A 55,397-nucleotide genomic window follows, 5' to 3' on the forward strand; every position below is an offset into this window, starting at 1 on the left:
CTGCTGGCGGTGAACGAGGCGCTGTGGGATATCGAGGATCGCATCCGCCTCAAGGAAAAGGCCCAGGCGTTCGACGCCGAGTTCATCGAGCTGGCCCGTGCGGTGTATTTCCGCAACGACGAGCGCGCTGCGGTGAAGCGCGAGATCAACCTCAAGCTGGGCTCGCAGCTGGTTGAGGAAAAGTCATACCAGGACTATCGGGCGCCCTGACCCTTCCTGCCCTTTGTAGGAGCGCACCCAGTGCGCGAAAAGCCGACGGAGCGGCGTGGCCGTTACGCCGATCGCGCACTGGGTGCGCTCCTACAAAAAGCGGTTCGGCTATGCGAGGCCCAGGTGCGCGGCACAGGCCTCAAAACGCTCGATCACCTCATCCACGCCGATGAGGTCCATCACGCCGGGTCTTTCGATCTTGCTGCCCCACGGGATGTCGCTGGCGGGTTTGCCCAGGTACTTGCGTGACGCTTCGTCGTACTTGTCCACGCACCAGCGACGATCGGAGTAGGGGCCTGAACGATCCGGATTGCTGGCGGCGTGCAGTCCCAGCACCTTGCAACCCACCGCATTGCCCATGTGCATCGGCCCCGAGTCCGGGGTCAGCAGCATGGGCGCGCGCGTGAGCATGGCCATCATCTTCTTGAGCGTGTCCTTGCCGGTGAGGTCCAGCGGGGCATGTTTGCAAGCCGCGAGCACGGCGTCGGCCATGCTGCGTTCCAGCGGTGAGGGCCCGCCGACCAGCACCACGCGCCAGCCGCGTGCGCTCGCATGGTCCATCACGGCGGCGTAGCGCTCGGGTCGCCAATTTCGCAGGGTGTGGCTGGAGGTAGGACTCACCAGCAAGGTGGGAGCATCGCCGGGCAGCTGTTCTTCGGCCCAGGCATGGGCATCCTCGGGAATGGGGATGTCCCAGCGCACCTGGGTCTGCTCGAGGCCCAACGGTTCGCAAAAGCTACCCATGGCATCGAGCACGTGCTCGCCGGTGCGGGCGGGGATGCGCTCGCCGACAACCAGGCCATGACCGTCCTTGGCGCGAGCCTTGTCGTAACCGATGCGCCGGTCCGCCTTCACGAACAGGCTGAGCAGGTTGGAGCGCAGTGCCACCTGCATGTGCAGCAGCGCATCGAAGCGCTTGCCCTCCAGTGCCTTGCCGACCTCGCGCATGCCGGCGAAGCCAGCGCTCTTGTCGAACGTCACGAAGGTCACGCCGGGCAGGTCACCGACCAGGCGGCGCTCGAGCTTGCCTGCGATCCAGGTCAGCTCGGTCTGCGGCCAGGCGGCCTGTAGCGTGCGCACCAGTGGTACGACATGGGTGACGTCGCCAATGGCGGACGTGCGCAGCAGGCAGATCGAGGCAGGAGCAGTCATTAGGCTAGAATCGCTGGAATAGGGCTTGGAGCGGCGTCGGAAGCACAGGGTATGGCGATGCAGGAACGAATCCGCGAAGACGCCGCTGGAGCGATTCTGTTCGACGCTGCGGTGTCGCCACAAGTCGATGCCGACTGGTTCGATCCCGAGGCATGGCAGGCGCGTGGTGCCCTGCGCCGGCAACAAGGCGGCCGGGGTGGCGTGGCCATCATCGATACGCCCGCCGGCGAATGCGTGCTGCGGCATTATCGCCGCGGCGGCATGGTGGCGAAGCTGATGGGCGATCGCTACCTGTGGAAGGGCGCCGACCGGACGCGCTGCTTTGCCGAATTCCGATTGCTCGGACGGATTGCTTCGCTGGGCCTCCCGGGGCCGCAGGCCGTCGCCTGCCGGTATCGCCGCGAAGGGCTCTTCTACACTGCCGATCTGATCACCCGCCGCATCGCCGACACCCGGACGCTGGCCGAGTGCCTGGCGGACAGAGTGCTGGATGGCGAGATGGCCGAGCTGGTAGGCGCCCTCGTTGCCCGTTTTCATCGCGCCGGCATCTGGCACGCCGACCTCAACGCGCACAATGTGCTGGTGGCGGCAGAGCAGCTGTACCTGATCGATTTCGATCGCGGCTGCCAGCGTGAACCGGCCGAAGCCTGGCAGCAGGGCAATCTCCAGCGCCTGCGCCGCTCGCTGGTGAAGCTCGGCGCTGCCGCTCAGGGCGAAGCCGCCTTCGAAGAACAGCTGTGGAAACCCCTCATCTACCGTTACGAGCGTACCCTTCGCGCATGAACTGGAACCTGCATTTCCTAGGCGTCGGCGCCGCTCACGCCGTGGAGCTGGGCTCGTCGGCCGTGGTGCTCGAACGCGATGGCGCACCAGTGCTGCTGATCGACTGCGGTCCCGATACGCTGGACCGTTACCTCGCCGCCTATGGCGAGCCGCCGCGCGCGCTCTACATCACGCACACGCACATGGATCACGTGGGCGGCATGGAGCGGCTGTTCTTCCGCCTGTGGTTCGACGAGCAATGGCGTGGTCGCACGCGCGTGTTCATCCATGCGGGCCTGATGACCTGGCTGCAGGGGCGGATAGCCGACTACCCGAACGTGCTGGCCGAGGGTGGCGTGAACTTCTGGGAAGCCTTCCACCTGGTGCCTTGCACGCGCGGCTTCTGGCTGGACGGCCAGTGGTTCGACGTATTTGGTACGCGGCACCACATGGCGGGCACGTCATATGGCGTGGCGCTGGCTGGCAGCTTCGCCTACACAGGCGACACGCGGCCGATTTCCGAGGTGCTGGCGCGGGTGGCGGATGCCGGCGAGGTGATCGCCCACGATTGCGGGCTGGTCGGCAATCCTTCGCATACCGGCATCGATGACATCGAGCGCGAATATCCCGATTCGCTGCGCCAACGCCTGCGCCTTTATCACTACGGCAGCGAGGCGGACGGCGCTGCGCTGCAGGCGCGCGGTTACACGATTGCGCGTGCGGGGGATCGCATTGCGCTGCCGGCACCAGCGCCGCTGCGGCCGGATGCGGGATGACCGTCGGACTCCCGGATGCGAGCGAATGCGATGTACTCGAATCATGTGCTGAAGCTGCTTCACTACCGCGCCTGGGCCGATCGTCTGACCTTTGATGCCGTGGCGGCATTGCCGGAAGGCGCCGCGACGGCGCCCCGGCTCACCATCTTCGGCAACATGCTGCGCACGCTCAGCCACACTTGGGTAGTCGACGACATCTTCAAGGCACACCTGACCGGGCGCGAGCATGGCTACACCAGTCGCAACACGCCCGAGCCGTTGCCGTTCGACGAGCTGTGGCCACGCCAGCAGGCGATGAATGCCTGGTATCTCGAATATGCAGAAGGTCTGACGCCCGAACGGGCGGCCGAGATGGTGGATTTCCAGTTCATCGGCGGCGGGGAAGGGTGCATGAGCCGCGAGGACATCATCCTGCACGTGGTCAACCATGCCACGTACCACCGAGGTTTCGTGGCCGACATGTTCTACCAGGTGCCGGCGAGGCCGCCGGCGACGGACTTGCCCGTCTTCCTGCGCGATGTGCCGCAGCCGGCGCGCTGAGATCCGGCGGTACTATCTTGTACGAACGGCGCCGTGCCGGTATCCTTTCGCCTCTTTGCCGGGCCCGAGTGCCCTGCAGGCAGGTTTCACCATTGCGGAGAGGTGTCCGAGTGGTTGAAGGAGCACGCCTGGAAAGTGTGTATACGGCTTATCCCCGTATCGCGGGTTCGAATCCCGCCCTCTCCGCCAGTGAGTGAAGCCCGCCGTCAGCAAAGCTGACGTACAAAGAACGTCTCTATGGTGGCCCTGTCGGTCCCCCCGCGACGATAGTTCGTAAACTCCGCCAGGCCCGGAAGGGAGCAACGGTAGCGAATGATTCGGGTGCCGGGGTGTGGCTGGCAGGGCCGCCGCCTTTTCGGAACCAGGCCGCCGATGCTTATCCCGGCGGTTGGTCGTCGGATCGTACTGACTTGCTGTCGGCGACTTGGCACAATCGGCATTCGCCCCAAGGTATCCCGGCATGTCCTATCAGGTACTCGCTCGCAAGTGGCGCCCCCGCAAGTTCGCCGAACTCGTCGGCCAGGAACATGTGGTGCGCGCGCTCACCAACGCGCTCGACACCGGGCGCATGCACCACGCCTATCTGTTCACCGGTACGCGCGGCGTAGGCAAGACCACCATCGCGCGCATTTTCGCCAAGTCGCTGAACTGCGAGCGCGGCGAATCGGCTGATCCCTGCGGCGAGTGCGCGGTCTGCACCGCGGTCGACGCCGGTCGCTTCGTGGACCTGCTCGAGATCGACGCGGCCAGCAACACCGGCGTGGACGATGTGCGCGAGGTGATCGAGAACGCCCAGTACGCGCCCGCCCGCGGCCGCTTCAAGGTGTACCTGGTCGACGAGGTGCACATGCTCTCCAAGCCGGCCTTCAACGCGTTGCTGAAGACGCTGGAAGAGCCGCCGCCGCACGTGAAGTTCCTGCTCGCCACCACCGACCCGCAGAAGCTGCCGGTGACGGTGTTGTCGCGCTGCCTGAAGTTCAATCTCAAGCGGCTGCTGCCCGAGCAGATCTCGGGCCAGATGCGCCACATCCTGGGCGCCGAAAACATTCCCTACGAGGATGCGGCGATCGCCGAACTGGCACGCGGCGCCGACGGTTCGCTGCGCGACGGCCTGTCGTTGCTGGACCAGGCCATCGCCTACGGCGGCGGCTCGCTGCGCGTGGATGACGTGCGCGCGATGCTCGGCAGCGTGGCGCGTGGCCAGGTGATGGGCGTGCTGCAGGCGCTGGCGGACGGCAACGGCGAAACGCTGATGACCGAATGCACGCGCATTGCCTCGTTCTCGCCGGATTTCGGCGGCGTGCTGGACGACCTCGCCAGCGTGCTGCATCGCATCCAGCTGATCCAGTTGGTGCCGGGCTATCGCCCTGACGACGAGGGCGACGACAGTGCGCTCGCGGCGCTGGCGCAGCAGTTCGCGCCCGAAGACGTACAGCTCTATTACCAGATCGCCACCACGGGTCGGCGCGACTTGTCGCTGGCGCCGGACGCGCGCACGGGCTTCGAAATGGCACTGCTGCGCATGCTGGCGTTCCGTCCCGGCGACAGCAGCGGTGCACCGGTCGAGCGCCCCGCGGCAAGCGCTGCGCCGCGCGCCGCCGCTCCGATGCCGCCACGCGCCGCTGCGCCTGTGGCGAACGAACGGATGCATGTGGCGAGCGTGACGGAGGCTCCGCGTGCCGCCCCGGCGCCCGTGGCTCCGGCCCCGGTCGCCGCACGCGAACCGGTGGCTCGCGATGCGAATGGCCTGCCGCACTGGGAAAGCCTGATCGAGCAAGCGAATCTGCGTGGCCCCCTGGGGCAGCTGGCGCAGAACGCTGCCCTGCGCGGACGCGAAGGGCAGACCCTGATCCTGGCCCTGCAGCCGGCGCACATGCATCTGGCTGTGGAACCCATGATGGGCCAGATGGAAGATCGCATCAGCCAGGCGCTGGGCGAGCGCATCAAGCTGCGCTTCACCGAGGAGCGTACCGCCGTTTCGGAGACACCCGCGGCGCGCGCCGCCAACGCCCGTGAGGCGGCCCAGTCGGCCGCGGAACAGGCCATCGACGAGGATCCGCTGGTGCAGTCCCTCAAGCGCGAATTCGGCGCGCGCGTGGTGCCCCAGTCGATCAAGCCCTTTGAGAACTGAAAGAGATAGCGGAGTAACGCCATGAGAGGACAGATCGGTCAGCTGATGCAGCAGGCCCAGCGCATGCAGGACGAGATGAAGCGTGCGCAGGAAGAGATCGCCAAGCTCGAAGTGACCGGCAGCGCCGGCGGCGGTCTGGTATCCGTGCTGATGACTGGCGCGCACGAAGTGCGCCGCGTGCAGATCGACCGCAAGCTGTTTGCGGACGACCCGGAAATGGCCGAAGACCTGGTGGCGGCGGCGGTCAACGACGCCGTGAACAAGGTCGCCGAAGTCAGCAAGAACAAGCTCGGCGGCGTCACCTCCGGCATGAACCTGCCGCCTGGCTTCAAGATGCCGTTCTAAGACAGTGCCTGTAGGAGCGCACCCAGTGCGCGACCGCAGAATCTGGGTGTGCGATACCTGAATCCATGCGGATGCCTGCATCGACGTCGTCCGGCGCAGGTTGATCGCGCACTGGGTGCGCTCCTACAACCAGTCCCTGATCCATGAGCAAACTCCTTACCGACCTCATCGAAGCCCTGCGTTGCCTCCCCGGTGTGGGCGGCAAGAGCGCCCAGCGGATGGCCTTCCATCTGCTGGAGCGTGATCGCGAGCGTGGCCTGCGCCTGGCGCAGGTGCTGGATCAGGCCATGCGCGATATCGGCAACTGCTCGCGCTGCCGCAACTTCAGCGAGACGCCGGTGTGCGCGCTTTGCTCCAGCAGCAGCCGCGACCGTCAGGTGTTGTGCGTGGTCGAGTCGCCGACAGAACTTGCGGCGATCGAACAGGCTACCGGCTATCGCGGCCAGTACTTCGTGCTGCTGGGTCGACTGTCACCGCTGGACGGCCTGGGACCCAGGGAGCTGGGCCTGGATCTGCTGGCCGACCGGCTGGGCGAAGGCGAGATCGAAGAGATGATCATCGCCACCAATCCCACCGTGGAAGGCGAGGCCACTGCGCACTACCTCGCCCAGCTCGCACGCGCCGCGGAAGTGCGACCCACGCGCCTGGCGCATGGTGTGCCGCTGGGTGGCGAACTGGAATACGTGGATCGCGGCACCCTGGCTCATGCCTTCGGCAGCCGGCAGGCGCTGGACTGAGCATCGATGGCACCGCAGATTGCCCGCGAAATTCCCGGCAACGATGAATACCGCGCGCTGCGCGTGGCGGCAGGCCTCAGCGCGATGAGCGAAGAGGGGGCCGCCACCGGTTTGCCAGCCAGCTGGTGCGCCGTGTGCGTGCGCGACGGCGGCGAACTGATCGGCATGGGTCGCGTGGTCGGCGACGGTGGGCTGTTCCTGTGGGTCGTCGATATCGCGGTGACGCCGGCAAGGCAGGGCCAGGGCTGGGGCCGGCGCATCATGCAGGCGTTGATGGATGAAGTGCATGCGCGGGCGCCCAGGCGCACCATGGTCGGCCTGATCGCCGACGGCACCGCACACGAGCTCTACGAAAAGTTCGGCTTCAAGCTGGTGGCGCCCGGTGCGCACGGCATGTTGCTGCGTCTTTGAACGAAAGGAGTCCCGACATGGGCGATACCATCTTCGGCAAGATCATCCGTCGTGAAATCCCCGCAGACATCGTCTACGAAGACGACGACGTGCTGGCCTTCCGCGACCTCAATGGGCAGGCCCCCGTGCACGTGCTGTTCGTGCCGAAACGAGCCATCGCCACGCTGGATGCCGCCGTGGCCACCGATGCGGAGCTGCTGGGCCGGCTGCTGCTTGCCACGGCGGCCTATGCGCGCCGCGAGGGCTTGGCGGAGCAGGGCTATCGCACCGTGATCAACTGCAACGAGCACGGTGGCCAGACGGTGTTCCATCTGCACGTTCACCTGCTCGCCGGTCGCCAGATGCATTGGCCGCCGGGCTGACACAGCGCTCTTGGAGGTCGGTGCGCGGGAGCTGCACCTGTCCTTGCCGAAAAAGAAAACGCCGGCGCGAGGCCGGCGTTTTCATGTGCATCACGGGTGCGGCATGGGGCGAGGTGCCGGCCGCACGATCACGCGCGTGGGGTAGTAACCACCCCAGTAGCCATAGCCACCCCAGCCATACGGTCCCCACGGACCCCAGTACGGGCCCCAGAACGGGTCGTACCAGCCAGGACCGTAGTTCATCATCACGCGCTCGGGCCACAGGTAGACCACGCTCGCTTCCACGCGAGGATAGGCGTAGTTGTACTCGCCTACCTTCTCCTGCATGGTGCCGTGCAAGACGCCGGTGACAGTGATGTCGCGATCGCGCGTGAACACTTCCGGATCGTAGAAGCCCGCGCGGCAGGCAACGAAACGGCCCTGCGTGTCGCTGTTGCTGCTGCTGGCCATCTTCGGCCGCGCCTGGTCGTCCAGCGGACGCTGCAGGATGAAGAAGCAGGTTTCATTGGGACCCGGCCGGGTTTCGATGATCTGGCCACCCCAGCGCACCTGCACTTCACCGCCACCGCCCTGCTGAGCGCCGACGGAAGTGATATCGGTGAACGTGCCTTGCAGCGGTTGCGGCACCGTTGCGCAGGCGGCCAGCGTGCCGATGGCGGTCGCGAGAATCAACGGCTTGTACATGGACATGACGCTTTCTCCATCGTGTAGCGGGCGCGGCGCACCCGCGGTTCAATATCATTTGACCATGCGACGCGGTCGAAAGTCCCGTGCGGCCTGTCGAAAGTTCTTCAGCAGCTCCGCTGGCGGTTCGTCGTAGGCGTAACGCAATTCCAGATACGTCCTCATCAAGACCTCCAATTCGGCGCGGTGGGTGGGGAGGGCCCGTGTCGCGCGAATGAAGAAGTGCTGCGGTCCTTCACTGTGACGGCGGACCACGCCCAACGCGGCCAGTCGTCGTTCCAGCAACTGCATCGACGTGCGCACCGGATCATTGGCGGGGCGTTTCCACATCGCCCACAAAAGCCCCAGTGCCGCGAACAACGAACCGCCGACGGCCAGCAGCAACCCCAACATGCCCGGGTCGGTGTCATGCAGGCCGAACGGCGTCAGCAATCCATGCTGTCGCAGTGTGTCAAAGCCGATAACGCCTTGGTTCCACCAGCGGTTGACGACATCCCATTGATTGCGCATGCCCAGCCACCATTGGCCAGGCGACCATCCTGCGCTTTCTTGCGCAGCCGCCGCGGCGGCGCCGAGGTCGACGCGTTCGGGGCGTACCGCGGCGGTGGGATCCACGCGTTGCCAGCCCTCGCCAGGCAGCCAGACTTCGCTCCATGCGTGGGCATCGGACTGTCGGACCAGGAGGTAACTGCCTAGTTCATTCCAGTAGCCACCCTGGTAACCGGTGACTACCCGTGCAGGAATCCCGGCTGCACGCATGAGCACGGTGAAGGCTGACGAATAGTGTTCGCAAAAACCTTCGTGGGTGGAGAACAGGAAATCATCCACGGCATCCCTGCCCAATGGAGCGGGCGCGAGCGTGTAGCTGAACCCGCCGTCGTGGAACAGCTTCAGTGCCGTCTGGACGATGGCTTTGTCGTTGTTGCCGAACTCGGTGCGCCAGCGTTGGGCCAATGCCAGCGTGCGGGGATTGAATCCCGCAGGAAGCCGCAGTCCGCGGCGACGTTCCCGTTCGTCGAGTTGTGGCTCCAGTCGATAGGAAGAGGCCGAGCGAAGGCTGTAGGTGAGCGTGGCATTGACCGGGCTGGCGGAAAGCACCTCGTGATCGGAGCTCAGGCGTGCCTGGTCGGGTGCTTCGACAGGTACGTCCAGCGCCGGCAGGATGCGCTGCCCGGTCGCCTCCAGGCTGACCGTATAGCTCGTCAGGACGCTGCCGTGCTCTACCTCGCCGGGTGCACCACCCGTGCCCAGGTGGCTCCAGCGGCGCCCGTCGTAATTCCACATGACATAGGCGCGGAAGTAACGCTGCGAGGGCGGAGGCAGCACGCCATCGAACGTCACCCGCATGGCGGGGCGATCGTCGACGAGCAACTCGGTGAAATCACCCGGCGACATGTCTTCGCTGAGGCCGGTGCGTGTCTGCCCGGTGTTTGGGGCGCCCCACAGCGGGGTGCTCAGGCGGGGCACAAACAGGAAAGCCAGCAAGGCCAGCGGCAGCGAGGCACCCAGCAGGCCGAGCGCCGGCAGCAATTCGCGAGGCAGGGGCGTTGCCGCGTGTGCGGGTTCCAGTGCGCGCAAGGTGGCCAGCGCAGGCAACAGGCCAAGCGCCACCAGTACGGTGGCCACCATGCCCTGGTCGAAAAGCAGGGCACTCATCAGCGCGAAGCAGGAGAACGCTGCACCCACGCGAGCATCGCGGGTCGTTTCAGTTTCCAGCAGTTTCAGTACGAGCAGGCCGACGGCCAGCGCCGCGCCGGGCTCGCGCCCGAACAGGTTGCCGTAGTGAAAAATCACGGCGCCTGACAACAAGGCGACCAGCGGTATCTTCAGGGCGATCGGTGCACGACCGCCGTAGCGGCGACGCTGCCACCAGCGCGCTGCCAGGGTCGCGGCCAGCGCCAGGCTCAGCCATGCCGGCATGTGGGGCGCATGCACCGCGAGCACCACGGCGACGGTGAGGCAGAGCAGGTCGAAGGGACGGACGTCCAACGGTTCGCGATGACGGTGGCGAAACCATGCGAAGCAGATCATGGCAGCCGTGCCAGCGCATTCATGCAATGCGCGTAGTGACTGCGGCCATGGCCGAGGCCGATGTCTTCACCCGGCAGCCAGAGGGCGGTAGGCCGGCCCACGGCCTCGGCTTCGCCGAGCCATCGCGCCAGGCGGGCAATGCGTGCCTCCGGCGAAAGCGTCGACAGGCTACGCCAGTCCAGCCGCCATTCCTCCTGCGCTTCCGGTTGTTCGAAATCCTTCACCAGCAGGTGTTCGTGGCGTGCGCTGTGCTTCCATGCGATGTGGCGTTGCGGATCGCCCGCGCGGTAATCGCGCAGTGCCGCAATGTCTTCGCCCTGGTGCAGGCGGCGGCGCAGATCCTGTTCACCCTGAAGCATGGGGGGCGGGCCGGCGGGTTCGGGGCGTGGCCACACCAGCACGGCATGGTCGGGATGAATCCAGCTCCACGCATGGAACAGCCCCAGCGGCCAATTGCTCCACAGCTTGATTCTCGGCAGCGGCTGCCAGCCGCGCTGCGAAGTGGCGAGATTCAGCGACACCCAGGCTTCTGCGCGGGCGGCGACCATGAACGTTTCCGTTTGGCCGTCCATATCGGCGTGCACGGATGGGTGGGTGTGATCCTCGCCGGTAAAGACCAGCTGGATCACCATGGGTTCGCCGGCCATGGCCTGGCCATGGCGGATGGCGGTCAGGCGCAGGCGGTGCAGGCTTCGAAATGCCACCAGCATGCTGGCGGTGCATGCCGAGCCAAGCATGCAGGTGAGGAGCAGCGCGGCATTGTTCGCATAGTTGAGTGCGCCAAGCAGCATTACCAGCAGCAACAGGGTGAATGCGATGCCAAAGGCGGTCGGCACGATGTAGACGCGCCGGCGGTGCAGCGTGATGGGCAGGCTTTCGGGCCGCTTGTAGCGGGTGAGCGCGGGCAGGCGCCGTTCGGCCCAGGCCTGGAGGCGACGGAAGGCCGCCGGCATCAATCCACCGCGACGTCGGCCAGCAGCGCGCGCGCCAGGCTTTCACCGCTGGCGCCGCGCGTGGTGACCAGGCGGTGCGCGGCCAATGGCACGAACAAGGCCTGGATGTCTTCCGGGATCACGTGCGAGCGACCGCTCAGCATCGCCCAGGCACGCGCTGCACCAAGCAGGGCCAGGCCCGCGCGAGGCGAAAGGCCCACGCGGATGTCGGCGTGGCGGCGGCTGGCAGCGAGCAGGGCCTGCAGATAGTCCAGCAACGCACTGCTGGCGGTGACGCCCTGTGCCCGTCGCGACAGTTCGTTCAGGCCGGTGTTGTCCAGTTGTGGCGACAGCTGGGCGAGCAGGTCGCGTCGATCGCTGCCGGTGAGCAGTGCACGTTCCGCGGTGGCATCCGGATAGTCCAGCGAGACGCGCAGCATGAACCGGTCGAGCTGGGAATCGGGCAACGGAAAGGTGCCGGCGAGGTCCAGCGGGTTCTGCGTGGCCACGACGAAGAACGGCTGCGGCAGCGCATGCGTCTGCCCGTCCACGGTGACCTGGGATTCCGCCATCGCTTCCAGCAAGGCGCTTTGCGTCTTGGGTGTCGCGCGATTGATTTCGTCGGCCAGCAGCAGGCCGGTGAAGATGGGGCCGGGATGGAAGCGGAACTGCCCGGTTTCGCGCTCGTAGACGCTTACCCCGATGATGTCCGACGGCAACAGATCGCTGGTGAACTGCACGCGCTGGAACTCCAGCGCGAAGCTTGCAGCGAGCGCATGTGCCAGCGTGGTCTTGCCCACGCCGGGAACGTCTTCCAGCAGCAGATGGCCGCCTGCGATCAGGCAGGTAAAGGCCAGCTTGACCTGGCGCGGCTTGCCCAGCAGCACACGATTGACCTGGCCCATGGCGGCCTCCAGTCGAGCGTGCAGCGTTTCATCGTGCAACGGAGTAATCGCGGACATGGGGTTCTGGCAGTGGGGAAGGGCGATGCAGGGCAAGGCTCGTGCGTGGTGTCGGCAGTGTAGCCGTGGGCGTTGCGCGCTGGCGAGCCGCGTTCCTGGCCGGTTTCGTGATGCCGTTCCTGCCCAAGCTCATGCTTGCCGTGACGCTGTCGCCATTCGGTGACGAGGCGTTCTATGGGCAGGAAGGCTGCCACCTCGCCTGGGGCTAGAGCGACCTTCCAGCGCCGGTGGCGTGGCCTACTCGCCTGGGTGAAGGCGTGGCTGGCCGTGGTTTGCTCGGCATGCGCTGGCGCTTCCTTGTGCTGGGTAGCGCGTTGCCGTGGCTGGTGCGCGACTCAACGTGAAGCGCGGGCGCGCTCCGCAGCACGCCATGCGGGAGCGTGATGAAGCCTCGAGGCGGCGCCACGGCGGGGTGCCGCCGCGGCGCCTTCACCAAGGAGGGCGGGTACCCGAGGTGTCGCCTGTCGTGGTGTTAGCGGATGAACGGCGCATGTCCTGGCACGCCGCCGTTGCAGCCGATTCGGGGCAAGGCTGGCGTTCTTCAGGGGAGCGTGATGCCTGCTTCGCGCAGTAGCCGTGCCAACGCGATCAGCGGCAGGCCGATCAGTGCACTGGGGTCTTCGTTGTCGATGCGCTCGAACAGGCTGATGCCCAGGCCTTCGCACTTGAAGCTGCCGGCGCAGTCCAGCGGTCGTTCCCGCTCGACGTAACGGGCGATCTCGTCCGCATCCAGGCTACGGAAACGTACGCGGGTATGGTCAACGTGGACCCGATCCTGCCCGCTGCGTGTGTCGTGAAGGCACAGCGCCGTATGGAAATGCACCTCGCGGCCCGAGCTGGCGGCGAGCTGGGCGCGGGCCCGTTCCACCGTGCCCGGCTTGTCCAGTACCAGGCCTTCGAGTTCGGCGACCTGGTCTGAGCCGATCACCAGGGCGTCATCCAGCCCTTCCGCGGCCGCTCGCGCCTTGGCGACGGCCAGGCGCAGGGCGCGGTCCCGGGGCGTCTCGTCAGGCAGATGGCTTTCGTCAGTGCCCGGCGAGCGCTGTTCGAACGAGGGGTAGAGCCGGCGCAGCAATTCGGCGCGGTAACGTGAGGTGGAGCCCAGCACCAGGGTTGGAAGGGTCACGCGTCGTGTTCCCGCCGCAGGTGCTCGCGCATGGCGCTGTCCAGGTCATGTTGGGCGCGATCCAGTGCGGCCAGCAGAGGGCGCAACTTGTCGCGGGTATCATTCATCGCTGCCGCCGCCTCATCCAGCTGTTGCTGGCTGGCGCGGGGAGCCTGGTCCCGGATCCAGATGCGTTGCTGCAACAGGGAGCGCAGCCCGGCATCGACGGCGTGGCGGGCTTCCTGCTCGCTGCTGGCCGGAAGATCAGGGTTCACCGACATCACGGCATGAGCCTGCTGCAGGCCGGTCCGGCAGGTCCGCAGGTCCAGTTCCAGGCGGTCGGCCAGCTCCAGCAGGCGATGCAGGCTGCCGGCGCGACGCTCAGCCCGGCGCCGATAGGCCGCAGTCATGCCGATCATCGCTGCAGCCAGCACCACCAGTGCAGCCAGGCCGATCATCAGGTAGGGGTTCACGGTATCGGCCGGTTCGTCGATGGAGGTGCCCGCAGTCTGCCGTACCGGGCGAATTCAGGCAAAATAGCCGGGATGGCGACTGAATTCCGGGTCACCCGTTGACTTCAAAGTGTTGTAATCCTAAGATTTCATGTCTATGTCCGTGACACTGCCAGAGTCCGTGGACGCTTGGCGCATGGTCTCGGCGCGGCGTTCTTTCCAGGGAGTACTTCCCATCGCTGCTTTGCGGCGACTGGGTGAGGCCTTGGCCGGTACGGAAGGAACCGCGCAATACGAGCTGGATTTTGGTCGCGACGAGTTCGGTACGGCGTACCTGGACCTGCGCGTCCAGGCACCGCTCACGCTGACCTGCCAACGCACCTTGGAGCCGTTCGTGCTGCCGGTGACGGTGGACAGCCGGCTTGGATTGATCCGTTTCGAGCGCGAGGAAGCAGCGTTACCGCCGGAGGTCGAGCCCTTGCTCGTCGCCGACGACGGCAAGCTGAACCTGGCGGATGTGATTGAAGACGAATTGTTGTTGGCGCTGCCGCTGATCCCGGTGAATCCGGACAGCACGCTGCCCGAAGAAGTAGTAGGCCCCGGGCCGGAGGAAGTCTCCTCTGGCGAAGGGCGTTCCGATAACCCGTTCGCGGTTTTGCGCGAACTCAAGAAACGTTGATTTAGCTGGAGATTCGCCATGGCCGTTGCCAAGAGCCGCAAGACCCCGTCCACCCGCGGCATGCGTCGTTCGCACGATGCGCTGAAGACCGTGCAGCTGGCCACCGATCCGACCAGTGGCGAGGTGCACCTGCGCCACCACGTCACCAAGGATGGCTACTACCGCGGCAAGAAGGTCATCGACACCAACACCGCGGTGGTCGAAGAGGATTGATCGTTCCCGCAAGGGATACGGTTCCGCAGGGCGGCGCGATTTCGCGCCGCTTTGCGTTTATGCGATCACACACGTAACGTTGGCGGATTGGCGGCCGGCTGCAGCACGCTGCGCGGCTCTTTCGTCCCAGTCCGTCGCATGGAAAGTTAATGGCCCAGATTTACGCCCGCATCACCGGTACCGGCAGCGCGCTGCCCGAGCGAGTGGTGACCAACGCCGATCTCGAGAAAGTTGTCGAGACCAGTGACGAATGGATTCGCAGTCGCACCGGTATCCAGCGCCGCCACATCGCCGCCGAAGGCGAGACCACTGGTGACCTGGCCACCCAGGCCGCGTTGCGCGCCCTCGAGGCCGCAGGGGTCAAGCCGTCCGAGCTCGACCTGATCGTGCTGGGCACGACCACGCCCGACATCATCTTCCCGTCCACCGCCTGCCTGGTGCAGCACCGCCTGGGTGCGAATGGTTGCGCCGCTTTTGACGTCAATGCCGCCTGCTCGGGTTTCGTCTACGCGCTGGGCATTGCCGACAAGTTCATTCGCAGCGGCCAGTCCAAGAAGGTGCTGGTGATCGGTGCGGAAACGCTGACCCGCATGATCGACTGGAACGAGCGCGAGACCTGCGTGCTGTTCGGCGATGGCGCTGGCGCGGTGGTGCTGGAGGCTTCCGAGGAGCCCGGCATCTACGCCACGCTGCTGCATGCCGATGGCGGCTTCAAGCATCTGCTGTACAACCCGGTCGGTGTTTCGGTCGGTTTCAAGGACGAGCCCAATCACGGCGTGCGCATCAACATGTCCGGCCGCGAAGTGTTCAAGGTCGCGGTGAAGACGCTCGACTCGCTGGTCGACGAAACCCTGCAGGCCGCCGGCATGGAAGCCTCGCAGATCGACTGGCTGATTCCGCACCAGGCCAACCTGCGCATCATCGAAGCCACGGCCAAGCGCCTGGCGATGCCGATGGAGCAGGTGATCGTCACCGTGCAGGAACACGCCAACACGTCCTCGGGCTCGGTGCCGCTGGCGCTGGATTACGCCGTGCGTTCGGGCAAGGTGCAGCGTGGCCAGAACCTGCTGTTGGAAGCCTTCGGTGGCGGCTTTACCTGGGCCTCGGCGCTGCTGCGCTACTGAGCCCCTCGCTTAGCCCGAAGTCGCGAATGCCGCCCGAAAGGGCGGCATTTTTGTTTCATGGCACCCGGACTTCCGCTTGGGGGTACTGCGGAAGCAGGGGGGGGGGCTGTACCCGCGTGCGTTAGCTGGAAGTGAAAAGGTGCAGGCTCGTCGCCTGACGCGCGTTCAGTGGCCGAAAGATGCCGCATCGGGATGGCATTGATCTGCATCAAGCAATACCAGGTGATCCGGCGCCCAAAACGGGCCTGAAACAGCCCCGCGTGCGCGGATACAGCTGCGTATGGCGGCTAATGCTGGCACCATTCCATTTTTCGCTTCGGAACATCCACGCTCCATGACTCAGACCGCCGCTACGCTCGCTTTCGTTTTCCCGGGGCAGGGCTCCCAGTCGGTGGGCATGCTGGCCGAGCTGGCCGCCGCCCATCCGGAAGTGAAGGCCACGTTCGACGAGGTTTCGCAGGGCGCCGGTGTCGACTTGTGGGCGCTGAGCCAGCAGGGGCCGGAAGAGGATCTCAACCGCACCGAGAACACGCAGCCCGCCTTGCTGGCAGCAAGCGTGGCCGTGTGGCGCGTGTGGCAGAAGCTTGGCGGTGGGCAGCCTGCGCAGCTGTCGGGCCATAGCCTGGGCGAGTACAGCGCACTCGTGTGTGCCGGCGCGCTTTCATTGCATGACGCGGCGGCCCTCGTGGCCGAGCGCGGCCGCTTGATGCAGGCGGCGGTGCCGCCGGGCGTAGGCGCCATGGCGGCCATCCTGGGTGGCGACGACGCACAGATTGCAGCTGTGTGCGACGAAGTGGCGCAGGGTCAGGTGGTCTCACCGGCCAACTTCAACTCACCGGGCCAGCTTGTCATTGCCGGCAACGCCGAAGCCGTGGATCGTGCGCTCGCCAAGCTGGCGGAGCAGGGCGTGAAGAAGGCGATCAAGCTCGCCGTGTCCGTGCCGTCGCATTGCGCGCTCATGCGCGACGCTTCCGATCGTCTCGGCGAGCGCATGGCGTCCATCCAGTGGCAGCTGCCGTCGATCCCCGTGATCCAGAACGCCGAAGCGCGCAGCTACAGCACGATCGAAGATATCCGCGGTGCGCTGCAGCGCCAGCTGTACCTGCCGGTGCGCTGGACCGAATGCGTGCAGGCGCTGGTGGCCGGTGGCGCCACGCGCGTGGCCGAAGCTGGCCCGGGCAAGGTGCTCGCTGGTCTCATCAAGCGCATCGACAAGAGTGTCGAGGCGCGCGCCATCGGTACGCCTGCGGAACTCGACGCCGCGCGCGCCGAGTGGGCCTGAGCCGCTTTAAAGACATCATGCGCCGGACGTATCGACGTCCGGCCATCCAAAGGGAAATGACAGATGAGCAAGACACTGCAAGGTGAGATCGCCCTCGTCACCGGCGCCAGCCGCGGCATCGGTGCCGCCATCGCCGACGAACTGGCGTCGCTTGGCGCGACCGTCATCGGCACGGCCACCAGCGAAAGCGGCGCAGCTGCGATCGGCGAGCGCCTGGCCCCGCACGGCGGCCATGGTCGCGTGCTCAACGTCACCGGAGAGGGCGCTGTCGAAGCGCTGATCGACAACATCACCAAGGAATTCGGGCCGGTGTCGGTCCTGGTGAACAACGCCGGCATCACCCGCGACCAGTTGCTGATGCGCATGCGCGACGAAGACTGGCAGGCGATCCTCGATACCAATCTGACCTCGGTGTATCGCACGTCGAAGGCGGTCATGCGCGGCATGATGAAGGCGCGCAAGGGCCGCATCATTTCCATTGCCTCGGTGATCGGCCTGACCGGCAATCCGGGCCAGTCCAACTACGCCGCGGCCAAGGCCGGCATCATCGCGTTCTCCAAGTCGCTGGCGCGCGAGATCGGTTCGCGCGGCATCACGGTCAATGTGGTGGCCCCGGGCTTCATCGATACCGACATGACGCGTTCGCTGCCGGAGGAATCCAAGACGGCGCTGCTGGGTCAGATCGCGCTCGGTCGCCTCGGCGAAGCCAGTGACATCGCGAAGGCGGTGGCCTTCCTGGCGTCTCCGGCGGCCTCCTACATCACGGGCGAGACCCTGCACGTCAATGGCGGCATGTACATGCCGTAAGGGGTGAAGAAATTGCGGCAAGCCCCGCCGCACGCTGCATTGTTTGAAACGGTCGAGTGCCCATCCAGCCTGCTGGCAGGGCGCCCGGCTTGCCGGCACGGGCCGGTTTAACAAGGAGTTGTCGCACGCAAGTTCGTTTTAGGCGACAATTGCTTCTTTCGCGCCGGTCCCGTGGCCTGCGTATCACCACCGCTGGCGGACCATGGCAGCCCTGAGGGTTAGCCACTACAATCCGCGGCCATATGCCGGCTCCATGGCCGGTGTGACAGGTAACTACTCCTTGGGAGGTATTGGCAACATGAGCACCATCGAAGAGCGCGTCAAGAAAATCGTCGTCGAGCAGTTGGGCGTGAAGGAAGATGAAGTCACGGCGAACGCTTCGTTCGTGGACGATCTGGGCGCTGATTCGCTGGACACCGTTGAACTGGTGATGGCTCTCGAGGAAGAGTTCGAGACCGAGATTCCGGACGAAGAGGCCGAGAAGATCACCACGGTGCAGCAGGCTGTTGACTACATCAAGGCCCACACCAAGGAGTGATCGCTCCGTTGTGGCCGGCGCATCTCACCATGCGCCCGACCACCGGCGATATCGGAAGCTGCGCCACATTGGCGCAGTTTTCGTTTCTGCAATTTGCAACGTCCGATCCCGTATGGTGTGCGCCGCGCACCGAAGGGCCCGGATGACGTGGCCGCGATAGCGCGGAAAGTCCCTCCGATGCGGCGGGACCACGGAAACTCGAGGGAAGATCAGTATGAGCAAACGACGTGTGGTTGTAACCGGTCTCGGCATCATCTCGCCGGTCGGCAACGATATCGCTACCGCCTGGGACAACATCCTCAAGGGCGTGAGCGGGATCGGCGCGGTTACCCATTTCGACGCCACCACGTATGCCACGCGCATCGCTGGTCAGGTACGTGATTTCGATCCCGCGCAATGGATCGCCCCGAAAGAAATTAAGAAGATGGATCCGTTCATCCACTACGGCATCGCCGCGGGCACGCAAGCCCTGCGCGATTCCGGCCTGGAAGTGACGGAAGCGAACGCGCCGCGCATCGGCGTGGCCGTGGCGGCCGGCATCGGCGGCCTGCATACCATCGAACACACCTCGATCGAACTGCACGACAAGGGCCCGCGTCGCGTGTCCCCGTTCTTCGTGCCCAGTTCGATCATCAACATGGTCTCCGGTCACCTGTCGATCATGAATGGCCTGAAGGGCCCGAACATCGCGTGCGTGACCGCCTGCACCACCGGTACGCACAACATCGGTCTCGCCGCGCGCATGATCCAGTACGGCGACGCCGACGTGATGATCGCCGGCGGCGCCGAGTTCGCCACCACCGGCACGGCGATGGCGGGCTTCTGCTCGGCCAAGGCCATGTCCACCCGCAACGACGAGCCGACCAAGGCCAGCCGTCCGTGGGACAAGGATCGTGACGGTTTCGTGCTGTCTGACGGCGCGGGCGTGCTGGTGCTGGAAGAGTACGAACACGCCAAGGCGCGTGGCGCGAAGATTTACGCCGAGCTCGTGGGCTTCGGCATGAGCGGCGACGCTTTCCATATCACCGCGCCCAGCGAAGGTGGCGAAGGTGCGGCGCGTTGCATGGAGAGCGCGCTGAAGGATGCCGGCCTCAATCCGACCGAAGTGCAGTACATCAACGCGCACGGCACCTCCACGCCGCTGGGCGACCTCGGCGAAGTGCTCGCGGCCAAGCGTGTGTTCGGCGATCACGCCTACAAGCTGGCGATGAGCTCGACCAAGTCGGTCACCGGCCATCTGCTCGGTGCCGCCGGTGGCGTGGAAGCGATCTTCACCATCCTGGCGCTGCGCGACCAGGTGCTGCCGCCGACCATCAACCTGGACGAGCCGAGCGAAGGCTGCGACCTCGACTTCGTGGCGCACACCGCACGCGAGGCCAAGCTCGACGTGGCCATCTCCAACTCGTTCGGTTTTGGCGGCACCAACGGCACGCTGGCGTTCCGTCGCGTTTGAGCGACGTGACCGCGTTTCATCGAAGGACCTTGCACGGCCGGCGCGATCTTCTCGCGCCGGCCGCTGCATTTCCGGAGCGCTATCCGGGCCTGTTGCAGAGTGTCACGCCCGGCACGCCGCAGGCGCGCTACGACATCCTGTTTGCCTTTCCGCAGGACAGCCTGACGCTGTGCATGGATGGCCGGCTTCGCGACGGGAATGGCGACGAGCGCCCTGGCCGATTTCTCGATGTGCTCGACGAGGCGTGGAAGGCCGAGAAGCTTCCGCGCGACGCCGCCGACGATCTCCCGTTCCATGGCGGCTGGCTGTTGCTGCTTGCTTACGAACTGGCCGGTGATATCGAGCCACGCTTGCGCTTGCGCATGCCTGAAGCGATTCCGGTGGCGCTGGCTTTGCGTTGCCCCGCGGCCATCGTGGTCGATCATGAGCGTCACCGTACCGTGCTTATCGCCGAGCCCGGCCACGAAGCGCTGCTCGACGCGATGGAGGCTGATCTCGCGACTGGTTTTGCACCACCAGCGCTGGCTGCGCCTGAATGGTGCGGTGAAGACGAGCCTGCGAACTTCCTGCGTGGCGTGGAGCGCATCCACGAGCACCTGCACGCTGGCGATATTTTCCAGGTCAATCTTTCGCGGGCATGGCATGCGCGTTATGCGGCCCCCCCGTCACCCACATCGCTGTACGCGGCGCTGAGGCAGGCGAATCCGGCACCGTTTGCCGGTTTGCTGCAGCAGCCCGGCTGGGCGGTGGTGAGCTCCTCGCCGGAGCGGCTGGTGGAAGTGCGCCATGGCCTTGCGCAAACACGTCCCATTGCAGGCACGCGGCCGCGAACGCCCGGCGATGATGAAAGTGCGCGCATCCGTGAACTCAGCACGCACCCGAAGGAGCGTGCCGAGCACGTGATGCTGATCGACCTGGAGCGCAACGACCTGGGGCGCGTCTGCGTGCCGGGCACGGTCGAGGTGAACGAACTGATGGTGGTGGAGAGCTATGCGCACGTGCACCACATCGTGTCGAACGTGCGCGGTCGGCTGCGTGCCGAGGTGACGCCGGGGCAGGTGATCGCGGCGACCTTCCCGGGCGGCACCATCACCGGCTGTCCCAAGGTGCGCTGCATGGAGATCATCGCAGCGATCGAGGACGCGCCACGCGGCGCCTATACGGGCGCGCTCGGCTATCTCGACCGCAACGGCGACCTGGACCTCAACATCCTCATCCGTACCTTCACGTTGTCCGGTTCCGAGGTCACCTTGCGCGCCGGCGCGGGTATCGTGGCCGACTCGGTGGCGGAGAAGGAACTGGACGAAACCCGCGCCAAGGCGCGCGGCCTGCTGCGCGCACTGGGAGTGCAGGGCTGATGTCCGCCGCGCGCGTCCTCGTCGATGGTGCGCCGGCCGATACCGTTTCCGTGCTCGACCGTGGACTTTCCTACGGTGACGGCCTGTTCGAAACGATTCGTTTCGTTCACGGCATGGCTCCGTTGTGGGTGCGCCACATGCAGCGCCTGCGCGATGGCTGCCGCAGGCTGGCGATGCCTGTGCCCGATGGCGAACGACTGTTGCGCGAAGCGTTGGCGGTATCGTGCGGCCTGGAACACGCCGTTGTCCGTATCACCCTGACACGGGGCACGGGCGCGCGTGGTTACGCACCGCCGGCCACGCCGCAACCGACGCGCATCGTGGCCGGCTTCGACGCGCCGGCGATGCACGGCGAAGTCTACGTGCGCGGCATCCGCGTGCGCTGGTGCAACACGCGCCTGGGCCTGCAACCGCTGCTGGCGGGCATGAAACACCTCAATCGACTGGAGCAGGTGCTGGCGCGAGCCGAATGGAGCGATGCCGCCATCCCGGAGGGGCTGCTGCTCGATCTCGACGGCAACATCGTTTCGGCCACCATGGCCAATCTGTTCGCGGTGGTTGACGGGGCATTGGTCACCCCGTCGATCGAGCGCTGCGGCGTGGCGGGCGTGGCCCGCGCCGAAGTGCTGGCGGCCTATGCGGATACACAGGTCATGCCGTTGCGCGCGGAACACCTGGCGCGTGCGGGCGAGGTCTTCCTCAGTTCCAGCGTCCGGGGCATCCTGCCGGTTCAGGCCGTGGGCGATACGGTGTATGTTCCCGGGCCGGTCACTCGCGCCTTGCAGCAGCACTGGCGCGGGCTGGGTTTTCCGATGGAGCAGGCATGAACCGAATGAAGATGCACGGACGGGCGCCCTGGCGTGTGCTTGCCGTGCTGGTGCTATTGGCCGTGGCGGGTGCCGTGGCCTACGGTTGGATCGATTACCAGCGTTTCGTGCGGACCCCGCTGACGGTGTCCGCACAGACGCCGAGCGTCGACGTGGGCAAGGGCAGCAATCTGCGCGATGTCGTCGGCCTGCTGCGCGAGCAGCACGTTACGACGACAGGGCCGCTGTACTGGCGTGTGCTGGCCGAGCAGCTGCGCGTTGCCGGTCGCCTGCACGCCGGCGAATACGCGTTGCCGGCCGGCATGACCCCGCGCGACCTGCTGCTCAACATGGCGGCGGGGCGGGTCCTGCAGCGCAACTTCACCATCGTCGATGGCTGGACCTTCCGCGACCTGCGCCAGGCGCTGGCCAAGGCCGACAAACTGCGCCAGGACGGTGCAAGCCTGGACGACGCCCAGCTGATGACGAAGATCGGTGCCCCGGGCGAAATGCCGGAGGGCCGCTTTCTGCCGGAGACCTACGCCTACGTGAAGGGTGACAGCGATCTCGACATTCTCCGTCGCGCCCATGCGGCGATGGCGAAGATGCTCGATGCGCTGTGGGCGCAGCGCGACAAGGACCTGCCGCTGGCCACGCCCTACGACGCGCTGATCCTCGCCTCCATCGTGGAGAAGGAGACCGGGCGCGCCGACGAGCGCCCGCGCATCGCTGGCGTGTTCGTGCGTCGCCTGCAGATCCACATGCTGCTGCAGACCGACCCCACGGTGATCTACGGCATGGGCGACAGTTACGCCGGCAATATCCACAAGTCGGATCTCACCACCGACACGCCCTACAATACGTATACGCGCCCGGGGCTGCCGCCGACACCGATCGCGATGCCCGGCAAGCCGGCCATCGAGGCGGCGTTGCATCCGGCCCAGGGCACGGAACTCTATTTCGTCGCTCGTGGCGACGGCTCGCATGTGTTCTCCTCGACGCTGGACGAGCACAATCACAACGTCGCCTGCTATCAGTTGAAGCGCTGCCAATGACCGTACGAGGCAAATTCATTTCGCTCGAAGGTGGCGAAGGCGCCGGCAAGAGCACTTTGCTGGCCGGCCTGCAAAAGCACCTGGTCGAACAGGGTGTATCCCTGGTGCAGACGCGCGAGCCCGGTGGCACGCCCCTGGGCGAAGCCGTGCGCGCCATCGTGCTCGACGCCGCGCGCCGCGACATGAGCGCCGAGGCGGAGCTGCTGCTGATGTTCGCCTCGCGCGCGCAGCTGGTGCGCGAGTGCATCGAGCCGGCGCTTGCTGCGGGCAAGTGGGTGCTGTGCGATCGCTTCACCGACGCCAGCTATGCCTACCAGGGCGGGGGGCGCGGCGTGCCGATGGAGCGTATCGCCTTGCTCGAGCAATGGGCGACCGAGGGACTGACTCCCGACCTTACCCTGCTGCTCGATCTGCCGGTGGCCACCGGTCGCGCGCGCGCTGCGGGCCGCGGCGAAGCCGACCGCATCGAGAACGAAGCCGATGCGTTCTTCGAGCGCGTGCGCGCGACCTATCGCACGCGCGCCGCCGCGCAGCCTGAGCGATTCCGCGTCATCGATGCGAGCCTCACGCAAGCACAGGTGCTCGACGCGGCGATTGACGCTACGCGCCATCTGTTTGGAGCCATCGCGTGAGTGTCATGCCCTGGCACGAGGAACATTGGGCCCGGCTGCAGGCCCGGCGCGCGCGCGATGCCATGCCGCATGCGTTGCTGTTGTGTGGTCCGGCGGGCCTGGGCAAGCGCGAGTTCATGCATCGCTTTGCGCAGGGCCTGCTGTGCCAGCAGGCGCATGACGGCGAGCCTTGCGGGCAGTGTCGCAGCTGCCTGCTGTTCGAGGCGGGCACGCACCCCGACTATGCGGTGCTGAGTTTCGGCCTGCGCAAGGACGGCGTGCAGCGCAGCGAGATCGTGGTCGACCAGATCCGCGAATTGTCCGCGCGCCTCGCCATGGCCAGCCAGTTCGGTGGCTGGCAGATCGTCTGCATCGATCCCGCCGATGCGATGAATGCGGCCGCGGCGAATGCACTGCTCAAGACGCTCGAAGAGCCCTCGTCGCAGACGTTGCTGTTGCTGGTGGCCGATGCTCCCTGGCGTCTGCCGCAGACCATCCGCAGTCGCTGCCAGCGCATCGAGTTCCATTTGCCGTCCCGCGAGACGGCGCTCGCCTGGCTGCAGCAGGCCGGGGTCAAGGATGCCGCCGTGGCGCTCGACGCCGCGGGCGGCAATCCCGGCATGGCGCGGGTCTGGGCGGAAGAGGGCTCCTTGGCCCGACGGCAGGAGGTGCGCAAGGATCTCGGCGCGCTCGCGGCCGGCCGTGGCGAAGCGATGGAAGTGGCGCGTCGCTGGCTCGACAACGAACCCGAACAGCGACTGTGGTTCGCCGCGCAGGCAGTGGCGGACGAGATGAAGATGCGGGCCACCTCCGGTGCCGCCGGTCCGTTGGCCAGCCAGTTGGACAACGAGGCACTGGACCGCTGGTACATGTCCGCCAACCGCACGCGCGAATCGCTGCGCGGCCCCTTGCGCGGGGACCTGTTGCTGCTGGAGTTGCTCGCCGGCTGGCGTTGAGTCGGTACGGGGTGATCGCGTCAAAGAGCCGCCGCACAAGGGAAAGCCCGGTGACAGGCCGTCTCCCTAGGCTGGAGAGATGAAGTCCCCACTTCAGCAACGCTTCCCCATCTGGCCCTGGATTTCGCTGTTGCTTCTGCTGGTCCTGCGGCTGGCCTGGCTCAATGCGTACACGCACAACTCCGACGAAGCGCAGCACGCGCACGTCGCGTGGGCGTGGACGCAGGGTTTGTTGCCTTATCGGGATGTCTTTGACAATCACGGCCCGCTGTTCGGCTGGCTGCATTCGCCATTGCTGAAGCTGCTGAACGATCGCCCTGACGTGCTCACCTGGCTGCGTCTGGCCATGCAGTTCTGGTACGTGATCGCCCTGGGTTCCGCCGGCTGGATGGCGCGGCGTCTTTACGGCTGGCGTGTCGCGTTGGTGGTGGTGTTGGTCGCGGGCCTGTTTCCGCGCTTCTTCATCGTCAGCGGACAGTTCCGCACCGACGACATGTGGATGGCCTTGTGGCTGGCGGGGCTGGCCTTCGTTGTAGGCGTGCCGCCGCGCGCATGGCGCTTTTTCATGACCGGCCTGCTGGTCGGTTGCGCACTCTCCGTGTCGCAGAAGACGCTGGTGCTGATTGCCACCACGCTGATGACGGTCCTCGTGCTCCGCCTGTTGCTGCCCGCCGGCGCGCCGAAGGCCAATCTGCGCTGCTGGGTGGCTGCCGCCATCGGCCTGATGGTCGTCCCGTTGGTCTTCGTTGTCTGGCTGGCCGCGCATGGCGTGCTGGGCGATGCATGGTACGGACTGGCGCTCTACAACCTTGGAGGAGCGTCCAAGCGTCATGCCGCCCTGCAGTTGCTCTGGTTCCTGGTGCTGGGCTCGGCCGCGCTGTTGCTCGCCGTTCGCGAGGTGCGGCGGCGCGCGCTCGGCGAGTTCGACTGGACCGTGTTCTTCGCCATGCAGGGCGGTTTGTATCTGCTGTTGATCTGGTTCATCTGGCCATTGATCACCAGGCAGGACTTTCTGCCCGTGCTTCCGACGCTGGTGCTCGCGTTCGGCGGCTGGGCTTCACAATGGGCGTGGCTGGGTATCAGGCCGCGACTTCGCGGTGTGCTGCTGCTGGTGATCCTCGGAGCCGAGCTGGCAACGGTGGTGGCCTATGCGCCTCCCTGGGAAGATCAACTGGCCGATCAGCGTGCAGAATTGGCCCTGGTCCTTCGCTATACGGATAAGACCGACACAGTCATGGATCCCAAGGGCGATACCATTTTCCGCATGCGCCCCTATTACCCTGTACTCGAGAGTCTCGCCGTGCGACGGCTGCGCAAGGGATTGATGACCGACACCATCGTCGATGAGCTTGAGAGTCACGGCACCATGCTGGTCGTGCCGCGTCGCCTGCCTTATGCCAGTGCGCACTTCGTGGTGGAGAACTATGTGCCCGCCGGGCGCGAGGTCTGGATCGCCGGCCGCATGTTTCCCAAGCCCGAGCCCGAGCAGGTGGTCGATGTGGCCGTGCCTGGCGATTACGTGCTGACGGATGGTTTCCGGCGACTGAGCGGAAGCCTGGATGGCGCGCCGGCCGCCGACCACTGGCACCTCGATCGTGGCGTGCATCACCTCAAGGCCACCGGCGGCATCCCGGTGGCCCTGGTGTGGAGCCAGGCCTTCGATCGCGGCTGGCGACCGGCGACTCCGCAGGGGCAGGGGGGCTGAGATGGCGTTCAGTCTCAATGCAAGGACGCGGTTGCTGGTGATCGCTCCTCACCCCGATGACGAGTCGATAGCCACCGGTGAGCTGATCCAGCAGGTCAGGCAGCTGGGTGGCGAGGTGCGCATCCTGCTGCTCACCAATGGCGACAACAACCCCTGGCCGCAACGCTGGGTGGAGCGCCGCTTGCGCATCGGCGCCGATGATCGCCGTCGCTGGGGCGAGCGACGGCGTAACGAGGTCGGGCACGCGCTGACTCAATTGGGCGTGGATGTTTCCGCACTGCAGGCGGCGGGTTGGCCGGACATGGGGGTGACCGACCTGTTGCGTGCGGACCTCAAGGCGAGCATTGCCGTCATCCTCGCTGCACTGGATGCCGCTCGGCCCAATCTCGTGGCCATGCCTGCTCTGGGCGACCATCACCCGGATCACAGCGCGGCCCACGTGATCACCCGGCTGGCCCTGGAGCAATGGCAGGGTCCGGCGCCGGAACGGCTGGCCTATCTGGTTCACGGCCGTGAAGACCATGTGACAGGCCGGGTGAAGCTGGACTCTTCGGTAGGCGTGCACGCCAACAAGCTCGCCGCGCTTGCTTGTCATCGCAGCCAGATGGCGCTGAGCGGAAAGCGCATGCGGCGTATGGCCGATCGTGCGGAGCGTTACCTGCAGGTGCGGGGATCGGGGGCTGTTGCTCCGACGCCGGTCCTGCCGTGGCAACCATCCGCTGCCCTGCAATCCTGGCTGCACCTCATGGTGGTGGATGGACAGGGAGAGCGCAGTTGGCCCTGGCGCCAGGCGCCACTGGTCCGCGACGGGCAGGGGCGCTATGTGCTGCATGCCTTCGACGACAAGGCGCCGGGCCCCGCCTTCGCCAAGCTCTACATGAACCTGCCGTCGCCCTGGATCTTCGATCGTTGGGGCTGGTGTGAGCTCTGAGCCGCACTTTTCGTCACATTCCGTCGACGCATCGCTTGTCGGTGGGGCAGGCCGGTCGCTAGGATGCGCTGCATAAGGGGTGTCGGACCGGATGTGGTCCGCAGGAGCTGTCATGAATCCGGCCATTGCTGCCCGCCAGGGCATTATTTCGTTGAAGATCAAGGACACGGCGGCGTTGTACAACGCCTACATGCCCTATCTGAAGAACGGTGGCCTGTTCGCCCCCACGGCCCAGCGTTATGCGTTGGGTGACGAAGTGGTGCTCCTCATTAACCTGACCGATGAAGGCGAGCGCCTGTCGGTCGCCGGCAAGGTGGTCTGGGTCACGCCGGTCGGCGCCCAGGGCAACCGTACCGCCGGCATCGGCGTCCATTTCAACGAATCGGCCGACGGCGAAGCGGCCCGTGCCCGCATCGAGAACCTGCTGGTCGGCATGACCTCGTCCGAGCGTCCCACACTCACCATGTAAGACCTTGGTCGACATGGCTGGCACCGGCTCGCCGAGAGGCGTTCGAAGGTGCGTGCGAATCGCCTCGCAGATACCCGTCAAGGCTTGTTGTTGTTAAGCGCGCTGATACAATGTCGCGATTCCCGACTCAGATCGTGGAAAGTCGGACGTTCGCGGCTGCATTGCCTGTGAGCGTGGCGCATAGCCCTTGGCCCTTCGAGGCCCTGCCGAATCCGGTTCCGGACCGTTTTTCCCCGACGGTCACTGATGCGCCAATGAAGGCGCGGAGGTACGTTTCACCGTGCTTGCCGAATATTGGCCCATCTTGCTGTTCATCGGCGTCGCCGCCGGCCTGGGCGTGGTCCTGCTGGTCATTGGCCTGCTTGCTGGACCCCGTCGCCCCGAAGCGGAGAAGCTCTCGCCCTACGAGTGCGGCTTCGAAGCCTTCGAAGACGCCCGCATGCGCTTCGACGTGCGCTACTACCTGCTGGCGATCCTCTTCATCATTTTCGACCTGGAAATCGCCTTCCTGTTCCCGTGGGCAGTCGTGTTCCAGAAGATCGGCATCATCGCGCTGATTGAAATGGCGACGTTCCTGCTGCTCTTGGTCATCGGTTTCGCTTACGTGTGGAAGAAGGGAGCACTGGAATGGGAGTGATCTCGTCCCTTGATCGGGTGATGCACAACCCGCAGCCGTTGAACCTGGTGGACGACATCCTGCGTCCGGCCGAGGACAACCCGATCGTCCAGCGCGGCTTCGCCACCACCAGCGTCGACGCGCTGATGAACTGGGCGCGCACCGGCTCGATGTGGCCGATGACCTTCGGTCTCGCCTGCTGTGCCGTGGAAATGATGCACGCCGGCGCCGCGCGCCTGGACCTGGACCGCTATGGCGTGGTGTTCCGCCCCAGTCCGCGCCAGTCCGACGTGATGATCGTGGCCGGCACCTTGGTCAACAAGATGGCCCCGGCGCTGCGCAAGGTCTACGACCAGATGCCGGATCCCAAGTGGGTCATCTCGATGGGCAGCTGCGCCAACGGTGGCGGTTACTACCACTACTCCTATTCCGTGGTGCGTGGCTGCGACCGCATCGTGCCGGTGGACATCTACGTGCCGGGCTGCCCGCCGACGGCCGAAGCGCTGATCCACGGCATCCTGCAGTTGCAGAAGAAAATCCGCCGTACCAACACCATCGCGCGTTCCTGACAAAGGCGCAGCTGAGCCATGACTGATACACCAACGAACTCGCTGGCCGAGCGTCTCTCTGCGCGATTCGGCGACACGCTGAAGATCAGCGTCGTACGCCGTGAAGTCACCGCCGAAGTGGCCGCCGACGACCTGCTCGCGGTGGCTACGGCGCTGCGCGACGAGGCGCCGTTCCGCTTTGGCGTGCCGATCGACGTGTGCGGCATCGATTACCTGGGCTACGGCCAGACCGAGTGGGACACGGAAACCGTGTCCGGCACCGGTTTCTCGCGTGGCGTGGAAGGCGAGGCCGTGGGCCGCTTCACGTGGGCCGACCGTCCGCGCCCGGAAGGGCAGAAGCGCCGCTTTGCTTCCGTCGTGCACCTGCTGTCGCTGGAAAACAACCAGCGCCTGCGCCTGCATGTGTTCTGCGAAGACGACACGCTGCCGATGGTGCCCTCGCTGACGGGCATCTGGCCGGGCGTGAACTGGTTCGAGCGCGAGTCGTTCGACCTGTTCGGTATCGTCTATGCGGGCCATCCGGACCTGCGCCGCATCCTCACCGACTACGGCTTCGTCGGCCATCCGTTCCGCAAGGACTTCCCGCTGATCGGCAACGTCGAAGTGCGCTACGACCCCGAACAGAAGCGCGTGGTGTACGAACCCGTGTCGATCGAGCCGCGCGTGCTGGTGCCGCGCGTCATCCGTGACGACGCCGACCTGCTGCAGGCCAAGGCCGAAGCGGCCGACAACTGGCGGAACAACTGATCATGCAAGAGATCCGCAACTACACGATGAACTTCGGCCCGCAGCATCCCGCTGCGCACGGCGTGCTGCGCCTGGTGCTGGAGATGGATGGCGAAACCGTCGTCCGCGCCGACCCGCATGTGGGCCTGCTCCACCGCGGCACCGAGAAGCTGGCCGAGTCCAAGCCGTTCAACCAGTCGATCGGTTACATGGATCGCCTCGACTACGTGTCGATGATGTGCAACGAGCACGCCTACGTGCGTGCCATCGAAACCCTGCTGGGTATCGAGGCGCCGGAGCGTGCGCAGTACATCCGCACCATGTTCGACGAGATCACCCGCATCCTGAACCACCTGATGTGGATCGGCTCCAACGCGCTCGACCTGGGCGCGATGGCCGTGTTCCTGTACGCGTTCCGTGAGCGCGAGGAACTGATGGACGTCTATGAGGCGGTCTCGGGCGCGCGCATGCACGCGACCTACTACCGTCCGGGCGGCGTCTACCGCGACCTGCCGGAGCGCATGTCGCAGTACCGCGAATCGCCCTGGCACAAGGGCAAGGACCTCAAGCGCCTCAACAGCTGGCGCGAAGGTTCCATGCTCGACTTCATCGAAGCGTTCGCCAACGACTTCCCGTCGAAGGTGGACGAGTACGAGGAACTGCTCACCAACAACCGCATCTGGAAGCAGCGCACCGTCGGCATCGGCGTGATCTCGCCGGAGATGGCACAGGCCTGGGGCCTGACCGGCGTGATGCTGCGCGGCTCGGGCATCGAGTGGGACCTGCGCAAGAAGCAGCCGTACGCCAAGTACGCCGAGATGGATTTCGACATCCCGGTGGCTTCGGGCGGCGACTGCTACGACCGTTACCTGGTGCGCGTCGAGGAGATGCGCCAGTCCAACCGCATCATCCAGCAGTGCGTGAAGTGGCTGAAGGCCAATCCCGGCCCGGTCATGGTCCAGAACTTCAAGGTCGCGCCGCCCAAGCGCGAAGAGATGAAGGAGGACATGGAAGCGCTGATCCACCACTTCAAGCTCTTCACGGAAGGCTATGGCGTGCCCGCGGGTGAGACCTATGCCGCCGTCGAAGCGCCGAAGGGCGAGTTCGGCTGCTACCTGGTGTCCGATGGCGCCAACAAGCCGTTCCGCGTGCACCTGCGCGCACCGGGCTTCGCCCACCTGTCCTCGATGGACGCCTTCGTGCGTGGCCACATGCTGGCCGACGTGGTGGCGATGATCGGTACCTATGACCTCGTGTTCGGCGAAGTCGATCGCTGAGCCCGGAGGAACGCATATATGAAAGCCACCGGAAATTACGAGCAGGTCAAGAACGTCGACCCGCTCGCCGTACTCAACGAACACACTCGTCATCACATCGAGGAGTGGGTTGCCCGCTTTCCTGCGGACCGCAAGCGTTCGGCGCTGATCCAGGCGCTGTTTGCCGCGCAGGAGCAGAACCAGGGCTTCCTCACCGATGAGCTGATCACGGCCGTCGCCAAGTACCTTGAGCTGCCCGCCGTGTGGGCCTACGAGGTCGCCAGCTTCTACTCGATGCTCGAGACCAAGCCGGTCGGCCGCAACAACGTCGCCATCTGCACCAACGTGTCGTGCTGGCTCAACGGCGCCGACGATCTGGTGAAACATTGCGAGCAGAAGCTGGGCATCAAGCTCGGTGAAAGCACCGCCGATGGCCGCGTGTATCTGAAGCGCGAAGAAGAATGCATCGCCGCCTGCGCCAGCGCGCCGGCGATGACCGTCAATGGTCACTACCACGAGCGTCTGTCGATCCAGAAGATCGACGAGATTCTCGACGGTCTCAAGTAAGGGCAGGGCGCAATGGCTTACGGACCCGCACCCCAGGAACACCAGGTCGTCTACACCACGCTGCATTTCGACAAGCCGTGGGCGATGGACAGCTACACCCAGGTCGGTGGTTATGAAGCGTGGAAGAAGATCCTCGCCGAGAAGCCCGACCCGAACGCTCTGATCGAAGAGATCAAGAAGAGCAACCTGCGCGGCCGCGGCGGCGCAGGCTTCCCGACCGGCCTGAAGTGGTCCTTCATGCCGAAGGGCGACATGCAGAAGTACATCCTCTGCAACTCGGACGAATCCGAGCCGGGCACCTGCAAGGACCGCGACATCCTGCGCTTCAACCCGCATGCGGTGATCGAAGGCATGGCGATCGCGTGCTACTGCACGGGCTCGACCGTCGCCTACAACTACCTGCGTGGCGAATTCCATCACGAGCCGTTCGAGCATTTCGAAGAGGCGCTGAAGGAAGCCTACGCGGCCGGCCTGCTGGGCAAGAACATCCAGGGCACCGGCCTCAACGTGGACATCTATGGCGCGCTTGGCGCCGGCGCCTACATCTGCGGCGAAGAAACCGCGCTGATGGAATCGCTGGAAGGCAAGAAGGGCCAGCCACGCTTCAAGCCGCCGTTCCCGGCCAACTTCGGCCTGTACGGCAAGCCCAGCACCATCAACAACACCGAAACCTATGCCTCGGTGCCGGCCATCCTGCGCAAGGGCGCGGACTGGTTCCTGGCGCAGAGCAAGACCAAGAACGGTGGTCCGAAGATCTTCTCGGTCTCCGGCTGCGTGCAGAAGGGCGGCAACTTCGAAGTGCCGCTGGGCACCACTTTCGACGAGCTGCTGGAAATGGCCGGCGGCCTGCGTCCGGGCCGTACGCTGAAGGGCGCGATTCCGGGCGGCGTGTCGATGCCGGTGCTGCGTGCCGAACAGCTGAAGGGCCTGCCGTTCGACTACGACACCCTGCGTGACCTCAAGACGGGCCTCGGCTCGGGCGCCATCGTGGTGCTCGACGATACCGTCTGCACGGTGCGCTTCACCCGCCGCATCTCGCAGTTCTTCCACAAGGAGTCCTGCGGCCAGTGCACGCCGTGCCGCGAAGGCACCGGCTGGATGCACCGCGTGCTGGACCGCATCGTGGAAGGCCAGGGCACGATGGACGACCTGCACCGCCTGAAGGCCATTGCCGGCCAGATTGAAGGCCACACCATCTGCGCGTTCGGCGAAGCCGCGGCGTGGCCGGTGCAGGGCTTCCTGCGCCAGTTCTGGGATGAATTCGAGTACTACATCGTCAACGGTCGCTCCATCGTCGACGACAAGCTTGGAGCCGCCGCATGAGTGCGCAGCCCGCTACGCCCAACCTCGACCTGGTGAACATCGAGGTCGATGGCAAGCCCACGCAGATCCGCAAGGGCGCCATGATCATCGAAGCGGCCGACGCCATTGGCGTGTCGATCCCGCGTTTCTGCTACCACCGCAAGCTCCCCATCGCCGCCAACTGCCGCATGTGCCTGGTGGAAGTGGAGATGGGCGGCAAGCCCATGCCCAAGCCGCAGCCGGCCTGCGCCACCCCGGTGGCGGAAGGCATGAAGGTGAAGACCCGCACTGACGTCGCCCTGAAGTATCAGAAGGACGTCATGGAGTTCCTGCTGATCAACCACCCGCTGGATTGCCCGATCTGCGATCAGGGCGGCGAGTGCGAACTGCAGGACGTCGCGCTGGGCTACGGCCGCAGCGTGTCGCGCTACACCGAGCGCAAGCGCACCATCGCGGACGAGAACCTCGGCCCGCTGGTCGCCACCGAGATGACCCGCTGCATCCAGTGCACCCGTTGCGTGCGCTTCACCAGCGAGATCGCCGGCACCTACGAGTTGGGCGGCTTGAGCCGTGGTGACAACCTGCAGATCGGCACCTATATCGGCAAGACCATCGAGACGGAACTGTCGGGCAACATCATCGACGTCTGCCCGGTCGGCGCACTGACCAACAAGCCGTTCCAGTTCCAGGCCCGCGCCTGGGAGCTGGTCGCCAAGCCGTCGGTCGCCTATCACGATGCGCTGGGTTCCAACCTGTGGCTGCATACGCGCCGCGGTGAGGTGCTGCGCACGGTGCCGCGCGACAACGAATCGATCAACGAATGCTGGCTGTCCGACCGTGACCGCTACAGCCACCAGGGCCTGTACGCCGCGGACCGCGTGAGCGCGCCGCAGGTGAAGCGCAACGGCCAGTGGCAGACCACCACGTGGGAAGACGCGCTGGGTGCGGCCGTGGAATCGCTGAAGGCGGTGCCGGGCAGCGAGCTGGGCGTGCTGGTCCATCCGGCCACCACCAACGAGGAAGGCGACCTGCTGGTGCGCATGGCCCGTGGCCTGGGCAGCGCCCATGTCGACCATCGCCTGCGCCAGCTCGACTTTGCCGACAACGCCGCCGCCGTGGCCTTTGCCAAGCCGGTCGCCGAGCTGGACAAGGTGAAGGCCGCGCTGCTGGTCGGCTCGGACCTGCGCCATGAAATGCCGCTGCTCAACCACCGCATCCACCAGGCGGTGAAGAAGGGCGCCAAGGTCTACGCCGTCAACCCGGCGAGCTTCAACTTCAACTACAAGCTGGCCGGCGAAGCTATCGTAGCGCCGCAGGCGCTGGTCGATGCGCTGCTGGCGCTGGCCAAGGCGGCCGTCGAAGGCGGTGCGAGCGCACCGTCGGCGCTGGCTTCGGCCATCGATGGCGCCTCGTCCGACCAGGGCGACAAGGACGCCATCGCCGCGATGAAGAGCGGCAGCGCCGTGGTCATCCTCGGCGAGGCGGCTGTCACCCATCCGCAGGCCTCGTGGCTGCGTGCCGTAGCCCGCTTCATCGCGGAAGCCACCGGTGCGGGCTACAACGAACTGCCGGTCGGTGCGAATGCGCTGGGTCTGGCCAAGGTCGGCGTGCTGCCGGGCAATGGCGGCCTCGACGCGCAGGCCATGCTGGCGCAGTCGCGCAAGGCCTACGTGCTGTACGGCGTCGAGCCGCAGGACGTCGCCGACGGCGCGGCCTTGCTCAAGGCCCTCAAGGGTGCCCAGCAGGTCGTTGCGTTCTCCGCCTACGCCAGCCCCGCGCTGCGCGACGTGGCCAACGTGATCCTGCCGATCGCGCTGCTGCCGGAAAATGACGGCACGCTGGTGAACGTCGATGGTCTCGCCCAGAGCGTGGCCGCCGGCGCCAAGGCACCGGGCGAAGCCCGTCCGGGTTGGAAGGTGCTGCGTGCCCTGGGTGGCGTGCTCAAGGTCGCGGGCTTCGAGTTTGACGACCTGGCCGGCCTGCGCGAAGGCATCAGCGACCGTGGCCACCAGCCGCGCGCCGAGTTGGCTTCGCGTCCCGCGGCTTCGGGCCTCACCCGTCTCGCCACCTGGCCGATCTACCGCACCGACGCGGTGCTCCGTCGTGCCACGGCGCTGAGCAAGCATCCGCTGAACCGCGCACCCGCCGTGCGCGTGAATGCCGATGAAGCGCAGCGCCAGGGTCTGGGCGAGGGCGCTGCGGTCCGCATCGCGGACGCGGTGCTGCCGCTGGTCATCGATGCAAGCGTGCCCGATGGCGCCGCCTGGATCGAAGGCGCACACGACGACACCGTCACGCTGCCGCCGTACGGCGCGGCCCTCACCCTGAGCAAGGCGTAAGCACATGGGCGAACAGATTCTCAACCAGCTCATCTGGCCGGTCATCTACATCCTGTGCATCGTCCTGCCGCTGGTGATCACGGTGGCGCTGTACGTGTGGTGGGAGCGCAAGGTCCTCGGCTGGATGCACGTGCGCATGGGACCCAACAAGATCGGTCCCTTCGGCCTGCTGCAGGCCTTCGCCGACGTGACCAAGCTGCTGCTGAAGGAAGTGATCCTTCCGACCAGCGCGAACAAGGCGCTGTATTACATGGCGCCGCTGATCGCATTGGTGCCGGCGCTGGCCGCCTGGGCGGTGATCCCGTTCAACGACCAGATGGTGCTGGCGAACGTCAATGCCGGCGTGCTCTACCTGCTGGCGATGACCTCGCTGGGCGTGTACGGCATCATCCTCGCCGGCTGGGCCTCCAACTCGCGCTACGCGTTGCTGGGCGCCATGCGCTCCGCCGCGCAGGTCATCTCCTACGAACTGGCCATGGGCTTGTGCCTGGTTTGCGTGCTGGTGCTGGCGGGTTCGCTGAACCTCACCGACATCGTTCACGCGCAGGCCGGTACCAAGGGCATCGGCGACTGGTTCATGTGGCCGCTGCTGCCGGTCTTCATCATCTACTTCATCTCGGGCGTGGCCGAAACCAACCGCGCGCCGTTCGACGTGGCGGAAGGTGAGTCGGAAATCGTCGCCGGTTTCCACGTGGAATACTCCGGTTCGGCCTTCGCGCTGTTCTTCCTGGCCGAATACGCCAACATGATCCTGGTCAGCTTCCTGGCCCCGATCCTGTTCATGGGCGGCTGGCTGTCGCCGCTGCCGGCCTCGTGGGGCTTCCTGGGCCATCCGAGCATCCTGTGGCTGTTCGCCAAGGTCTTTGCGTTCGCATTCCTCTTCCTGTGGTTCCGCGCCAGTTTCCCGCGCTACCGCTATGACCAGATCATGCGTCTGGGCTGGAAGGTGTTCATCCCCATCACCATCGTCTGGGTCCTCGTCGCCGGCTGCATGAAGTATTTCGGCTGGGTCACCGTCGGCACGGGAGGCTGAAGAAAACCATGTCCCGCGTTACTCACTATTTCAAGAGCCTGCTGCTCATCGAGCTGTTCAAGGGCATGGCGCTGACCATGCGCTACATGTTCAGCCCGAAGTACACGATGCGCTACCCGATGGAGCACATCCCCAAGTCCAACCGCTTCCGCGGTCTGCATGCGCTTCGTCGTTACGCCAACGGTGAAGAGCGCTGCATCGCGTGCAAGCTGTGCGAGGCGGTGTGCCCGGCCCTGGCCATCACCATCGACTCGGCGCCGCGCGAGAGCGACGGCCAGCGCCGCACCACGCGCTACGACATCGACCTGTTCAAGTGCATCTTCTGCGGCTTCTGCGAAGAGAGCTGCCCGGTCGACTCGATCGTCGAGACGCATATCCATGAATACCACTTCGAGCAGCGTGGCGAGAACGTGGTGACCAAGCCGCAGCTGCTGGCCATCGGTGACCGCTTCGAAGCGGACATCGCCGCGGCCCGCGCTCAAGACGCCGCGTACCGCTGAGGAGCAGGGACATCATGATCGATCCTCAAATGTTCCAACTCGTCTGCTTCTATGCGTTCGCCGCGGTGACCGTGGTGGCCGCGCTGGGCGTGATCACCCTGCGCAACACGGTGCATGCCGTGCTGTCGCTGGTGCTCACCTTCTTCAGCACCGCCTGCATCTGGCTGCTGGCCGAAGCGGAGTTCCTCGCCATCGCCCTCATCGTGGTCTACGTGGGCGCGGTGATGGTGCTGTTCCTGTTCGTGGTGATGATGCTCGACATCAACCAGGAGCGGTTGCGCGAAGGCTTCATCAAGTTCCTGCCGGTGGGCATCATCGTCGCCCTGGTCATGCTGGGTGAAATGCTCGCGCTGATCGGCGTGCGTGCCATGCACGAGGCCGTGATGGGTGCGAACCCCGCGACTGTTGCCGGCATGTCCAACACCGAATGGCTGGGCCATGCGCTGTACACCCAGTTCCTGCTGCCGTTCGAGATCGCCGCGTTGATCCTCACCGTGGGCGTCGTCGCTGCCGTGGTGCTGACCCTGCGTCATCGTACCGGCGTGCGTCACCAGCAGGCATCGCAGCAGGTTCGCGTCCAGCCAGCCAGCCGCATCCGCGTAGTGAAGATGGCGGCGGAAGTGCCCGCCGCGCCCCAGCCGGAAGCGGGCAAGGAGACCACCCCATGATCACGCTCGCCCATTTCATCGTGCTCGGCGCGGTGCTCTTCAGCATCGCCCTGGCCAGCCTCTTCATCAATCGCAAGAACGTGATCGTGCTGCTGATGTCGATCGAGCTCATGCTGCTCGCCGTCAACATCAACTTCGTGGCGTTCTCCCGCTTCCTGGGAGACGTGGCAGGGCAGGTGTTCGTGTTCTTCATCCTTACCGTGGCCGCGGCAGAAACCGCCATCGGCCTGGCGATTCTGGTCCTGCTGTTCCGCAACCGCAGCACCATCAATGTCGCCGAAATCGACAGCATGAAGGGCTGAGCCGATGGAACTGTCTACCTCCATTTTGCTGACCATCGCCCTGGCGCCGCTCGTCGGCTGCCTGCTGGCGGGCTTCCTCGGTCGCATCATCGGCCGAGCCGGCTCGCACACCGCGACCATCCTCGGCGTGGCGATCGCCTGCGGCCTGTCGTTCTACGTGCTGTACCAGCTCACCGCGGGCGGTGCCCCGGTCTACAACCAGAACATCTACACCTGGTTCGAGATCGGCAAGTACAACGCCCACGTGGGCTTCCTGGTCGATCGCCTCACCGCCATGATGATGGTGGTGGTCACCTTCGTGTCGCTGCTGGTGCACATCTACACCATCGGCTACATGCATGAGGACCCGGGTTACCAGCGCTTCTTCAGCTACATCTCGCTGTTCACCTTCTCGATGTTGATGCTCGTGATGAGCAACAACTTCATGCAGCTGTTCTTCGGCTGGGAAGCAGTGGGCCTGGTGTCGTACCTGCTGATCGGCTTCTGGTACAAGCGCCCGACGGCGATCTTCGCCAACCTCAAGGCGTTCCTGGTCAACCGCGTCGGCGACTTCGGCTTCCTGCTGGGCATCGCGGGCGTGCTGTACTTCCTGGGCACGCTGGATTACGCCACGGCCTTCACGGCGGCGCCGACCCTGGTGGGCAAGACCCTGCAGATCACGCAGAACACCCACTGGGATGCCGCCACGGTGATCTGCATCCTGCTGTTCATCGGTGCCATGGGCAAGTCGGCCCAGGTGCCGCTGCACGTGTGGCTGCCGGACTCGATGGAAGGCCCGACCCCGATCTCGGCACTGATCCACGCCGCGACGATGGTGACCGCCGGCATCTTCATGGTCGCCCGCATGTCGCCGATCTTCGAGCTGTCGGAGCAGGCGCTGAGCTTCGTGATGATCATCGGCGCCACCGGCGCGCTGTTCACCGGTCTGATCGGCATCGTGCAGAACGACATCAAGCGCGTCGTCGCGTACTCCACGCTGTCGCAGCTGGGCTACATGACGGTGGCGCTGGGCGTGTCTGCTTACTCCGGCGCCGTGTTCCATCTGATGACCCACGCCTTCTTCAAGGCGCTGCTGTTCCTGGGCGCGGGCTCGGTGATCATCGCCATGCACCATGAGCAGGACATGCGCTACATGGGCGGCCTGCGCAAGTACATGCCGATCACCTGGATCACCATGTGGATCGGTTCGCTGGCGCTGTGCGGCGTGCCGTTCTTCGCGGGCTTCTATTCGAAGGACGCGATCATCGAAGCCGTGGGCGAGTCGCATCGCTGGGGCTCGGGCTACGCCTACTTCTGCGTGATGGCCGGTGCCTTCGTGACCGCGCTGTACACGTTCCGCCAGATGTACCTGACGTTCCACGGCAAGGAACGCTTCACGGTGGTCCACGACCATGGCCACGGCCATCACGTGGAGCACAAGGACGATCACGGCCATCACGAGCCGGGCATCATGCACGAGACCCCGCACGAGACGCCGTGGGTGGTCACGCTGCCGCTGGTGCTGCTGGCGATTCCGTCGGTGCTGGTGGGCTTCTTCGCGATCCAGCCGATGCTGTTCGGCGACTGGTTCGGCAGTGCTATCCATATCAACGAGGCGAACAACGTCCTCGGCGAGATCGGCAAGGAATTCCACGGTGCGGCATCGATGGCGCTGCATGGCTTCACCCAGCTGCCGTTCTGGCTGGTGGCCGCGGCGTTCGCCATCCAGACCTACATCTACCTGTTCAACCCGTCGGTTGCCGATCGCATCAAGACTGCGCTCAAGCCGATCTACAACATGCTGAACCACAAGTACTGGTTCGACGCCGTGTACTTCATCGTGTTCGCACGCGGTGGCATGGCGTTGGGTCGCGCCCTGTGGAAGGGCGGTGATGCCGCCGTGATCGACGGCGTGCTGGTCAATGGTTCGGCGGGTCTGGTGGATCGCATTGCCGGTGGCGTGCGCCGCCTGCAGTCCGGTTACCTCTATCACTACGCCTTCGCGATGATTCTCGGCCTTATCCTGCTGCTTGGCGGGTATTGGCTGGTCGAGCAATAAGGGAACCTGCTCCATGTTCAATCATTTGCTCAGCCTGCTGATCTGGCTCCCCATCGTGGGTGCCATCCCCGTGCTGCTCGCCGGCTCCAGCCGTCCGAATGCCGCGCGCTGGATCTCGCTGCTGGTGGCCATTGCCACCTTCGCGGTCAGCCTCTACCTGCTGCCGCAGTACAACTCGGCCGATGCCGCCAAGCAGATGGTGGAAGACCACCTCTGGATCGCCGGCCTCAACGTGCATTACGCACTGGCCGTCGACGGCATCTCCATCGCCCTGATCCTGCTGACCACCTTCGTGGGCATCCTGGTCATCGTGGGCGCCTGGGAGGTCATCCAGGTCAACCCGCACCAGTACATGGCTGCCATGCTGGTGCTCGAGGGCCTGATGATCGGCGTGTTCTGCGCCACCGACGCGTTGCTGTTCTACGTGTTCTTCGAGGCCATGCTGATCCCGATGTTCATCCTCATCGGTGTCTGGGGTGGTCCGCGTCGCGTGTACGCCACGCTGAAGTTCTTCATCTACACGTTCTTCGGCTCCATCTTCATGCTGGTGGGCCTGATCTACCTGTACCTGAAGGCGGGCTCGTTCGACCTGGCCCAGCTGGCCGCGCTGCCGCTGAGCATGAAGGAGCAGACCTGGCTGTTCTTCGCCTTCCTCATCGCCTTCGCGGTGAAGGTGCCGATGGTCCCGGTGCACACCTGGTTGCCGGATGCCCACGTGGAGGCGCCGACCGGCGGTTCGGTGGTGCTGGCCGCGGTGATGCTGAAGATCGGTGGCTACGGTTTCCTGCGCTTCTCGCTGCCGATCGTGCCGGATGCGTCCGAAGCGTATGCATGGGTGGTGATCGGCCTGAGCCTGATCGCGGTGGTCTACATCGGCTACATCGCGCTGGTGCAGGAGGACATGAAGAAGCTGGTGGCGTATTCGTCCGTGGCGCACATGGGCTTCGTCACCCTGGGCATCTTCATCGCCTTCATGCTGGTGCGTGGCGCCGACAACCTCGACGCCGCCAAGCTGGGCATGCAGGGCGCGATGGTGCAGATGATTTCGCACGGCTTCGTGTCGGGCGCGATGTTCTCGTGCATCGGCGTGCTGTATGACCGCCTGCACACCCGCCAGATCAAGGACTACGGCGGCGTCATCAACGTGATGCCGTGGTTCGGCTTCTTCTACGTGTTGTTCGCCATGGCCAACAGCGGCCTGCCGGGTACCAGCGGTTTCGTGGGCGAGTTCCAGGTGATCCTGGCCAGCTTCCAGGCCAACGCGTGGATCGCGTTCTTCGCCGCCTTCACCCTGATCATTGGCGCCGCCTACACGCTGTACATGGTCAAGCGCGTGCTGTGGGGCGACATCACCAATCCGCACGTGGCCGAGATGAAGGACATCAACGGTCGCGAGCTGTTCGTGCTGGGCGCGTTCGCCGCCGCCGTGCTGGTCCTGGGCGTGTGGCCGCATCCGCTGGTGCAGCTGATGGATACCTCGGTCACGCAGCTGGTCACGCAGCTTGGCAACCACAAGATCTAAGCAGGACTGATCATGCCGAATCTCAATGACATTCTGATCCTGTTGCCAGAGCTGTACCTGGTGGCGGCCGCGTGCTTGCTGCTGCTGCTGGACGCCTTCATGAAGGCCGAACAGCGCCCGCTGCTGCACTGGCTCTCCATCGCCGTGCTGCTGGTGGCCATCTACCTCGTGGTGGGCGGCCAGCCGAGCCAGCCGGTGACCGCCTTCGGCGGCATGTTCGTGCGCGATGGCGTGTCCGAAGTCCTCAAGGTCTTCGCGCTGCTGTGCACGGCCCTGGTGTTCGTCTACGCCAAGCCCTACCTGACGGATCGCAAGCTGTTCGTCGGCGAGTACTACACGCTGTCGATCTTCGCGGTCATCGGCATCATGCTGCTGGTTTCGGCCGGCAACCTGCTGACCGTGTACCTGGGCCTGGAGCAGCTGACGCTGTCGTCCTACGCGCTGGTCGCGCTGAACCGCGATTCGCGCCTGTCCTCGGAAGCGGCCATCAAGTACTTCGTGCTGGGTGCGTTGGCCTCGGGCATGCTGCTGTACGGCATGTCGATGGTGTACGGCGCCACCGGTACGCTGGACCTGGCCCGCCTGCACCTGGCCGCCGGCCACACGGGCATGCCGCACCTGCTGGTGTTCGGCCTGATCTTCATGATCGTGGGTATTGCCTTCAAGCTGGGCGCGGCGCCGTTCCACATGTGGATTCCGGACGTTTACCAGGGCTCCCCGACGGCCGTCACCATCTTCATCGGCTCCGCCCCGAAGCTGGCGGCGTTCGGCATGGCCTACCGCCTGCTGGAGTCCGGCCTGGGTGACCTGTCACAGCACTGGCAGCTGATGCTGGCCTGCCTGGCCGTGCTGTCGCTGGCGATCGGCAACATCGTGGCCATCGTGCAGACCAACCTGAAGCGCCTGCTCGCGTACTCGACGATCTCGCACATGGGTTACCTGCTGCTGGGCCTGGTCAACGCCGGTCCCGAGGGTTATGCCGCTGCGCTGTTCTACGCGATCAGCTACGCGCTGATGGGCACCGCGGCCTTTGGCATCATCCTGGCGCTGGCCCGTGCGGGTTTCGAGTGCGAAGAGATCGACGATCTCAAGGGCCTCAACCAGCGTTCGCCGTGGGCTGCGTTCCTGATGATGCTGGTGATGTTCTCGCTGGCCGGCGTGCCGCCGCTGTTTGGCTTCTTTGCCAAGCTGCTGGTGCTGCAGGCCGCCATCCATGCCGGGTTCCTGTGGCTGGCCATTGTGGGCGCCGTGTTCGCCATCATCGGCCTCTACTACTACCTGCGCGTGGTGAAGGTGATGTACTTCGACAAGCCGGTGGAAGGCACCGAGATCCGCCTGCAGGGCGATGCTTCGGTCCGCCTGGTGTTGTCGTTGAACGTGCTGGCGCTGTTGGTGCTGGGCTTCGCCTGGGGCCCGCTGTTTGGCTGGTGCCAGCGCGTATTCGTGGGTTGATGTGCATCGTGGCGGATTCGTCCGTCACGATGGTTTTTGCTGAAGAACTGAAATTATTTCGCGAAATAGGCTTGCAAGAATTCGGCCATCTCGCTAATATTTCCGGACTCTGATGCGGGGTGGAGCAGTCTGGCAGCTCGTCGGGCTCATAACCCGAAGGTCGCAGGTTCGAATCCTGCCCCCGCTACCAGATCTTTCTTAGAACAAGAAAGCCTCCTCGTGAGGCTTTTTTGTTGGGCGCAAGGAAGCGTCGCACATATGTCACATGCCGCTTCGATGCTGGCTGTGCGGTGCCCCGGAAGAGTCTGGATGGGTCGGGACATCGGCGAGAACGCTCTTGTGAAAGAGCAGGGAATGGGCCGCTTGAGCCCATTTTTTGTTTCTGGCGACGGTAACGGTGGACGAGATCATGGATACGCAGGCATTGGCGCAACGCTTCACCGAGGTTCTGGCCGATTTGGGGCTGGAATGCATCGGCGTGGAGTTCTCCCCGTCGCAGGGGCAGAGTACCCTGCGTGTCTACATCGACGCCGAAGGGCGCGAAGTGACGGTGGACGATTGCGAAGCGGGCAGCCGCGAGCTGTCGGCGATGTTGGATGTGGAAGACCCGATTCCCGGCCATTACGTCCTGGAAGTGTCCTCCCCCGGCATTGACCGCCCGCTCTTCACTGCGGCGCAGTTTGCCAAGGTGGCCGGGAAGGAAGTGAAGATTCTGCTGAAGGCGCCGCTGGAAGGCCGGCGTCGTCTTCGCGGCAAGGTAACGGCGGTGGAAGGCGAACATATTTCGCTGGAAGCCGAAGGCAAGACCTTCGAGTTTGACCATGACGCGGTGGAAAGCGCGCGCGTGGTGCCTGACTGGGTGGCGCTCGGTTATGCGCCCCAGCCCAAGCCCGGCAAGGGTCCGGCCAAGAAGTCGTCAAAGAACTAAACCATTCGAAACCGATCGGACGCCTGTGGTGTCTACGGAGTTGCTGCAATGAGCAAAGAACTTTTGCTGGTGGTTGACGCGGTTGCCAATGAAAAGGGCGTATCGCGTGAAGTGATTTTCCAGGCCATGGAAGCGGCGCTCGCGTCCGCGGCCAAGAAGCGCTATCCGGACGAGGATCCGGATATCCGCGTGAGCATCGATCGTCACACCGGCGACTACGAGACTTTCCGTCGCTGGGAAGTCATCGCCGACGACGGTGAGATGGAATCCCCGTACCACCAGGTGCGCCTGATGGACGCCGTCGACGAGCGCGAAGACGCGCAGGTCGGCGAGTACGTCGAACAGCAGATCGAGAACGCCGAGTTCGGCCGCATCGCGGCGCAGGCCGCCAAGCAGGTGATCGTGCAGCGCGTTCGCGAAGCCGAGCGCCAGCAGGTGGTCGACGCGTTCCAGGAGCGCGTGGGCGAGCTGGTCACCGGCATCGTCAAGCGCGTCGAGCGCGGCAACGTCTATCTGGACCTGGGCGGCAACGCCGAAGCCTTCATCCCGCGCGACAAGACGATTCCGCGTGAGTCGGCCCGCGTCGGCGACCGCGTCCGCGGTTACCTGTACGAAGTGCGTTCCGAAGCCCGTGGCCCGCAGCTGTTCGTGTCGCGTGCCGCGCCGGAGTTCATGATCGAGCTGTTCAAGCTCGAAGTGCCGGAAGTCGGCCAGGGCCTGGTCGAGATCAAGGGCTGCGCCCGCGATCCGGGCGATCGCGCCAAGATCGCCGTGGTGGCCCACGACACGCGCACCGATCCCATCGGCGCCTGCATTGGCATGCGCGGTTCGCGCGTGCAGGCCGTGTCCAACGAGCTCAACGGCGAGCGCGTCGACATCATCCTGTGGCATGAAAACCAGGCCCAGTACGTCATCAACGCGATGGCGCCGGCGGAAGTGCAGTCCATCATCATGGACGAGGAAAAGCACTCCATGGACATCGCCGTGGCTGAGGACAAGCTGTCCCAGGCCATCGGTCGCGGTGGCCAGAACGTGCGCCTCGCCAGCAAGCTCACCGGCTGGCAGCTCAACGTGATGACGCAGGACCAGGTCGCCGCCAAGAGCGAGGCCGAGCAGGAATCCGCCCGCCAGCTGTTCATGGACAAGCTGGAAGTGGACCAGGAGATCGCCAACATCCTCGTGCAGGAAGGCTTCTCCAGCGTCGAGGAAATTGCCTACGTGCCCAGCGCCGAGCTGCTGGCGGTCGAAGGCTTCGACGAGGACATCGTCGAAGAACTGCGCGCCCGCGCCCGCGACGCGCTGCTGACCGAGGCACTGGCGGTAGAGGAGAGCATCGACGAGCACCAGCCGTCGGAAGAGCTCCTGCAGCTGCCGGGCATGGACGAAGCCACGGCGTACGCGCTGGCGGCTCGTGAAGTAGTGACGGTGGACGATCTGGGTGACCTCGCGGTCGACGACCTGATCGACATCGATGGCATGAACGAAGATCGCGCTGCGGCGCTGATCATGGCTGCACGCGCGCCGATGATCGAGCGTCTGGAGAAGGGTGGCTAACCGCGCGCGGTAGCGTCCTGGATGGGCGCGCCGAGGAAGGCTGAAACGCCTTCCACCAGGGATGGGGGTGGCCGTGCGGAACTGACTGCATGGCCTAGCGCGGGAACGGCGGAGAAAGAACACGATGTCGGACGTAACGATCAAACAACTCGCCAAGGTACTTGGCATGCCGGTGGACAAGCTGCTCGGACAGCTGGCCGAGGCCGGTATGAAATTCTCCGATCCGGAGCAGATCATCAGCAGCACCGAGAAGGTGAAGCTGCTCGGCTTCCTGCGCCGAACCCACGGCAAGAGCGAACTCAACGCCGCCGAGGCGGAGGACAGCTCGCCTCGCCAGATCACGCTCAAGCGCCGCAAGGTGAGTGAGCTGAAGGTGGCCACGCCTGGCGCCCGCGGCGCCGCTGGCGCCAAGACGGTGAACGTCGAGGTCCGCGCCAAGCGTACCTACGTCAAGCGCAGCGTCATCGCCGAGGAAGCCGGCAGCGACGTCGAGCGTGAAGACGCCGTGCGCAAGCTGCAGGAATCGCAGCAGCAGCGCGATCACGAGGAAACCGAGCGCCTGGAAGCGGATCGCCGCCGCCAGGAAGAAGCGCATCAGCGTGAAGCCGAAGCACAGCGCCAGCGCGAAGCCGAGGAAGAGCAGCGCCGTCAGCAGCAGGCCGCCGAGGCCGAAGCCGCCGCGCGTGCGCACGAGCAGGCACAGCGTACCGCTGCTCCGGAAGCCGCTGCTCCCGAGCCGGTGGAAGCGCCGGTCGAAGCATCCGAGAAGCCCGCGGCTGCGGCTGCGGCTGCGGCTGCGGCCGCCGAGCCGGTGGTGCAGCGCATTGACCACAGTTCGCTCGGCATGATCGTGCCGACCATTCACGAGCCGCGTCGTCGCGAGAAGAAGGTCGTCATTACGCCGGCCCCCGCGGCATCGAAGACTGCCCCGGCGGCGAAGCCCGCCCCGGGCGCAGCGCCGGCTGCCAACCGGCCAGGTCAGCCTGCTGCGGGTGCTGCCGCGCCTGCCGCTGGCGCGGCTGGCGACAGCCGCAACAAGGCTCGCCATGGTCGCGACCGTGACGACACGCCGGGTGGCAAGCGTTTTGCCGCGGGCGAACTGCATCTGAGCGATGCCGATCGCGCGCGCCGTTCCAACAACAAGCGTGGCAAGCCTGGCAAGGGTCCGCATCGCGATGCACCGCGTGGTGGCTCGCCGGCCTCCAGCGGTCCGCATGGTTTCACCCGTCCGACCGCCGCCGTGGTGCGTGAGGTCGTGATCGGTGACAACAACGTCGTTGCCGATCTTGCGAACAAGATGGCGGTGAAGGGTTCGGAAGTGGTCAAGGCCCTCTTCAAGATGGGCGTGATGGCCACCATCAACCAGACCATCGATCACGACACCGCGGTGCTGGTGGTCGAAGAGCTGGGTCACACTCCGGTGGCGGTGAGCGAGAACAACGCCGAGGCTGCGCTGGCTGCCCACACGCAGAACGCGGAGCTGGAAGGCGAGAAGAAGCCGCGTCCGCCGGTGGTCACCATCATGGGCCACGTCGACCACGGCAAGACCTCGACGCTCGACTACATCCGCCGCACCAAGGTGGCCTCGGGTGAAGCCGGCGGCATCACCCAGCACATCGGTGCGTACCACGTGGAAACGCCCAAGGGCGTCATCACGTTCCTGGATACCCCGGGCCACGCGGCGTTCACGTCGATGCGTGCCCGCGGCGCCCAGTCCACCGATATCGTGGTGCTGGTGGTCGCGGCCGACGACGGCGTGATGCCGCAGACGGCGGAAGCCGTGCAGCATGCGCGCGCCGCCAAGGTGCCGCTCATCGTTGCGCTCAACAAGATGGACAAGTCCGACGCCAATCCGGACCACGTCAAGCAGGGCCTCGGCAATCTGGAAGTGATTCCGGAAGAGTGGGGTGGTGACACGCCGTTCATCCCGATCTCGGCCAAGACCGGCATGGGCATCGACGACCTGCTCGACGCGATCCTGGTGCAGGCCGAAGTGATGGAGCTGACCGCCGTCGAAGACGGCCCGGCATCCGGTGTGGTGATCGAATCGAGCCTGGATCGCGGTCGCGGCCCGGTGGCGACGGTGCTGGTGCAGCAGGGCACGCTCAAGCGCGGCGACTTCGTCGTCTGCGGTATCGAGTATGGCCGCATGCGTGCGCTGATCGACGAGAGTGGCAAGACCGTGCAGGAAGCCGGTCCGTCCATTCCTGTGCAGGTGCTGGGTCTGTCCGGCGTGCCGGAATCGGGTGACGACTTCGTGGTCGTCGCTGACGAGCGCCTTGCCCGTGAAGTGGCCGCGGAGCGTCAGCTCAAGCGCCGCGAGACGCGCATGGTCAGCAAGGCCAACCGCCTTGAAGACATCATGGCCCAGATGGGTCAGGGCCAGCAGCAGACGCTCAACATCCTGGTCAAGGCCGACGTGCAGGGTTCGGTGCAGGCGCTGCGTGAGTCGCTCAGCCAGATCGGCAACGAAAACGTGAAGGTCAACGTGATTGCAGCCGGCGTCGGCGGCATTACCGAGTCCGACGCGACGCTCGCCGCCGCTTCCAAGGCGCTGGTGATCGGCTTCAACGTCCGTGCTGACGCCTCGGCACGCAAGGTGATCGATACCTCGGGCCTCGACGTCCGTTACTTCTCGATCATCTACGACGTGATCGACCAGGTGAAGCAGGCTGCGTCCGGTCTGCTGGGCAAGGAAGTGCGCGAAGAGATCATCGGCATCGCCCAGGTGCGCGAAGTCTTCCGCAGCTCCAAGTTCGGCGCGGTGGCCGGTTGCATGGTCACCGAAGGCACGGTCAAGCGCAGCAAGCCGATCCGCGTGCTCCGCGACAACACCGTGGTCTTCCAGGGCGAACTGGAATCGCTGCGTCGCTTCAAGGACCTCGTCGACGAAGTGCGTAACGGTATGGAATGCGGTATCGCCGTGAAGCAGTACAACGACGTCAAGGTCGGCGACCAGATCGAGTGCTTCGAGCGTATCGAGGTTGCCCGCACGCTGTAACAAGGGACGGGGAGCGAGTAGCGAGGGCGCGAAAACTCCACGTCTGGCAAGTTCTCGAAGCCCGGGCAGCTTTGTCCGGGCTTCGTTTTTCTACGTAAACTGCGACATTGGCGCCCTCGCCATGTGTCTCTCGTCCCCGTGACGACGAAGGAGTTACCCATGCCCTCACGCGACTTCAAACGTACCGACCGCGTCGGCGCCGAGCTGCGCCGCGAAATTGGCCTGCTGGTCCATGCTGCCGTGCGCGATCACGGGTTGCCGTCGGTGAGCGTGTCCGATGTGGAGGTCACCCGCGATCTGGACTGGGCCACCGTCTGGGTCACCGCGCTGCAGCCGGAACGCTCCCTGGAGGCCGTCAAGGCGCTCAAGGAGCTGGCCGTCGAGTTCCGCCGCGAGCTGTCGCGCAGCATGCGACTGCGCCGGGTGCCGGAGCTGCGCTTCAAGTACGACGACTCGGTCGACAAGGGCGAGCGCATCGAAACGCTGCTGCGCCAGGACAGCGAGCGTAACCCGGCGCCGTCCACGGACGCTGCCGAGGACGCTGCCGAGGACTGAGGCGTGTCTATCGTAACGGGGTGGCCCGTGTCGCTCGGGCAGGGCGGCGGGGCCGCATGACCTCATGAGCAAGAAGAAAAGCCACATCCGTTTTCGCGACCTGCACGGCATCGTCCTGCTGGACAAGCCCTTGGGCTTGAGTTCGAACGAAGCCCTGCAGGTGGTTCGCAAAGGTATTTTTCGCGCGGAGAAGGGCGGCCATACCGGCGCGCTCGACCCGCTGGCCACCGGCCTGCTGCCTCTGTGCTTCGGCGAGGCCACCAAGCTCGCCGGCATGCTGCTGGGTTCCCGCAAGGCCTATCTGGCCGAGTGCAAGCTCGGCGCCACCACCAGCACCGCCGATCTCGAAGGCGAGGTGGTCCAGGTTCGGCCGGTGCCTGAACTTGCCGAAGCGGCCATCGAGGCCGCCCTGGCCAAGCTGCGCGGGCGCATTACCCAGGTGCCACCCGTGTATTCGGCCATCAAGCTCGACGGCGAGCCGCTCTACGTCAAGGCACGGCGCGGCGAGGCTGTGGACGTGCCCTCGCGTGAGGTGGACGTCTATCGGCTGGAGCTGGTCAGTCGCTCGGAGGACAGTCTCACCCTGTACGTCGAATGCGGTTCGGGCACTTACGTGCGCAGCCTGGCAGTCGACTTGGGAGAGGACCTGGGTTGCGGGGCCCACCTGACGGCGCTCCGTCGCCTCTGGGTGGACCCGTTCAGGGAGCCCGCCATGGTCACGGTCGAGCAGCTGCAGGCGGCGGCCGGGCAGGGTGATGACGCCTTGCTGGCGTTGCTGCTGCCGGTGTCGGCAGGCCTGGAGGGGCTGCCCGAGTTGAGGCTGGATGCCGAGCGCACCCTGGCTGTCTCACAGGGGCAGCAGATTCCGGTCGATCCGGCGCTGTCGGGGCAGCACGCGGTGTTCGGCGAGGATGGCCGCTTGCTGATCCTGGGCGACGCCGTGGACGGAAAACTGCGCATTGTGCGGGGCTTCAACCTGCCGCCGACCGGGCAGAATGCCGAATGTCCATGACGGTCTTGTTGTCATTGGGCTCCGCTCGCTACAATACGGAGCTTGTTTCAGTATTTTCATTCATCTAGGCGAAGCTTGCGCAACGTCATCACGTGACGTTGCGCAAGCTTCGCACCCGTTTTTTTAGGAAGAGCTAATCATGTCCCTTACCGCAGAACAGACCGGCAAGATCATCGCTGACTTCGGCCGCGTGCCGAACGACACGGGTTCGCCGGAAGTGCAGGTCGCCCTGCTGTCGGCCCGCATCGACCACCTCACCGATCACTTCAAGGCTCACAAGCAGGATCACCATTCCCGCCGCGGCCTGCTGAAGCTGGTCAACCAGCGCAAGCGCCTGCTGAGCTACCTGAAGGATCGTGACCTGGCTCGTTACCAGGGCCTCATCGAGCGCCTCGGCCTCCGTCGCTAATCCTCACTAGGACAAATAAAGTGGCGAAAGTAACCAAGTCATTCCAGTTCGGTAATCACGAAGTCACACTGGAGACGGGCGAAATCGCCCGCCAGGCTTCCGGTGCCGTCATGGTCAGCATGGGCGGCACCGTCGTGCTGGTCACCGTGGTGGCCAATGCCAAGGCGAAGGAAGGTCAGGACTTCTTCCCGCTCACCGTCGACTACGTCGAGAAGTTCTACTCGGCCGGTCGCATCCCCGGTGGCTTCTTCAAGCGCGAAGGCCGCCCGACCGAGAAGGAGACGCTGACCTCGCGTCTGATCGATCGTCCGGTGCGCCCGCTGTTCCCGGAAGAGTTCAAGAACGAAGTGCAGGTCATCGCACAGGTCGTGTCGCTGAACCCGGAAATCGACGGTGACATCCCGGCCATGCTGGGCGCCTCCGCCGCGCTGAGCCTCGCCGGCATCCCGTTCAAGGGTCCGATCGGCGCTGCCCGTGTCGGTTATGCCAATGGCAAGTACCTGCTGAACCCGACCGCCACCGAGCTGAAGACCTCGGATCTGGACCTGGTCGTCGCCGGTACTTCCAACGCCGTGCTGATGGTCGAATCCGAAGCCAAGCTGCTGTCGGAAGAGGTCATGCTGGGCGCCGTGGTGTTCGGTCACCAGCAGATGCAGGTGGCCATCCGCGCCATCGCCGAGCTGGCCACCGAAGCCGCCCGTCCGTCCATGGCCTGGCAGGCTCCGGCCCGCAACGAAGCGCTCGTCGCCGCCCTCACGGGTGCCGTCGGCAACCAGCTGGAAACCGCCTTCCAGGTGCGTGACAAGCTGCAGCGCCGCGATGCCATCTCGGCCATCAAGAGCGACGTGCTCGCCTCGCTGGCTGCCGATGTGGAAGCCAAGGGCTGGGACAAGGCTGAGCTGTCGAAGGAATTCGCCGAGCTCGAATACCGCACCATGCGCGACGGCGTGCTGAAGACCAAGGTCCGCATCGACGGTCGCAACCTGGACGATGTCCGCGCGATCTCGATCCGCGTCGGCGTGCTGCCGCGCACCCATGGTTCGGCGCTGTTCACCCGCGGCGAAACCCAGGCGCTGGTCGTCACCACGCTGGGCACCACGCGTGATGCGCAGATCATCGACGCGCCGGAAGGCGAATCGAAGGATCCGTTCCTGTTCCATTACAACTTCCCGCCGTTCTCGGTGGGTGAAGCTGGTCGCTTCGGCGCGCCGAAGCGTCGCGAAATCGGCCACGGCCGTCTCGCCAAGCGCGGCGTGCAGGCCGTCAAGCCGACCATCGAAGAGTTCCCGTACGTGGTCCGCGTGGTCTCGGAAATCACCGAGTCCAACGGTTCCTCGTCGATGGCTTCGGTGTGCGGTTCCTCGCTCGCCATGATGGACGCCGGCGTGCCGCTGAAGGCTCCGGTGGCCGGTATCGCCATGGGCCTGGTGAAGGAAGGCAACGACTTCGTCGTGCTGTCCGACATCCTGGGTGACGAAGATCACCTCGGCGACATGGACTTCAAGGTGGCCGGTAGTGCCGATGGCATCTCCGCGCTGCAGATGGACATCAAGATCGACGGCATCACCGAAGAGATCATGAAGGTGGCGCTGGAACAGGCCAAGCGTGGCCGTCTGCACATCCTCGGCGAAATGGCCAAGGTGATCAGCACCGCGCGCACCGAGATGAGCGAGTTCGCCCCGCGCCTGCTCACCATCAAGATCCACCCGGACAAGATCCGCGAAGTGATCGGCAAGGGTGGCGCGACCATCCGCTCCATCACCGAGGAGACGGGCACCACGATCGACATCAGCGACGACGGCACCGTCATCATCGCTTCGGTCAATCGTGAAGCCGCCAATGCCGCCAAGGCGCGCATCGAGCAGATCGTCTCCGACGTCGAGCCGGGCCGCATCTACGAAGGCAAGGTCGCCAAGCTGATGGACTTCGGCGCGTTCGTGACCATCATGCCGGGCAAGGACGGCCTGGTGCACGTCTCGCAGATTTCCAGCGAGCGCGTGGAGAAGGTCTCCGACAAGCTGAAGGAAGGCGATATCGTCAAGGTCAAGGTGCTGGAAGTGGACAAGCAGGGCCGTATCCGCCTGTCCATGAAGGCCGTGGCCGAGGACGAAGGCGCCAACGCCTAAGTCTTCTGCACTGCAGCAAGCGACAAAAGCCCGGCTTATGCCGGGCTTTTGTTTTTCGGGGTCGGGGTTTGTGATTTGGCCCCTGCGTCGCCATCCCGGGTTTCACGCAGATGACGCGCCTGAGGGATGTCGGATCTGGCGCTGGAACTAATAGCGTTTTTGCGTTCGCCCTGAGGTGCATTTGCTACGATGCCGGCAGTGCGATGAGGATGTGGGCATGGCCGACCAGGCAAGCGATTTCTTGAAGGATTACCAGGCGCTGGCACAGCAGTCCTGGGACACCTGGACCCGTTATCTGCAACAGCAAACAGCCTCGGCGGCGCCCTGCGCGCAGGCGGCCTCTTCCCATGCCGGTGCAGGCGATGACCTGCTGGCACGCAGTATGGCCGCGCTCAAGGGCTACAACGAGTGGTTGCAGGGCGCGGTAGGCAGCGGCCTGGGCCAAGGGTCCACCGATTGGCAGCAATCGCTGCAGAACCTGTTTTCCAGCCTGGGCGGCCAACCGTTCGCGCATGCCTTCGCGTCCATCGACAGCGAAGCGGCGCGCAGCTTCGGCCAGCTGTGGCAGTCCTGGTTGCAGTCCAGCCAGTCCGGCATGCGCTTCGATGTGGAGCACATGGCGGCGTTCGGCTTCACCCGCGAGCGCCAGCTGCAGCAGCAGGAAATCGCGGCGGCCATGCAGGAGTACCTGGACTGGTCGAGCAAGTACCAGGCCTTGATCCAGCGCGCGAACACCGAAGGTTTCGAGCGCCTGCAGGCCAAGCTGGCCGACTTCACCGACTCGACGCGCCAGATCGAATCGCTCAAGGCGCTGTACGACCTGTGGGTGGACGGTGCCGAAGAGGCTTACGCGCAGATCGCCCTGTCCGAGGAGTTTCGCCACGTCTACGGCGAAATGGTGAATGCGCAGGGGCGCCTGCGCCAGCTGCAGCAGCAACAGCTCGAAGCGATGTGCCGCGAACTGGGCATGCCGACGCGCAGCGAGGTATCGGCGCTGGGCAAGCGCCTGCAAGAGTTGCGGCGCGAGGTGCGCGGGCAGGGTGTTTCCCGCGAGTCCGACGAACTGGCGACGCTGCGTGCGGAAGTGGCTGCGCTCAAGCGCCAGCTGGCCGGCAAGGCCGGGGAAGCGAAGCGACCGGCCTCGCGCAGCAGCAAGCGCGAGCCCGAAAAAGATGCCGTCGTGCGCCGTGCCAAGCCGGCCGCCACGGTGGGCGCCCGCAAGACTGTCGCGCGCGGCACCACGCGCACGCGCAAGTAAGGAGCATCCATGTTTCCACCGCTACGCCTCGATCCGGCCGCGTTGACGGGCGAGATCGCCGCCTTCCAGCGCAAGCTGGCCGCCGGCCTGGGCAATCTCCGGCACCAGCTGGAGCCGGAATACGCCAACACGCCGCGCGTAGCCATCTACCGCGAGGACAAGCTCACGGTGTGGCACATGAAGGGGCAGGGCAAGCCCACCACTAGGACGCCGACGCTGATCGTCTATGCGTTGGTCAACACGGTGTGGATGACCGACCTGCAGGACGATCGCTCGATGGTGCGCAACCTGCTTGAGCAGGGCGAAGACGTCTACCTGATCGACTGGGGTTATCCGGATGGCGCCGACCGTTGGCTGACGCTGGATGACTACATCAACGGTTATCTCGATCGCTGCGTCGATGCGGTGTGCAAGGCCGCGGGCGTCGATGCGATCAACCTGCTCGGCATCTGCCAGGGCGGCACGTTCTCGCTGTGCTACACGGCCACCCACGGCGACAAGGTGAAGAACCTGATCACCATGGTGACGCCGGTGGACTTCCAGACACCGGACAACATGCTCTCGAACTGGACGCGCGAGCTGGATGTCGACCTGTTCGTCGACACCATGGGCAACATTCCGGCCGAACTGCTCAACTGGGTGTACCTCACGCTCAAGCCGGTGCGCCTCAACCAGCAGAAGTACGTGAGCCTGGTCGACATCCTCGACAACCCGAAGGAGTTGCAGAACTTTCTGCGCATGGAGCGCTGGATCTTCGATTCGCCGGACCAGGCAGGCGAAGCGTTCCGCGAGTTCATCAAGGAGTTCTACCAGCAGAACAAGCTGATCAAGGGCGACCTGGTGATCGGCGGCAAGCCGGTCGATCTGGGCATGATCACCCAGCCGGTGCTCAACATCTTCGCCGAGCAGGACCACCTGGTGCCGCCCGATGCTTCGCGCGTCCTTGGGCGCCATGTAGGCACCACCGATTACACCCAGCTCGCCTTCAAGGGTGGGCACATCGGCATCTATGTCTCCGGTCGTGCCCAGCGCGAGGTGCCCCCGGCTATCCACCAGTGGCTCAGTACGCGAAACTGAGCGCTGGCCCCAGGAAGAGTTCGCTCATGGAAAAGCGTCTGCACCGTTCACTCTCTGACAGGAAGCTCGCCGGCGTCTGCGGCGGCATCGCCGAATACCTGGGCTGGGACCCGACCCTGGTCCGCATCCTGTGGGTGGTGCTCACCTTCATGGGTGGCTCGGGCATCGTCGCCTACCTGGTGTTGTGGCTGCTGATGCCCGAAGGCGCCTGATTCCCCGCGGCGGGCATGCTGCCCGCATTCCGTTTATTTCGATTGGCAAGACCGTTTATGGATTACGACCGTTTCGACCGCATTCGCGCCGTGCAATGGCAAGGCGATCACCTGCGCCTGCTCGACCAGCGTCTGCTTCCGCAGGAAGAGCGCTGGATCGACTGCACGGACGCGGCCCAAGTGACCCAGGCCATCAAGGACCTGGCCGTGCGTGGCGCGCCCGCCATCGGCATCGCCGCGGCGTGGGGCGTGGTACTGGCTGCGAAGCAGGGTGAGCCGCTGGATGCTGCACTGGCCATGTTGCGTGCCGCGCGTCCCACGGCGGTGAACCTGATGTGGGCACTGGATCGCATGAAGGCGCGCATTGCCGCCGGTGCCAATGCCGAGGCTCTCGAGCGCGAAGCGCAGCTGATCCAGGACGAAGACCTGGCCGCCAATCGCCACATGGGCGAATTGGGCGCCTCGCTGATCGCGCCGCTTTCGGGCGTGCTCACGCACTGCAATACCGGTTCGCTCGCCACCGCAGGCTTTGGTACGGCGCTGGGCGTGATCCGTGCTGGCGTGGCCAGCGGTCGCGTCGAACGTGTGTATGCCGGCGAGACGCGGCCGTGGCAGCAGGGCGCGCGCCTTACCATGTGGGAGCTGGTGCGCGATGGCGTGCCAGCCAAGCTCATCGCCGATTCGGCCGCCGCGCACCTGATGCGCTTGGGCGAGGTGCAGTGGGTGATCGTGGGTGCGGACCGCATCGCCGCCAACGGCGACACCGCCAACAAGATCGGCACCTACCAGCTGGCCA

57 protein-coding genes, 2 tRNA genes and 1 other RNA gene (2 of these 60 cut by a window edge) are annotated in these 55,397 nt (G+C 65.3%); 53 read left to right on the forward strand and 7 right to left on the reverse strand.

All coding sequences use genetic code 11. The features are described 5' to 3' along the window. Positions 1-210: the 3' portion of a DUF6165 family protein gene (locus EPB08_RS18185; RefSeq protein WP_130620504.1), read on the forward strand. It extends 189 nt beyond the left edge of the window; 210 of the gene's 399 nt are visible here — the last part of the coding sequence; the start codon falls outside the window, past its left edge; its stop codon occupies positions 208-210. 108 nt (positions 211-318) lie between these two features. Here the strand turns inward: EPB08_RS18185 and EPB08_RS18190 are convergent, their stop codons facing one another. Continuing rightward, positions 319-1,362: a glycosyltransferase family 9 protein gene (locus tag EPB08_RS18190; protein WP_130620505.1), complete on the reverse strand. Its 1,044-nt coding sequence runs from the start codon at positions 1,360-1,362 to the stop codon at positions 319-321. A gap of 51 nt (positions 1,363-1,413) precedes the next feature. Here EPB08_RS18190 and EPB08_RS18195 point away from each other — a divergent pair, with 51 nt between their 5' ends. The 10 genes from EPB08_RS18195 (at position 1,414) to EPB08_RS18240 (ending at position 7,426) form a co-directional block, all read left to right on the forward strand. After that, entirely contained in the window at positions 1,414-2,145 is a 732-nt protein-coding gene (locus EPB08_RS18195; protein ID WP_130620506.1) for a 3-deoxy-D-manno-octulosonic acid kinase, read from the forward strand. Continuing rightward, positions 2,142-2,900 carry an MBL fold metallo-hydrolase gene (locus tag EPB08_RS18200; protein WP_130620507.1) on the forward strand — a complete coding sequence of 253 codons (759 nt, stop codon included), beginning with the start codon at positions 2,142-2,144 and terminating at the stop codon, positions 2,898-2,900. The genes EPB08_RS18195 and EPB08_RS18200 overlap by 4 nt, the downstream gene beginning before the upstream one ends. Positions 2,901-2,930: 30 nt before the next feature. Then, complete coding sequence (locus EPB08_RS18205; protein WP_130620508.1) at positions 2,931-3,440, forward strand: DinB family protein; 510 nt, start codon at positions 2,931-2,933, stop codon at positions 3,438-3,440. Positions 3,441-3,536: 96 nt separating this feature from the next. Continuing rightward, positions 3,537-3,629: transfer RNA gene (locus EPB08_RS18210), tRNA-Ser, on the forward strand. A 58-nt stretch (positions 3,630-3,687) separates the two neighbouring features. After that, an RNA gene (ffs, locus tag EPB08_RS18215) (signal recognition particle sRNA small type) lies at positions 3,688-3,784 on the forward strand. 116 nt (positions 3,785-3,900) lie between these two features. Continuing rightward, on the forward strand, positions 3,901-5,571 hold the full coding sequence (dnaX, locus tag EPB08_RS18220; protein WP_130620509.1) for a DNA polymerase III subunit gamma/tau: 1,671 nt from the start codon (positions 3,901-3,903) through the stop codon (positions 5,569-5,571). 21 nt (positions 5,572-5,592) lie between these two features. Then, entirely contained in the window at positions 5,593-5,916 is a 324-nt protein-coding gene (locus tag EPB08_RS18225) for a YbaB/EbfC family nucleoid-associated protein (RefSeq protein WP_130620510.1), read from the forward strand. 143 nt (positions 5,917-6,059) lie between these two features. Continuing rightward, a complete protein-coding gene (gene recR / locus EPB08_RS18230; protein ID WP_130620511.1) occupies positions 6,060-6,653 on the forward strand; it encodes a recombination mediator RecR in 594 nt (197 codons plus the stop codon). 6 nt (positions 6,654-6,659) lie between these two features. After that, positions 6,660-7,064 carry a GNAT family N-acetyltransferase gene (locus tag EPB08_RS18235; protein ID WP_130620512.1) on the forward strand — a complete coding sequence of 135 codons (405 nt, stop codon included), beginning with the start codon at positions 6,660-6,662 and terminating at the stop codon, positions 7,062-7,064. A gap of 17 nt (positions 7,065-7,081) precedes the next feature. Next, on the forward strand, positions 7,082-7,426 hold the full coding sequence (locus EPB08_RS18240) for a histidine triad nucleotide-binding protein (RefSeq protein ID WP_130620513.1): 345 nt from the start codon (positions 7,082-7,084) through the stop codon (positions 7,424-7,426). A 90-nt stretch (positions 7,427-7,516) separates the two neighbouring features. Here EPB08_RS18240 and EPB08_RS18245 read toward each other — a convergent pair whose 3' ends face one another. From EPB08_RS18245 to EPB08_RS18260, 4 genes are read right to left on the reverse strand one after another with little or no spacing between them, the layout of a single operon-like run. Continuing rightward, positions 7,517-8,116, reverse strand: coding sequence for a Slp family lipoprotein (locus EPB08_RS18245; RefSeq protein ID WP_130620514.1), 600 nt, complete (start codon positions 8,114-8,116; stop codon positions 7,517-7,519). Positions 8,117-8,164: 48 nt separating this feature from the next. Continuing rightward, a complete protein-coding gene (locus tag EPB08_RS18250; protein WP_130620515.1) occupies positions 8,165-10,141 on the reverse strand; it encodes a transglutaminase TgpA family protein in 1,977 nt (658 codons plus the stop codon). Continuing rightward, complete coding sequence (locus tag EPB08_RS18255; RefSeq protein ID WP_130620516.1) at positions 10,138-11,094, reverse strand: DUF58 domain-containing protein; 957 nt, start codon at positions 11,092-11,094, stop codon at positions 10,138-10,140. Before EPB08_RS18255 ends, EPB08_RS18250 begins: the two co-directional genes overlap by 4 nt. After that, positions 11,094-12,035 carry an AAA family ATPase gene (locus EPB08_RS18260; protein WP_130620517.1) on the reverse strand — a complete coding sequence of 314 codons (942 nt, stop codon included), beginning with the start codon at positions 12,033-12,035 and terminating at the stop codon, positions 11,094-11,096. The genes EPB08_RS18255 and EPB08_RS18260 overlap by 1 nt, the downstream gene beginning before the upstream one ends. A 41-nt stretch (positions 12,036-12,076) precedes the next feature. Between EPB08_RS18260 and EPB08_RS21100 the strand changes: the two genes are divergently transcribed. After that, complete coding sequence (locus EPB08_RS21100; protein WP_165418536.1) at positions 12,077-12,244, forward strand: hypothetical protein; 168 nt, start codon at positions 12,077-12,079, stop codon at positions 12,242-12,244. 332 nt (positions 12,245-12,576) lie between these two features. Here EPB08_RS21100 and EPB08_RS18265 read toward each other — a convergent pair whose 3' ends face one another. Together EPB08_RS18265 and EPB08_RS18270 are read right to left on the reverse strand one after the other, a co-directional pair. Further along, positions 12,577-13,161 (reverse strand): Maf family protein, encoded by a 585-nt coding sequence (locus EPB08_RS18265; RefSeq protein WP_130620518.1) that lies wholly within the window; start codon positions 13,159-13,161, stop codon positions 12,577-12,579. Then, positions 13,158-13,613, reverse strand: coding sequence for a hypothetical protein (locus EPB08_RS18270; RefSeq protein ID WP_130620519.1), 456 nt, complete (start codon positions 13,611-13,613; stop codon positions 13,158-13,160). The genes EPB08_RS18265 and EPB08_RS18270 overlap by 4 nt, the downstream gene beginning before the upstream one ends. 175 nt (positions 13,614-13,788) lie before the next feature. Between EPB08_RS18270 and EPB08_RS18275 the strand changes: the two genes are divergently transcribed. The 41 genes from EPB08_RS18275 to mtnA all read left to right on the forward strand — a co-directional run. Beyond that, positions 13,789-14,271 (forward strand): YceD family protein, encoded by a 483-nt coding sequence (locus tag EPB08_RS18275; RefSeq protein WP_130620641.1) that lies wholly within the window; start codon positions 13,789-13,791, stop codon positions 14,269-14,271. 18 nt (positions 14,272-14,289) lie between these two features. Continuing rightward, a complete protein-coding gene (gene rpmF / locus EPB08_RS18280) occupies positions 14,290-14,484 on the forward strand; it encodes a 50S ribosomal protein L32 (protein WP_130620520.1) in 195 nt (64 codons plus the stop codon). Between the two features lie 149 nt (positions 14,485-14,633). Next, positions 14,634-15,608 carry a beta-ketoacyl-ACP synthase III gene (locus tag EPB08_RS18285; RefSeq protein WP_130620521.1) on the forward strand — a complete coding sequence of 325 codons (975 nt, stop codon included), beginning with the start codon at positions 14,634-14,636 and terminating at the stop codon, positions 15,606-15,608. 334 nt (positions 15,609-15,942) lie between these two features. After that, positions 15,943-16,890, forward strand: a complete 948-nt coding sequence (gene fabD, locus EPB08_RS18290; RefSeq protein ID WP_130620522.1) for an ACP S-malonyltransferase — start codon at positions 15,943-15,945, stop codon at positions 16,888-16,890. Positions 16,891-16,953: 63 nt separating this feature from the next. After that, on the forward strand, positions 16,954-17,697 hold the full coding sequence (fabG, locus tag EPB08_RS18295; protein ID WP_130620523.1) for a 3-oxoacyl-ACP reductase FabG: 744 nt from the start codon (positions 16,954-16,956) through the stop codon (positions 17,695-17,697). 298 nt (positions 17,698-17,995) lie between these two features. Next, on the forward strand, positions 17,996-18,235 hold the full coding sequence (acpP, locus tag EPB08_RS18300; RefSeq protein WP_038616856.1) for an acyl carrier protein: 240 nt from the start codon (positions 17,996-17,998) through the stop codon (positions 18,233-18,235). Positions 18,236-18,449: 214 nt separating this feature from the next. Continuing rightward, positions 18,450-19,688, forward strand: a complete 1,239-nt coding sequence (gene fabF / locus EPB08_RS18305; protein WP_130620524.1) for a beta-ketoacyl-ACP synthase II — start codon at positions 18,450-18,452, stop codon at positions 19,686-19,688. Between the two features lie 29 nt (positions 19,689-19,717). After that, positions 19,718-21,046: an aminodeoxychorismate synthase component I gene (locus EPB08_RS18310; RefSeq protein ID WP_229238404.1), complete on the forward strand. Its 1,329-nt coding sequence runs from the start codon at positions 19,718-19,720 to the stop codon at positions 21,044-21,046. Continuing rightward, positions 21,046-21,873, forward strand: coding sequence for an aminodeoxychorismate lyase (gene pabC / locus EPB08_RS18315; protein WP_130620526.1), 828 nt, complete (start codon positions 21,046-21,048; stop codon positions 21,871-21,873). Before EPB08_RS18310 ends, pabC begins: the two co-directional genes overlap by 1 nt. Continuing rightward, positions 21,870-22,907 (forward strand): endolytic transglycosylase MltG, encoded by a 1,038-nt coding sequence (gene mltG / locus EPB08_RS18320; protein WP_130620527.1) that lies wholly within the window; start codon positions 21,870-21,872, stop codon positions 22,905-22,907. Before pabC ends, mltG begins: the two co-directional genes overlap by 4 nt. Further along, entirely contained in the window at positions 22,904-23,539 is a 636-nt protein-coding gene (gene tmk, locus EPB08_RS18325) for a dTMP kinase (RefSeq protein WP_130620528.1), read from the forward strand. Before mltG ends, tmk begins: the two co-directional genes overlap by 4 nt. Beyond that, positions 23,536-24,474: a DNA polymerase III subunit delta' gene (holB, locus tag EPB08_RS18330; RefSeq protein ID WP_130620529.1), complete on the forward strand. Its 939-nt coding sequence runs from the start codon at positions 23,536-23,538 to the stop codon at positions 24,472-24,474. The genes tmk and holB overlap by 4 nt, the downstream gene beginning before the upstream one ends. 79 nt (positions 24,475-24,553) lie before the next feature. Then, positions 24,554-26,179 carry an ArnT family glycosyltransferase gene (locus tag EPB08_RS18335; protein ID WP_130620530.1) on the forward strand — a complete coding sequence of 542 codons (1,626 nt, stop codon included), beginning with the start codon at positions 24,554-24,556 and terminating at the stop codon, positions 26,177-26,179. Between the two features lies 1 nt (position 26,180). Next, positions 26,181-27,110, forward strand: a complete 930-nt coding sequence (locus tag EPB08_RS18340; RefSeq protein WP_130620531.1) for a PIG-L deacetylase family protein — start codon at positions 26,181-26,183, stop codon at positions 27,108-27,110. Positions 27,111-27,222: 112 nt separating this feature from the next. After that, the gene (locus tag EPB08_RS18345; RefSeq protein ID WP_130620532.1) at positions 27,223-27,579 is read left to right on the forward strand and encodes a PilZ domain-containing protein; all 357 of its coding nucleotides are present in this window, start codon (positions 27,223-27,225) and stop codon (positions 27,577-27,579) included. Between the two features lie 280 nt (positions 27,580-27,859). Further along, on the forward strand, positions 27,860-28,216 hold the full coding sequence (locus EPB08_RS18350) for an NADH-quinone oxidoreductase subunit A (protein ID WP_130620533.1): 357 nt from the start codon (positions 27,860-27,862) through the stop codon (positions 28,214-28,216). Next, the gene (locus EPB08_RS18355) at positions 28,207-28,764 is read left to right on the forward strand and encodes a NuoB/complex I 20 kDa subunit family protein (protein ID WP_130620534.1); all 558 of its coding nucleotides are present in this window, start codon (positions 28,207-28,209) and stop codon (positions 28,762-28,764) included. Before EPB08_RS18350 ends, EPB08_RS18355 begins: the two co-directional genes overlap by 10 nt. 18 nt (positions 28,765-28,782) lie before the next feature. Further along, on the forward strand, positions 28,783-29,511 hold the full coding sequence (locus tag EPB08_RS18360) for an NADH-quinone oxidoreductase subunit C (RefSeq protein ID WP_130620535.1): 729 nt from the start codon (positions 28,783-28,785) through the stop codon (positions 29,509-29,511). Positions 29,512-29,513: 2 nt separating this feature from the next. Beyond that, positions 29,514-30,767 (forward strand): NADH-quinone oxidoreductase subunit D, encoded by a 1,254-nt coding sequence (locus tag EPB08_RS18365; protein ID WP_130620536.1) that lies wholly within the window; start codon positions 29,514-29,516, stop codon positions 30,765-30,767. 18 nt (positions 30,768-30,785) lie between these two features. After that, entirely contained in the window at positions 30,786-31,313 is a 528-nt protein-coding gene (gene nuoE / locus EPB08_RS18370; RefSeq protein ID WP_130620537.1) for an NADH-quinone oxidoreductase subunit NuoE, read from the forward strand. 12 nt (positions 31,314-31,325) lie between these two features. After that, complete coding sequence (nuoF, locus tag EPB08_RS18375; RefSeq protein ID WP_130620538.1) at positions 31,326-32,636, forward strand: NADH-quinone oxidoreductase subunit NuoF; 1,311 nt, start codon at positions 31,326-31,328, stop codon at positions 32,634-32,636. Beyond that, entirely contained in the window at positions 32,633-34,954 is a 2,322-nt protein-coding gene (gene nuoG / locus EPB08_RS18380; protein WP_130620539.1) for an NADH-quinone oxidoreductase subunit NuoG, read from the forward strand. The genes nuoF and nuoG overlap by 4 nt, the downstream gene beginning before the upstream one ends. A 4-nt stretch (positions 34,955-34,958) precedes the next feature. Next, a complete protein-coding gene (nuoH, locus tag EPB08_RS18385) occupies positions 34,959-35,987 on the forward strand; it encodes an NADH-quinone oxidoreductase subunit NuoH (RefSeq protein ID WP_130620540.1) in 1,029 nt (342 codons plus the stop codon). A gap of 8 nt (positions 35,988-35,995) precedes the next feature. Beyond that, positions 35,996-36,487 (forward strand): NADH-quinone oxidoreductase subunit NuoI, encoded by a 492-nt coding sequence (gene nuoI, locus EPB08_RS18390; RefSeq protein WP_038616894.1) that lies wholly within the window; start codon positions 35,996-35,998, stop codon positions 36,485-36,487. Between the two features lie 14 nt (positions 36,488-36,501). Next, positions 36,502-37,155 (forward strand): NADH-quinone oxidoreductase subunit J, encoded by a 654-nt coding sequence (locus EPB08_RS18395; RefSeq protein ID WP_205746388.1) that lies wholly within the window; start codon positions 36,502-36,504, stop codon positions 37,153-37,155. Further along, complete coding sequence (gene nuoK / locus EPB08_RS18400) at positions 37,152-37,457, forward strand: NADH-quinone oxidoreductase subunit NuoK (protein ID WP_038616898.1); 306 nt, start codon at positions 37,152-37,154, stop codon at positions 37,455-37,457. The genes EPB08_RS18395 and nuoK overlap by 4 nt, the downstream gene beginning before the upstream one ends. Before the next feature lie 4 nt (positions 37,458-37,461). Beyond that, positions 37,462-39,495, forward strand: a complete 2,034-nt coding sequence (gene nuoL / locus EPB08_RS18405) for an NADH-quinone oxidoreductase subunit L (protein ID WP_130620541.1) — start codon at positions 37,462-37,464, stop codon at positions 39,493-39,495. A gap of 13 nt (positions 39,496-39,508) precedes the next feature. After that, positions 39,509-41,017: an NADH-quinone oxidoreductase subunit M gene (locus EPB08_RS18410; RefSeq protein WP_130620542.1), complete on the forward strand. Its 1,509-nt coding sequence runs from the start codon at positions 39,509-39,511 to the stop codon at positions 41,015-41,017. Between the two features lie 12 nt (positions 41,018-41,029). Further along, positions 41,030-42,469 carry an NADH-quinone oxidoreductase subunit NuoN gene (gene nuoN / locus EPB08_RS18415; protein WP_130620543.1) on the forward strand — a complete coding sequence of 480 codons (1,440 nt, stop codon included), beginning with the start codon at positions 41,030-41,032 and terminating at the stop codon, positions 42,467-42,469. Positions 42,470-42,582: 113 nt separating this feature from the next. After that, positions 42,583-42,659: transfer RNA gene (locus EPB08_RS18420), tRNA-Met, on the forward strand. A 219-nt stretch (positions 42,660-42,878) separates the two neighbouring features. Continuing rightward, positions 42,879-43,397: a ribosome maturation factor RimP gene (locus EPB08_RS18425; RefSeq protein ID WP_130620544.1), complete on the forward strand. Its 519-nt coding sequence runs from the start codon at positions 42,879-42,881 to the stop codon at positions 43,395-43,397. Positions 43,398-43,445: 48 nt separating this feature from the next. Beyond that, positions 43,446-44,951, forward strand: a complete 1,506-nt coding sequence (gene nusA, locus EPB08_RS18430) for a transcription termination factor NusA (protein ID WP_130620545.1) — start codon at positions 43,446-43,448, stop codon at positions 44,949-44,951. Between the two features lie 124 nt (positions 44,952-45,075). After that, positions 45,076-47,952 carry a translation initiation factor IF-2 gene (gene infB, locus EPB08_RS18435; RefSeq protein ID WP_130620546.1) on the forward strand — a complete coding sequence of 959 codons (2,877 nt, stop codon included), beginning with the start codon at positions 45,076-45,078 and terminating at the stop codon, positions 47,950-47,952. A gap of 159 nt (positions 47,953-48,111) precedes the next feature. Beyond that, entirely contained in the window at positions 48,112-48,507 is a 396-nt protein-coding gene (gene rbfA / locus EPB08_RS18440) for a 30S ribosome-binding factor RbfA (protein WP_130620547.1), read from the forward strand. Between the two features lie 64 nt (positions 48,508-48,571). After that, complete coding sequence (gene truB / locus EPB08_RS18445) at positions 48,572-49,519, forward strand: tRNA pseudouridine(55) synthase TruB (RefSeq protein WP_130620548.1); 948 nt, start codon at positions 48,572-48,574, stop codon at positions 49,517-49,519. 139 nt (positions 49,520-49,658) lie between these two features. After that, the gene (gene rpsO, locus EPB08_RS18450; RefSeq protein ID WP_130620549.1) at positions 49,659-49,928 is read left to right on the forward strand and encodes a 30S ribosomal protein S15; all 270 of its coding nucleotides are present in this window, start codon (positions 49,659-49,661) and stop codon (positions 49,926-49,928) included. A 20-nt stretch (positions 49,929-49,948) separates the two neighbouring features. Further along, complete coding sequence (gene pnp / locus EPB08_RS18455) at positions 49,949-52,054, forward strand: polyribonucleotide nucleotidyltransferase (RefSeq protein WP_130620550.1); 2,106 nt, start codon at positions 49,949-49,951, stop codon at positions 52,052-52,054. Between the two features lie 217 nt (positions 52,055-52,271). Next, positions 52,272-53,312: a poly(R)-hydroxyalkanoic acid synthase subunit PhaE gene (locus tag EPB08_RS18460; protein ID WP_130620551.1), complete on the forward strand. Its 1,041-nt coding sequence runs from the start codon at positions 52,272-52,274 to the stop codon at positions 53,310-53,312. A gap of 9 nt (positions 53,313-53,321) precedes the next feature. After that, positions 53,322-54,389, forward strand: a complete 1,068-nt coding sequence (gene phaC / locus EPB08_RS18465; protein ID WP_130620552.1) for a class III poly(R)-hydroxyalkanoic acid synthase subunit PhaC — start codon at positions 53,322-53,324, stop codon at positions 54,387-54,389. A gap of 26 nt (positions 54,390-54,415) precedes the next feature. Next, complete coding sequence (locus EPB08_RS18470; protein ID WP_130620553.1) at positions 54,416-54,601, forward strand: PspC domain-containing protein; 186 nt, start codon at positions 54,416-54,418, stop codon at positions 54,599-54,601. Between the two features lie 57 nt (positions 54,602-54,658). Further along, on the forward strand, positions 54,659-55,397 hold the 5' portion of the coding sequence (mtnA, locus tag EPB08_RS18475) for an S-methyl-5-thioribose-1-phosphate isomerase (RefSeq protein WP_130620554.1). It continues 272 nt past the right edge of the window; the window shows 739 of its 1,011 coding nt (coding positions 1-739); it begins with the start codon at positions 54,659-54,661; its stop codon lies beyond the right edge, outside the window.

The organism is Dyella amyloliquefaciens (assembly GCF_004296575.1).
Lineage (GTDB): Bacteria > Pseudomonadota > Gammaproteobacteria > Xanthomonadales > Rhodanobacteraceae > Dyella > Dyella amyloliquefaciens.

Excerpts from the sequence above, each read along its gene's own strand:
- EPB08_RS18190 (WP_130620505.1), bottom strand. The coding sequence starts at position 1,362 with ATGACTGCTCCTGCCTCGATCTGCCTGCTGCGCACGTCCGCCATTGGC.
- EPB08_RS18195 (WP_130620506.1), top strand. The coding sequence starts at position 1,414 with ATGGCGATGCAGGAACGAATCCGCGAAGACGCCGCTGGAGCGATTCTG.
- EPB08_RS18200 (WP_130620507.1), top strand. The coding sequence starts at position 2,142 with ATGAACTGGAACCTGCATTTCCTAGGCGTCGGCGCCGCTCACGCCGTG.
- EPB08_RS18205 (WP_130620508.1), top strand. The coding sequence starts at position 2,931 with ATGTACTCGAATCATGTGCTGAAGCTGCTTCACTACCGCGCCTGGGCC.
- dnaX (WP_130620509.1), top strand. The coding sequence starts at position 3,901 with ATGTCCTATCAGGTACTCGCTCGCAAGTGGCGCCCCCGCAAGTTCGCC.
- EPB08_RS18225 (WP_130620510.1), top strand. The coding sequence starts at position 5,593 with ATGAGAGGACAGATCGGTCAGCTGATGCAGCAGGCCCAGCGCATGCAG.
- recR (WP_130620511.1), top strand. The coding sequence starts at position 6,060 with ATGAGCAAACTCCTTACCGACCTCATCGAAGCCCTGCGTTGCCTCCCC.
- EPB08_RS18235 (WP_130620512.1), top strand. The coding sequence starts at position 6,660 with ATGGCACCGCAGATTGCCCGCGAAATTCCCGGCAACGATGAATACCGC.
- EPB08_RS18240 (WP_130620513.1), top strand. The coding sequence starts at position 7,082 with ATGGGCGATACCATCTTCGGCAAGATCATCCGTCGTGAAATCCCCGCA.
- EPB08_RS18245 (WP_130620514.1), bottom strand. The coding sequence starts at position 8,116 with ATGTCCATGTACAAGCCGTTGATTCTCGCGACCGCCATCGGCACGCTG.
- EPB08_RS18250 (WP_130620515.1), bottom strand. The coding sequence starts at position 10,141 with ATGATCTGCTTCGCATGGTTTCGCCACCGTCATCGCGAACCGTTGGAC.
- EPB08_RS18255 (WP_130620516.1), bottom strand. The coding sequence starts at position 11,094 with ATGCCGGCGGCCTTCCGTCGCCTCCAGGCCTGGGCCGAACGGCGCCTG.
- EPB08_RS18260 (WP_130620517.1), bottom strand. The coding sequence starts at position 12,035 with ATGTCCGCGATTACTCCGTTGCACGATGAAACGCTGCACGCTCGACTG.
- EPB08_RS18275 (WP_130620641.1), top strand. The coding sequence starts at position 13,789 with ATGGTCTCGGCGCGGCGTTCTTTCCAGGGAGTACTTCCCATCGCTGCT.
- rpmF (WP_130620520.1), top strand. The coding sequence starts at position 14,290 with ATGGCCGTTGCCAAGAGCCGCAAGACCCCGTCCACCCGCGGCATGCGT.
- EPB08_RS18285 (WP_130620521.1), top strand. The coding sequence starts at position 14,634 with ATGGCCCAGATTTACGCCCGCATCACCGGTACCGGCAGCGCGCTGCCC.
- fabD (WP_130620522.1), top strand. The coding sequence starts at position 15,943 with ATGACTCAGACCGCCGCTACGCTCGCTTTCGTTTTCCCGGGGCAGGGC.
- fabG (WP_130620523.1), top strand. The coding sequence starts at position 16,954 with ATGAGCAAGACACTGCAAGGTGAGATCGCCCTCGTCACCGGCGCCAGC.
- acpP (WP_038616856.1), top strand. The coding sequence starts at position 17,996 with ATGAGCACCATCGAAGAGCGCGTCAAGAAAATCGTCGTCGAGCAGTTG.
- fabF (WP_130620524.1), top strand. The coding sequence starts at position 18,450 with ATGAGCAAACGACGTGTGGTTGTAACCGGTCTCGGCATCATCTCGCCG.
- pabC (WP_130620526.1), top strand. The coding sequence starts at position 21,046 with ATGTCCGCCGCGCGCGTCCTCGTCGATGGTGCGCCGGCCGATACCGTT.
- mltG (WP_130620527.1), top strand. The coding sequence starts at position 21,870 with ATGAACCGAATGAAGATGCACGGACGGGCGCCCTGGCGTGTGCTTGCC.
- tmk (WP_130620528.1), top strand. The coding sequence starts at position 22,904 with ATGACCGTACGAGGCAAATTCATTTCGCTCGAAGGTGGCGAAGGCGCC.
- EPB08_RS18335 (WP_130620530.1), top strand. The coding sequence starts at position 24,554 with ATGAAGTCCCCACTTCAGCAACGCTTCCCCATCTGGCCCTGGATTTCG.
- EPB08_RS18340 (WP_130620531.1), top strand. The coding sequence starts at position 26,181 with ATGGCGTTCAGTCTCAATGCAAGGACGCGGTTGCTGGTGATCGCTCCT.
- EPB08_RS18345 (WP_130620532.1), top strand. The coding sequence starts at position 27,223 with ATGAATCCGGCCATTGCTGCCCGCCAGGGCATTATTTCGTTGAAGATC.
- EPB08_RS18355 (WP_130620534.1), top strand. The coding sequence starts at position 28,207 with ATGGGAGTGATCTCGTCCCTTGATCGGGTGATGCACAACCCGCAGCCG.
- EPB08_RS18360 (WP_130620535.1), top strand. The coding sequence starts at position 28,783 with ATGACTGATACACCAACGAACTCGCTGGCCGAGCGTCTCTCTGCGCGA.
- EPB08_RS18365 (WP_130620536.1), top strand. The coding sequence starts at position 29,514 with ATGCAAGAGATCCGCAACTACACGATGAACTTCGGCCCGCAGCATCCC.
- nuoE (WP_130620537.1), top strand. The coding sequence starts at position 30,786 with ATGAAAGCCACCGGAAATTACGAGCAGGTCAAGAACGTCGACCCGCTC.
- nuoF (WP_130620538.1), top strand. The coding sequence starts at position 31,326 with ATGGCTTACGGACCCGCACCCCAGGAACACCAGGTCGTCTACACCACG.
- nuoG (WP_130620539.1), top strand. The coding sequence starts at position 32,633 with ATGAGTGCGCAGCCCGCTACGCCCAACCTCGACCTGGTGAACATCGAG.
- nuoH (WP_130620540.1), top strand. The coding sequence starts at position 34,959 with ATGGGCGAACAGATTCTCAACCAGCTCATCTGGCCGGTCATCTACATC.
- nuoI (WP_038616894.1), top strand. The coding sequence starts at position 35,996 with ATGTCCCGCGTTACTCACTATTTCAAGAGCCTGCTGCTCATCGAGCTG.
- EPB08_RS18395 (WP_205746388.1), top strand. The coding sequence starts at position 36,502 with ATGATCGATCCTCAAATGTTCCAACTCGTCTGCTTCTATGCGTTCGCC.
- nuoK (WP_038616898.1), top strand. The coding sequence starts at position 37,152 with ATGATCACGCTCGCCCATTTCATCGTGCTCGGCGCGGTGCTCTTCAGC.
- nuoL (WP_130620541.1), top strand. The coding sequence starts at position 37,462 with ATGGAACTGTCTACCTCCATTTTGCTGACCATCGCCCTGGCGCCGCTC.
- EPB08_RS18410 (WP_130620542.1), top strand. The coding sequence starts at position 39,509 with ATGTTCAATCATTTGCTCAGCCTGCTGATCTGGCTCCCCATCGTGGGT.
- nuoN (WP_130620543.1), top strand. The coding sequence starts at position 41,030 with ATGCCGAATCTCAATGACATTCTGATCCTGTTGCCAGAGCTGTACCTG.
- EPB08_RS18425 (WP_130620544.1), top strand. The coding sequence starts at position 42,879 with ATGGATACGCAGGCATTGGCGCAACGCTTCACCGAGGTTCTGGCCGAT.
- nusA (WP_130620545.1), top strand. The coding sequence starts at position 43,446 with ATGAGCAAAGAACTTTTGCTGGTGGTTGACGCGGTTGCCAATGAAAAG.
- infB (WP_130620546.1), top strand. The coding sequence starts at position 45,076 with ATGTCGGACGTAACGATCAAACAACTCGCCAAGGTACTTGGCATGCCG.
- rbfA (WP_130620547.1), top strand. The coding sequence starts at position 48,112 with ATGCCCTCACGCGACTTCAAACGTACCGACCGCGTCGGCGCCGAGCTG.
- truB (WP_130620548.1), top strand. The coding sequence starts at position 48,572 with ATGAGCAAGAAGAAAAGCCACATCCGTTTTCGCGACCTGCACGGCATC.
- rpsO (WP_130620549.1), top strand. The coding sequence starts at position 49,659 with ATGTCCCTTACCGCAGAACAGACCGGCAAGATCATCGCTGACTTCGGC.
- EPB08_RS18460 (WP_130620551.1), top strand. The coding sequence starts at position 52,272 with ATGGCCGACCAGGCAAGCGATTTCTTGAAGGATTACCAGGCGCTGGCA.
- phaC (WP_130620552.1), top strand. The coding sequence starts at position 53,322 with ATGTTTCCACCGCTACGCCTCGATCCGGCCGCGTTGACGGGCGAGATC.
- EPB08_RS18470 (WP_130620553.1), top strand. The coding sequence starts at position 54,416 with ATGGAAAAGCGTCTGCACCGTTCACTCTCTGACAGGAAGCTCGCCGGC.